This is a genomic window from Methylophilus rhizosphaerae (assembly GCF_900100975.1).
GTDB lineage: Bacteria > Pseudomonadota > Gammaproteobacteria > Burkholderiales > Methylophilaceae > Methylophilus > Methylophilus rhizosphaerae.
Window position 1 is genome coordinate 402,661 of sequence record NZ_FNFX01000004.1, and the last position, 57,671, is coordinate 460,331.

At 53.4% G+C, this 57,671-nt stretch carries 47 protein-coding genes and 1 riboswitch (2 of these 48 only partly in view); of the genes, 13 read left to right on the plus strand and 34 right to left on the minus strand.

What is annotated here, in order from left to right; all coding sequences use genetic code 11:
• From BLP53_RS11390 to BLP53_RS11460, 15 genes are all read right to left on the minus strand, one after another.
• Positions 1–2,129: the 5' portion of a TonB-dependent receptor plug domain-containing protein gene (locus BLP53_RS11390; RefSeq protein ID WP_091472279.1), read on the minus strand. Its footprint begins 37 nt before the window's first position; the window shows 2,129 of its 2,166 coding nt (coding positions 1–2,129); its start codon is at positions 2,127–2,129; its stop codon lies beyond the left edge, outside the window.
• A 665-nt stretch (positions 2,130–2,794) separates the two neighbouring features.
• Positions 2,795–4,267 carry an OprO/OprP family phosphate-selective porin gene (locus tag BLP53_RS11395; protein WP_143001374.1) on the minus strand — a complete coding sequence of 491 codons (1,473 nt, stop codon included), beginning with the start codon at positions 4,265–4,267 and terminating at the stop codon, positions 2,795–2,797.
• A 265-nt stretch (positions 4,268–4,532) separates the two neighbouring features.
• The gene (locus BLP53_RS11400; RefSeq protein ID WP_091472281.1) at positions 4,533–5,807 is read right to left on the minus strand and encodes a D-amino acid dehydrogenase; all 1,275 of its coding nucleotides are present in this window, start codon (positions 5,805–5,807) and stop codon (positions 4,533–4,535) included.
• Positions 5,808–5,930: 123 nt separating this feature from the next.
• Complete coding sequence (gshB, locus tag BLP53_RS11405; RefSeq protein ID WP_176755281.1) at positions 5,931–6,881, minus strand: glutathione synthase; 951 nt, start codon at positions 6,879–6,881, stop codon at positions 5,931–5,933.
• Positions 6,882–6,899: 18 nt separating this feature from the next.
• Entirely contained in the window at positions 6,900–8,210 is a 1,311-nt protein-coding gene (gene gshA / locus BLP53_RS11410; protein ID WP_091472283.1) for a glutamate--cysteine ligase, read from the minus strand.
• 41 nt (positions 8,211–8,251) lie between these two features.
• Positions 8,252–9,232 carry a lipoyl synthase gene (lipA, locus tag BLP53_RS11415; RefSeq protein ID WP_091472284.1) on the minus strand — a complete coding sequence of 327 codons (981 nt, stop codon included), beginning with the start codon at positions 9,230–9,232 and terminating at the stop codon, positions 8,252–8,254.
• Positions 9,222–9,836: a lipoyl(octanoyl) transferase LipB gene (lipB, locus tag BLP53_RS11420; protein ID WP_091472285.1), complete on the minus strand. Its 615-nt coding sequence runs from the start codon at positions 9,834–9,836 to the stop codon at positions 9,222–9,224. The genes lipA and lipB overlap by 11 nt, the downstream gene beginning before the upstream one ends.
• 16 nt (positions 9,837–9,852) lie before the next feature.
• The gene (locus BLP53_RS11425; RefSeq protein ID WP_091472286.1) at positions 9,853–10,155 is read right to left on the minus strand and encodes an HP0495 family protein; all 303 of its coding nucleotides are present in this window, start codon (positions 10,153–10,155) and stop codon (positions 9,853–9,855) included.
• A 25-nt stretch (positions 10,156–10,180) separates the two neighbouring features.
• Positions 10,181–11,320: a D-alanyl-D-alanine carboxypeptidase family protein gene (locus BLP53_RS11430; protein ID WP_483819046.1), complete on the minus strand. Its 1,140-nt coding sequence runs from the start codon at positions 11,318–11,320 to the stop codon at positions 10,181–10,183.
• 9 nt (positions 11,321–11,329) lie between these two features.
• Complete coding sequence (locus BLP53_RS11435; protein ID WP_091472288.1) at positions 11,330–12,292, minus strand: septal ring lytic transglycosylase RlpA family protein; 963 nt, start codon at positions 12,290–12,292, stop codon at positions 11,330–11,332.
• Positions 12,293–12,315: 23 nt separating this feature from the next.
• Entirely contained in the window at positions 12,316–13,413 is a 1,098-nt protein-coding gene (gene rodA, locus BLP53_RS11440) for a rod shape-determining protein RodA (protein WP_091472289.1), read from the minus strand.
• Positions 13,406–15,334: a penicillin-binding protein 2 gene (mrdA, locus tag BLP53_RS11445; RefSeq protein WP_091472290.1), complete on the minus strand. Its 1,929-nt coding sequence runs from the start codon at positions 15,332–15,334 to the stop codon at positions 13,406–13,408. Before mrdA ends, rodA begins: the two co-directional genes overlap by 8 nt.
• 4 nt (positions 15,335–15,338) lie before the next feature.
• Positions 15,339–15,815, minus strand: a complete 477-nt coding sequence (gene mreD, locus BLP53_RS11450) for a rod shape-determining protein MreD (RefSeq protein ID WP_091472291.1) — start codon at positions 15,813–15,815, stop codon at positions 15,339–15,341.
• Positions 15,812–16,915, minus strand: coding sequence for a rod shape-determining protein MreC (gene mreC, locus BLP53_RS11455; RefSeq protein WP_091472292.1), 1,104 nt, complete (start codon positions 16,913–16,915; stop codon positions 15,812–15,814). The genes mreD and mreC overlap by 4 nt, the downstream gene beginning before the upstream one ends.
• A 29-nt stretch (positions 16,916–16,944) precedes the next feature.
• Positions 16,945–17,988 (minus strand): rod shape-determining protein, encoded by a 1,044-nt coding sequence (locus BLP53_RS11460; protein ID WP_091472293.1) that lies wholly within the window; start codon positions 17,986–17,988, stop codon positions 16,945–16,947.
• A 128-nt stretch (positions 17,989–18,116) separates the two neighbouring features.
• Between BLP53_RS11460 and gatC the strand changes: the two genes are divergently transcribed.
• From gatC to gatB, 3 genes are read left to right on the plus strand one after another with little or no spacing between them, the layout of a single operon-like run.
• On the plus strand, positions 18,117–18,404 hold the full coding sequence (gene gatC, locus BLP53_RS11465) for an Asp-tRNA(Asn)/Glu-tRNA(Gln) amidotransferase subunit GatC (RefSeq protein ID WP_091472294.1): 288 nt from the start codon (positions 18,117–18,119) through the stop codon (positions 18,402–18,404).
• Between the two features lie 49 nt (positions 18,405–18,453).
• Complete coding sequence (gene gatA / locus BLP53_RS11470; RefSeq protein ID WP_091472295.1) at positions 18,454–19,938, plus strand: Asp-tRNA(Asn)/Glu-tRNA(Gln) amidotransferase subunit GatA; 1,485 nt, start codon at positions 18,454–18,456, stop codon at positions 19,936–19,938.
• A complete protein-coding gene (gene gatB / locus BLP53_RS11475; RefSeq protein WP_091472296.1) occupies positions 19,938–21,383 on the plus strand; it encodes an Asp-tRNA(Asn)/Glu-tRNA(Gln) amidotransferase subunit GatB in 1,446 nt (481 codons plus the stop codon). The genes gatA and gatB overlap by 1 nt, the downstream gene beginning before the upstream one ends.
• Positions 21,384–21,449: 66 nt before the next feature.
• Here gatB and BLP53_RS11480 read toward each other — a convergent pair whose 3' ends face one another.
• The 3 genes from BLP53_RS11480 to BLP53_RS11490 form a co-directional block, all read right to left on the minus strand.
• Positions 21,450–22,445, minus strand: a complete 996-nt coding sequence (locus BLP53_RS11480; RefSeq protein ID WP_091472297.1) for a response regulator — start codon at positions 22,443–22,445, stop codon at positions 21,450–21,452.
• Positions 22,442–26,155, minus strand: a complete 3,714-nt coding sequence (locus tag BLP53_RS11485; RefSeq protein ID WP_091472298.1) for a PAS domain S-box protein — start codon at positions 26,153–26,155, stop codon at positions 22,442–22,444. The genes BLP53_RS11480 and BLP53_RS11485 overlap by 4 nt, the downstream gene beginning before the upstream one ends.
• A 206-nt stretch (positions 26,156–26,361) precedes the next feature.
• Entirely contained in the window at positions 26,362–26,772 is a 411-nt protein-coding gene (locus BLP53_RS11490; RefSeq protein ID WP_091472299.1) for a hypothetical protein, read from the minus strand.
• A 149-nt stretch (positions 26,773–26,921) separates the two neighbouring features.
• A riboswitch (TPP riboswitch) is annotated at positions 26,922–27,036 on the plus strand.
• A 27-nt stretch (positions 27,037–27,063) separates the two neighbouring features.
• On the opposite strand from BLP53_RS11490, the gene thiC reads away from it, so the two are divergent.
• Positions 27,064–28,944 (plus strand): phosphomethylpyrimidine synthase ThiC, encoded by a 1,881-nt coding sequence (gene thiC, locus BLP53_RS11495; protein WP_091472300.1) that lies wholly within the window; start codon positions 27,064–27,066, stop codon positions 28,942–28,944.
• Positions 28,945–29,105: 161 nt separating this feature from the next.
• Entirely contained in the window at positions 29,106–29,621 is a 516-nt protein-coding gene (locus tag BLP53_RS11500) for a hypothetical protein (protein ID WP_091472379.1), read from the plus strand.
• A gap of 41 nt (positions 29,622–29,662) precedes the next feature.
• On the opposite strand, the gene BLP53_RS11505 is transcribed toward BLP53_RS11500, so the two are convergent.
• Positions 29,663–30,202 carry a YaeQ family protein gene (locus BLP53_RS11505; RefSeq protein ID WP_091472301.1) on the minus strand — a complete coding sequence of 180 codons (540 nt, stop codon included), beginning with the start codon at positions 30,200–30,202 and terminating at the stop codon, positions 29,663–29,665.
• 149 nt (positions 30,203–30,351) lie between these two features.
• Between BLP53_RS11505 and BLP53_RS11510 the strand changes: the two genes are divergently transcribed.
• The 4 genes from BLP53_RS11510 to BLP53_RS11525 are packed head-to-tail and all read left to right on the plus strand — an operon-like array spanning position 30,352 to position 36,689.
• A complete protein-coding gene (locus tag BLP53_RS11510) occupies positions 30,352–31,035 on the plus strand; it encodes a TetR/AcrR family transcriptional regulator (protein WP_091472302.1) in 684 nt (227 codons plus the stop codon).
• The gene (locus tag BLP53_RS11515) at positions 31,025–32,452 is read left to right on the plus strand and encodes an efflux transporter outer membrane subunit (RefSeq protein ID WP_091472303.1); all 1,428 of its coding nucleotides are present in this window, start codon (positions 31,025–31,027) and stop codon (positions 32,450–32,452) included. The genes BLP53_RS11510 and BLP53_RS11515 overlap by 11 nt, the downstream gene beginning before the upstream one ends.
• A 2-nt stretch (positions 32,453–32,454) precedes the next feature.
• The gene (locus BLP53_RS11520) at positions 32,455–33,615 is read left to right on the plus strand and encodes an efflux RND transporter periplasmic adaptor subunit (RefSeq protein WP_091472304.1); all 1,161 of its coding nucleotides are present in this window, start codon (positions 32,455–32,457) and stop codon (positions 33,613–33,615) included.
• Between the two features lie 2 nt (positions 33,616–33,617).
• Positions 33,618–36,689 carry an efflux RND transporter permease subunit gene (locus BLP53_RS11525; RefSeq protein WP_091472305.1) on the plus strand — a complete coding sequence of 1,024 codons (3,072 nt, stop codon included), beginning with the start codon at positions 33,618–33,620 and terminating at the stop codon, positions 36,687–36,689.
• A 205-nt stretch (positions 36,690–36,894) separates the two neighbouring features.
• On the opposite strand, the gene BLP53_RS11530 is transcribed toward BLP53_RS11525, so the two are convergent.
• Positions 36,895–38,127 (minus strand): phage integrase SAM-like domain-containing protein, encoded by a 1,233-nt coding sequence (locus tag BLP53_RS11530; RefSeq protein WP_091472306.1) that lies wholly within the window; start codon positions 38,125–38,127, stop codon positions 36,895–36,897.
• Between the two features lie 181 nt (positions 38,128–38,308).
• Positions 38,309–39,574, minus strand: coding sequence for a porin (locus tag BLP53_RS11535; RefSeq protein ID WP_091472307.1), 1,266 nt, complete (start codon positions 39,572–39,574; stop codon positions 38,309–38,311).
• Between the two features lie 371 nt (positions 39,575–39,945).
• On the opposite strand from BLP53_RS11535, the gene BLP53_RS11540 reads away from it, so the two are divergent.
• A complete protein-coding gene (locus BLP53_RS11540; RefSeq protein WP_091472308.1) occupies positions 39,946–40,428 on the plus strand; it encodes a hypothetical protein in 483 nt (160 codons plus the stop codon).
• An 11-nt stretch (positions 40,429–40,439) separates the two neighbouring features.
• On the opposite strand, the gene mutY is transcribed toward BLP53_RS11540, so the two are convergent.
• From mutY to katG, 4 genes are all read right to left on the minus strand, one after another.
• A complete protein-coding gene (gene mutY / locus BLP53_RS11545; protein WP_091472309.1) occupies positions 40,440–41,483 on the minus strand; it encodes an A/G-specific adenine glycosylase in 1,044 nt (347 codons plus the stop codon).
• A 43-nt stretch (positions 41,484–41,526) separates the two neighbouring features.
• Positions 41,527–44,253, minus strand: coding sequence for an AsmA family protein (locus BLP53_RS11550; RefSeq protein WP_091472310.1), 2,727 nt, complete (start codon positions 44,251–44,253; stop codon positions 41,527–41,529).
• A gap of 19 nt (positions 44,254–44,272) precedes the next feature.
• On the minus strand, positions 44,273–45,076 hold the full coding sequence (locus tag BLP53_RS11555) for an undecaprenyl-diphosphate phosphatase (protein ID WP_091472311.1): 804 nt from the start codon (positions 45,074–45,076) through the stop codon (positions 44,273–44,275).
• A gap of 259 nt (positions 45,077–45,335) precedes the next feature.
• Positions 45,336–47,525, minus strand: a complete 2,190-nt coding sequence (gene katG, locus BLP53_RS11560) for a catalase/peroxidase HPI (protein WP_091472312.1) — start codon at positions 47,523–47,525, stop codon at positions 45,336–45,338.
• A gap of 333 nt (positions 47,526–47,858) precedes the next feature.
• On the opposite strand from katG, the gene BLP53_RS11565 reads away from it, so the two are divergent.
• On the plus strand, positions 47,859–48,764 hold the full coding sequence (locus tag BLP53_RS11565) for a hydrogen peroxide-inducible genes activator (protein WP_091472313.1): 906 nt from the start codon (positions 47,859–47,861) through the stop codon (positions 48,762–48,764).
• Positions 48,765–48,780: 16 nt separating this feature from the next.
• Here the strand turns inward: BLP53_RS11565 and BLP53_RS11570 are convergent, their stop codons facing one another.
• The 8 genes from BLP53_RS11570 to cutA all read right to left on the minus strand — a co-directional run bounded on the left by BLP53_RS11570 (position 48,781) and on the right by cutA (position 55,774).
• Positions 48,781–49,683 carry a DUF3426 domain-containing protein gene (locus BLP53_RS11570; RefSeq protein ID WP_091472314.1) on the minus strand — a complete coding sequence of 301 codons (903 nt, stop codon included), beginning with the start codon at positions 49,681–49,683 and terminating at the stop codon, positions 48,781–48,783.
• Entirely contained in the window at positions 49,674–50,576 is a 903-nt protein-coding gene (gene prmA / locus BLP53_RS11575) for a 50S ribosomal protein L11 methyltransferase (RefSeq protein ID WP_176755282.1), read from the minus strand. Before prmA ends, BLP53_RS11570 begins: the two co-directional genes overlap by 10 nt.
• A 2-nt stretch (positions 50,577–50,578) precedes the next feature.
• Positions 50,579–51,928 (minus strand): acetyl-CoA carboxylase biotin carboxylase subunit, encoded by a 1,350-nt coding sequence (gene accC / locus BLP53_RS11580; RefSeq protein ID WP_091472316.1) that lies wholly within the window; start codon positions 51,926–51,928, stop codon positions 50,579–50,581.
• 6 nt (positions 51,929–51,934) lie between these two features.
• Positions 51,935–52,384: an acetyl-CoA carboxylase biotin carboxyl carrier protein gene (accB, locus tag BLP53_RS11585; RefSeq protein ID WP_091472317.1), complete on the minus strand. Its 450-nt coding sequence runs from the start codon at positions 52,382–52,384 to the stop codon at positions 51,935–51,937.
• Between the two features lie 28 nt (positions 52,385–52,412).
• The gene (gene aroQ / locus BLP53_RS11590) at positions 52,413–52,853 is read right to left on the minus strand and encodes a type II 3-dehydroquinate dehydratase (RefSeq protein WP_091472318.1); all 441 of its coding nucleotides are present in this window, start codon (positions 52,851–52,853) and stop codon (positions 52,413–52,415) included.
• Positions 52,854–53,048: 195 nt separating this feature from the next.
• Complete coding sequence (locus tag BLP53_RS11595; protein ID WP_091472319.1) at positions 53,049–53,582, minus strand: TlpA family protein disulfide reductase; 534 nt, start codon at positions 53,580–53,582, stop codon at positions 53,049–53,051.
• On the minus strand, positions 53,575–55,380 hold the full coding sequence (gene dsbD / locus BLP53_RS11600; protein WP_245652816.1) for a protein-disulfide reductase DsbD: 1,806 nt from the start codon (positions 55,378–55,380) through the stop codon (positions 53,575–53,577). Before dsbD ends, BLP53_RS11595 begins: the two co-directional genes overlap by 8 nt.
• Positions 55,381–55,444: 64 nt before the next feature.
• Positions 55,445–55,774 (minus strand): divalent-cation tolerance protein CutA, encoded by a 330-nt coding sequence (gene cutA / locus BLP53_RS11605; RefSeq protein WP_091472320.1) that lies wholly within the window; start codon positions 55,772–55,774, stop codon positions 55,445–55,447.
• 30 nt (positions 55,775–55,804) lie between these two features.
• Between cutA and BLP53_RS11610 the strand changes: the two genes are divergently transcribed.
• On the plus strand, positions 55,805–56,263 hold the full coding sequence (locus tag BLP53_RS11610; RefSeq protein ID WP_091472321.1) for an FxsA family protein: 459 nt from the start codon (positions 55,805–55,807) through the stop codon (positions 56,261–56,263).
• Positions 56,264–56,279: 16 nt separating this feature from the next.
• Positions 56,280–57,290, plus strand: coding sequence for a CDP-6-deoxy-delta-3,4-glucoseen reductase (locus BLP53_RS11615; protein ID WP_091472322.1), 1,011 nt, complete (start codon positions 56,280–56,282; stop codon positions 57,288–57,290).
• A 189-nt stretch (positions 57,291–57,479) separates the two neighbouring features.
• Here the strand turns inward: BLP53_RS11615 and hemB are convergent, their stop codons facing one another.
• A protein-coding gene (gene hemB / locus BLP53_RS11620; protein ID WP_091472323.1) for a porphobilinogen synthase crosses the window boundary here: on the minus strand, positions 57,480–57,671 show its final stretch. The gene runs 804 nt beyond the window's last position; 192 of the gene's 996 nt are visible here — the last part of the coding sequence; its start codon lies off the right edge, out of view — the gene reads right to left on this strand; the stop codon is at positions 57,480–57,482.

Here is a 57,671-nt window from a genome sequence, read left to right on the forward strand (position 1 = left end):
CCTTGGGATGGATAACCCGCTGACAACTCATAATTCTTGTCGAGCAGATTGTTGGCTGCGAAAGACACTACCCAGTCGCGAACGATTCTGTAATCAACCTTTACGTTCAATAAGTTGTAGGAGCCAGTCTTCACGTATGTCGGGCCGGGAACTCCCCCAACCTGTTGTGACCATCTTTGGTCTGCGACCTCATAGCTTGGCACAATATTCCATCTGTCTGTTGGTGTCCATTTTGCATAGAGGAAGCCCTTGTTTTTGGGGGTGGCCAGATACGGATATGGCGTCACTGTACCCGGTGGAGGTGTGATATCGGTGTCAATCCAGGAGTAATTGCCACCTACTTCGAGGGTGGGCATTACCGAGGCTACAATGCCGAGTTCCACACCCTTGATTGTGGCCTCACCGACGTTCTGGTTCTGGTTTTCATTGGTATCAAAGGTACCATTGTTGTTGAAATCCACGGGCACCGACTGAATATAATCCTTGATCCTGGTATGAAAGATGGCAGCAGTACCACGTATACCTGGCGGCAGCGTATCCTCGATGCCGATTTCAATATTGTTTGCACGCTCAGGCTTGAGGTTAGGGTTGGATGAGGCATTGCCAAAGCGTGTACTGTATCGCTCGAAGATAGTAGGAAAGCGCGTACGGTCAGATACCGAGAAATGTGCCTTACCACCCGGGCGATAGCGCCAGATAGTGGCTGCCTGATAGTTCGTCGCGTCTTTGTCTTTGCGTGGATAATAGACCATGGCACCGGAGGTAAAATCTTCCGCTGTCTTTGGTGAGCGCTTGTCATGGCTGATGCCGCCGACCAGGTCAACCGTGTCTGTGACATGCCAGGTGTCTTCCACCGCGAACGACCAGATCGATTCGATGTTGCTCTGCTTCGGTTCGGGCGGGTTATTATTAGTAGTTGCCGCTGAACCTTGATTGGTATTCCACTCGACATGCTCATCTCGACGATAGTGCACCGATGTCTTCAGGGTCTGTTGCGCTAGATGATCTGTTCCCAGTTCGATACTGAAGCCTTTGGAGTTATCATCATAAACACTTTCGTTAGTCAGCGTACCATAACGATTACCACCACCTGGAGCTACTGTATAAAAGGCCAAGGTGTTATCGAAGGTATTATAATAAGCGCGTGTTTTCAGGTACGTTTTGGCGTCAAGCTGTGTTTTTGACAGGAAGTAAAGACTGCTGGTGTCCCACACCGGCCAATCCCATACGCGGGCGCTGCCAGTTTGCGCACAGGTTACTTGATTGACGCCCTGAACATCATCACATCCACGTACCGGTGGGGCGCGATGCTTTTCACCACTTTGCTTGGAATAGTTGATTGAGTATTCATCGGTCTCGTTCGGTGTAATGCCGAACTTGAGACTGCCACGCCAGTCGTTCGAGTCAGAGAAGTTGCGCAGGCCGCTACCTTGATAGTTGGGGGCGGTAGCAGGCAAGTCGGATTTGTAATCCTTGGAAAGTCGCCAACCGTCAATGTCGCGTTGCTGGAGGCTGGCTTGCCAGTAAAATTTTTCCTGCTTACCGCCAAGGTTGGCATACCAGATGTCACCGTCGTGCTGGCCACTTCCACCCAAAAGCGCAGAGTAACGTATTTCACCTTCGAATTCTTTGACTGGCTTGCGTGTCACCAGGTTGATCGCGCCGCCCATGCCATCCGGGCCGTTGATAACCGAAACATAGCCTTTGGCAACCTGAATTTCCGACAGGTCGGCTGTCAGGAATCGGCTGAAGTCGATGCGGTTGTCTGCAGGCAGGAAAATGCGGATGCCATCTATGGTCAGTGGGACGCGAATGCGGTCTAAACCGCGCAGGCTGATATCCGACTCGTTGCGTCGACCAGATGATGAGGATGATACGGCAACAGGTGTAGTCGCTACACCAGGAATCAGGTTAAGTGCATCATCGAGGCCATTCTTACTGAAATCCCAGAGTTGTTCGCGATCGAGTGTCGCGGTACCCAGAGGGTTTTCTGAATCTCGGTGGCCCGTCACCGCGATTTCACCTAAGGTGAATATCTTGCTGTTATCTTCCGCCAATGCCTGGACACTGGCGCCTCCCAGCAGGCAAGTGATGATGCCTGCGATCGTGTGTTGTTTTGAGCCTGTCACTTAGGTTGTCCTTTCGTTTGAATATTGTTTATAAATTTATCGATATATCCACTTGGGAATAACGATAAATTCAGCAACAACTGGCTTTATTACCCCTTAAATCATTGGGGATTCTAGCATCGTTATATCCAGTAGGGAATATCGATACGGTCGCTGCGTAGCGATGAATGCCGGGGGATGAGATTACCCTTCAAGTTGCATCGTCAGCGGCTTAAACACTTTAAAAACTGGACGATGTCTCATCCATCACCAGCGTTGCTGCTTTTTGTGCATGGTGATCATGCACAAAAATTGGTTGGGAATAACGGTTTGTGAACGCGTTGTTTCTGGTGGTTATCTCCTCTCGTTCAAATGGAATGCACAACAAAAAGGCGTCCTGAGTTCAGGAAATTAATCCCTGAACTCAGGACGCCTTTGTCCCGGCTCTTGCTGGTGACAGAACCGTTAACAGTCCTGCCCCAATATGAAATGACTAAAAGCAATATCCATGCCGAATTAATAATGCTTTTATATTCAACAGGATATCAATATCCTGCCCGCATTCAGAATGCATGGTCGGCACGTAGAGGGGGGCTTTTGCACTCTTTCAGAGCACAATCATTAATTCGCGGGCAGCTGATTGGCCTATGATGGGCGTGCCATCCAGCCGGCGTATAAGCGCAATATCAGAAATCGACCTGGGCACGCATGGTGATCGCATCTTCATGATGGATTGCTTTGACTGTGATAGGTGTATCAAAGCTGGTATGTACATAGTTGGCAATTAAACGTACATAGGGTGTCAGAATCCAGTTGGCACCCAGTGTCCAGGTATCGAACTCATTGGACTCAAAAGCTTTCAGTCTGCCTGTGCCTATTGCGTTTGTAGTGAGGAAATCACTGCCATCAAATTTGCTATAGCGCGCGCCCAGTTGCAGGGCGCCCCAGCCATCACCACCCCAGGCGAATTCCTGTTTGGGACGCAGGCGGCCAAACATGCCATCCTTATAAGTGCTGGCAAAAGTTTCGCCGGTTACCAGCCAGTTGATGCTGGCGTACCAAGCTGTCAGGTCGCGGTTGAACCCATTGCCGTCGAAGTGTTCGGTGATATGCTCAGCCTGAAGTTTGACCGGGCCATGGGCCAGGGCCAGTTCATAGCCCTGGCGGCTGCGATCCACGGCTTTGGCGAAACCTTCTTCGGTTGAAAATACGATTGCGCCACGGCCTTCGGTTTGTACATTGAGTGTCGGGCTGCTGCCAGGCTCTTGCTCTCCCTTGGCATAGAAGCCACCGATATGTACCACACTGTCTTTCCAGCCGGCGAATTGGGCAATATTGCCAACTACGCGTATCAAAGCATCTTTGTTGTCGTATTTGGCATCTGTTTCATCACCGTTGGCCGACGCTGTATTGACGCCTTTGCCGTTGGTCCATGATGCACTGTAGAACAATCCCGCGATGGGCTCACCGTAGGCCATGATGCCACGGTCAAACGTGGCCCCCAGCAGGTAATCGGTGGAACCGCGCTCCTGGAAGTCGGTAAAATTGGCATTCATGGAGCGTTCCAGGCCATAAGAGGGCTTGAACTGCCCGGCGCGCAATTTAAAACCATTAAAGTGGATGTAATCCATATGGGCATAGGTTAAGCCTACGCTGCCATTACCTGACGTACCGCCGTATTCGCCTTCCAGCCGGGCTGCAAAATCCTTGAGACCTACATTCACACCTAAACGTGCACGGCGGATATTGAACGTGTCTGCCGCTGCAACATCGGGGGAAAAGCTGCGGTAATCAGCCTGCACGCGGCCATTAATGCCCAGTTTCCATGTGCCACTGGCATCTTCAAGGCTGAGGCCGTTTTTAAAATTGGCATAGACCGGTTGGCCTGCGGATGCATTGCGTGTCGTTTGCAGTGCTTTTAACTCGCCTGACATCGTTTCAATTTTCACTTGCTGCTCATGCAATAACTGTTTGTCATCAGCCGCGATGGCTGTATTGGCTGGTGCTACAGGTTTGCCGGCAGCCTCTTTGAGCGCTTTGAGTTCATTGGCCATGCGTTGCATTTGCTGCTGTTGAGCTTCCAGCATGTGCTGTAATTGCGTGATACGGGCATCTGTTTCTGTATCTGCCCATACTGGCATGATGCTTACGTTCAGCATGGCTGCACTCACTGCCAAAACCACTTTCTTAACGTCGGGAAAAGCGGAGATCGATGAATCATTAAAGCGGTTCACTAAGGTGGTCCTCTCGTGATAAATAAGGGTTCTTTAGACGATTGTCACTATTCAGGTCTTACGTAACCCCGGGCGAAAACAAATGGCTGCCAATCAGCCAGCATCGTGATACCCATTGAGGAATATCGGGATGGCATATTGGAACACTGCTTGGGCAGGATTTTTACACAACCTGTTTTGAAAGAAGGGTTTAAGCAGAGTAACGTTTGTTATTTAATTCTTGAGTTTCAATGGCTGGTTTGTCATGCGCGATGAGGTCAGCCAATACCTGGGCGGAGCCGCAGGCCATGGTCCAGCCTAGCGTGCCGTGGCCGGTATTCAGCCATACATTGGGGAAGCGGGCACCTGACTGGCCTATGATGGGCGTGCCGTCCGGCGTCATGGGGCGCAGGCCGGTCCAGAACAGGGCTTGTGATACATGACCGGCATGGGGGAATAAACCGTTGAGTACCATTTCCAGCGTTGCGCGGCGGTGTGGATTGAGGCTGAGATCGAAGCCTGCCAGTTCAGCCATGCCGCCGACGCGGATGCGCTGGTCAAAGCGGGTGATGGCGACTTTGTAGGTTTCATCCATGACGGTGGAGACCGGGGCTGCATCGCTATTGATAATGGGCACGGTGAGTGAATAGCCCTTTACGGGATACACCGGCAGATCCAGTCCCAAGGCATGTGTCAGTTGACGTGAATAGCTGCCCAGCGCAACCACGTAATGGTCAGCTTCCAGTGTTTCGATGCCATGGCCAGTATGTACTTCCACTCCCAGCAGTTGGTTTTGTTGCGTGACCAGGCGCTGGATAGTAGCGCTCTGCCTGAATTGCACGCCCAGTGCCTGCGCCTTTGCGGCCAATTGAGTGGTGAATAACTGGCAGTCACCGGTTTCATCCCCAGGCAAATACAAACCGCCCAGTAGCTGGTCTTTCACATGCGCCAAGGCAGGTTCGATGCGCGTGCAACCTGCAGGGTCGAGGTGCTCAAAAGGCACCTCCATCTGGCGGAGTACGGCAATATCTTTGGCTTCGGCTGCCAGTTGCTTTTGCGTGCGGAAGACTTGCAGGGTGCCGCGGTTGCGCTCTTCATAATGGATGCCGGTGTTGGCGCGCAGTTCACGCAGGCAGTCACGGCTGTACTCGGCCAGGCGTACCATGCGGGATTTATTCAGGGCATAGCGCTGGGCAGAGCAGTTGCGCAGGAACCGGGCCATCCATTGTAGTTGCCATAAACTGAAATCTGGCCTGATAGAGAGCGGCGCATGGCACTGGAACAGCCATTTCATGGCTTTGAGCGGTACATCAGGCCCGGCCCAGGGCGCTGAATAGCCGGGCGAAACCTGGCCGGCATTGGCAAAGCTGGTTTCCATGCCGACGGCAGGCTGGCGATCAATCACCGTGACCTCAAAACCTTTTAAGGCGAGGTAATAGGCACTTGTCACGCCGATAACCCCGGAACCCAGCACCAGTACACGCATGAAACACTCCTACGATGACAACCGACCAGATAACTAACGCATTTAGGCGTTGCAAGTGATATTACCAAACTTAAACCGTGTATATGGAATATGCCTGGTAACCGGAGGGTTGCGGCGGATGTGCTAAGCGCTGTATTTTTCCAGTGCTTGCACCATAATCATGGCCGGGTCGCATGGCGGGGTCCAGTCCCTGGATTGTGCGGTAATTTCCACCATGCCGGTCGGGCTGGTGACGTTCACCTCGGTCAGGTAATCGCCAATCACGTCCAGGCCGACCAGGAACAGGCCATGCTGCATGAGCACTTTACCAACGGTCTCGGCGATCTGCCGGTCACGTGCACTTAATGGTTGCGCGATGCCTTTACCGCCCGCCGCCAGGTTGCCGCGGGTTTCCCCGCTTTTGGGAATACGCGCCAGCGCATAAGGCAGGGGTTCACCGTTAATGACCAGGATGCGTTTGTCGCCTTTGATGATCTCGGGAATATAGCGCTGCACCATGATGGTTTGCGTCTGGAAGCGGGTCAGTGTTTCCAGGATGGCGTAAATGTTCGGGTCATCTTTGCGCAACCGGAAAATGCCGCTGCCCCCCATGCCATCCAGCGGCTTGACGATAATATCGCCATGCTCGGCCAGAAATGCCAGTATCTTGGCCTGCTGGCTGGTGACGATAAACGGTGGCGCAAATTGCGGAAAGCGGGCCACCGACAGCTTTTCGTTCCAGCCACGGATGGCGGCGGGGTCGTTGATAATGCGTGCACCTTGCTGTTGTGCCAGTTCCAGCAGGTAAGTGCTGTACAGGTATTCGTTATCGAAGGGCGGGTCCTTGCGCATCAGCACGGCATCAAAGTCTGTCGGTGCCACGGTTGTTTTGTCACTGGTTTTCCAGCTGCCATCCACATTAAATGCAAATGTCTGCGCATCTACGGTCACCACGTCATGTTGCAGCTGCCAGTCGTGCTGTTCACACACCCACAAGTCGTGGCCACGTGCCTGTGCAGCACGCATGATGGCGAGACTGGTGTCTTTATAAGTGATGAGGGAGTCCAGCGGATCCAGTATCAGCAGCAGTTTCATGATGCGCCTCGGCGGTGCTTAAGCGTTGAGTGGGTCGTTTTCCTGCAGTTCCATGCCTGCGGCCAATAGCGCCAGGCGCGCAACCACGCCATAGGCATAGAAGCGGTTGGGCGGCGCATCCGGTGCGCCGGCGCAGTCGGGCAGGGTACAGGGTTTTTCAAATGCAAGCGGCACAAAATGCATACCGGGTGCGTTGAGGTTTTCATCAATACCACGGCTGGTATGTACGCGGTAAAAGCCGCCAATCACAAAGTGATCCATCATATACACCACAGGCTCGGCCACTGCATCGTTGATGGTTTCAAAGGTGTAGACCCCTTCCTGGATCATCACTTCCGATACTTCCATGCCTTCTTTGATGACCGACATTTTATTGCGGGTTTTGCGGTTGAGGTCGCGGACTTCATCGGCAGATTTCACGCTCATGATGCCCATGCCATAAGTGCCGGCATCCGCTTTGACGATGGCAAACGGCTGGTGGGTAATACCATATTCATCGTATTTTGCCTGGATTTTTTTCAGCAGCACATCGACTTTTTCCGCCAGCACATCTTCGCCCACGCGATTATGGAAATCAATACCACTTGCCGTGTCAAAATAGGGGTTCAGCAGCCAGGGATCAATATCCAGCAGGTTGGCAAAATCGTTTGCCACTTTTTCGTAGGCAGCAAAGTGCTGGGATTTTCGACGGGTAAACCAGCCGGCATGCAGCGGAGGAATCAGGTTCTGCTCCAGGCCTTGCAGGATGTCGGGAACGCCACCCGACAGATCATTATTGAGCAAAATGGCACAGCTATCAAAGGCCGGGTAATCCACGCCTTCAAATGTGGCAGCATTGAGCTTGAGGCGATTTTTTTCACGCACCAAGGGCTCCAGGATCAATGGCAGGCCATCATGCGTTTCCAGCCTGGTGACTTCAGTGATTTCCGGGGAAAGGCTGCCGATGCGCACTTCCATGCCGGCTGCTTTAAGGATATTGCTCAGTTCCACTACATTGCGCAGGTAGTAGGTATTGCGCGTGTGGTTTTCCGGGATCAGCAACAGGCGGCGCGCTTCAGGGCAGATTTTTTCCACCGCCACTTGGGCCGCCTGCACCGCCAAACTCAGGAATTCCGGATTCAGGTTATTAAAACCGCCGGGGAACAGGTTGGTATCTACCGGTGCCAGTTTGAAACCTGCATTACGCAAGTCCACGCTGGCATAAAAGGGTGACGATACTTCCTGCCATTGCGTGCGGAACCAGTGTTCAATATCCGGCATGGCCTCCAGGATGCGCTTTTCCAAAGCGACCAGTGGGCCATGTAAGGCAGTGGTTAAATGGGGAACCATAGTTGCTCCTGTGCTTGTTTTTATTCAGGCCTGTGCTGGCACTATTCCAATGTGTGTTCAATCACTGCGTGCGCCTGCTGGTCGGCATGGTAGCTGCTGCGTACCATGGGGCCACTGGCGGCATTATCGAAGCCCATGGCATCGGCCTGCTGCTTGAACCAGGCAAAGGTGTCCGGCGTGACATAGCGCAAGACCGGCAGGTGATGCACGCTGGGTTGCAGGTATTGCCCCAGTGTCAGCATGCTGACGTTGTGGGCACGCAGGTCGCGCATGACTTCCAGGATTTCCTCATCCGTTTCACCCAGGCCCAGCATCAGGCCGGACTTGGCCGGTATGTGCGGATACATTTCACTGAATTGTTTGAGCAGGTTGAGCGAGTGCTGGTAATCTGATCCCGGGCGCGCCTGTTTGTATAAACGGGGCACGGTTTCCAGGTTGTGGTTCATGACATCGGGCGGCGCTTCACGCAGGATTTTCAGTGATACATCGAGGCGGCCACGGAAATCCGGCACCAGGATTTCGATTTTGATGTCAGGGGATTGCGCACGGATGGCGCGGATACAATCGACAAAGTGCTGGGCGCCACCATCAGGCAGGTCATCGCGGTCAACCGAGGTGACCACGACATAGCGCAGTTTCATTTGCGCAATGGTACGCGCCAGATTTTCGGGTTCATGCGGGTCAGGCGGCAATGGCTTGCCGTGGGCAACATCGCAAAACGGGCAGCGGCGGGTACAGATATCCCCCAGGATCATGAAGGTCGCCGTGCCACCACTGAAGCATTCGCCGATATTGGGGCAACTGGCTTCTTCACACACGGTATGCAGCTTGTTGTCGCGCAATACCTGCTTGATTTCCTGGAAGCGTGCCGAATCCGGCACTTTCATGCGTATCCATTCCGGTTTGCGCAACACGGGCATGGGCACGATCTTGATCGGGATGCGCGAGGTTTTGGCTGCGTCGATTTCCTTGACGCCAGCCACCTTTTTTGCCGGGCGTTCAGTTTGGCATTTATCTGACATGCGTCAGTTTCTCTTTCAATCGGTGGGTTAAATCTGCTGCAATCTCAGTCATATTCAGCGTGATATTTAAATCCCGGGTTTGCGTCATTTGCATGCCGGCATAGCCGCAAGGGTCAATGTCGGCAAACGGTTGCAGGTCCATCTCAATATTCAGGCTCAGGCCATGATAACAGCACTGGTTTTTCAGGCGTAGCCCCAGCGAGGCAATTTTCCTGCCATCTACATACACGCCAGGTGCATCAGCCCGCGCTTCAGCCTGCACGCCATGCGCTGCCAGGAATTCCACCAAGCTGCTTTCCAAGATGGTGACGAGCTGGCGAACATTCAAGTGACTGCGCGCCAAATCAATCAGGCAGTAAATGACCAGCTGGCCAGGCCCGTGATAGGTGATTTTGCCACCACGGTCGACCATGACCAGCGGAATATTGTTTTGTGGCAGGCGTACGCCACGGCGGTTCAGGCCCAGGGTATAGACCGGCGGATGTTCGGTGACCCACAGTTGGTCAGGGGTTTCGTGCGTGCGCTGTGCGGTCACTGCCTGCATTTCGGCCAGCGTAGCAGCATAATCGGTCAAACCCAGCTGGCGAATTTCCAGGTCAGGCATGGAAATGAGGATAAGGTTACAGCACGACCTTGACCATGGGGTGCGCGGTCAGGCTGCGATAGATATCATCCAGTTGCGGCTTGGAAGTGACATACACCAGGCAGGTCAGGCTCAGGTATTTGCCATTGCTGCTGCCGCGCATTTCGATCAGGTGCGTATCAAATTCCGGCCAGTGCAACTGGATGGTGCGCATGATTTCCAGGGCGAAGTCGTCATGCGTCTCACCCATCACCTTGATGGGGAAGTTGCAGGGAAATTCAACCAGGGTTTCTTCTGCCCCGGTAATTTTTTCAGAGGGAATCTGGTCTTGTTGGCTCATCATTCACCCGCATGGATAGAGGAAGCTATTGCAAATACAACCGTACCTGGTCAATCATGCGCGCAAAGATGTTGCTGGCGTCTACCGCCTGCATGGTCACCAGTGGCACGCTATGCACGACCTTGCCGCCCAAGCTGAAGTCGACCTTGCCCACCGGTTGCCCGGCCTTGAGGGGTGCTTCCAGGGGTTTGGCAATGCGTATATTGGCTTTCATATTCGCGTATTCGCCTTGTGGCAAAGTCAGGTACACCGGTTTTGCCACGGTTAAATCGACTTCGCTCGACGTGCCTTTCCAGACTTTCTGGCGCGTAATGGCTTTGGCCGCCGGATAAATCAGTTTGGATTCATAGAACTGGAAGCCGAAGTTCAGCAGTTTCTGGCTTTCGGCTGCGCGTACATTATCTGAAGTGGTGCCAAGGACGACAGAAATCAAGCGGAAGTCACTACGTTTGGCGGAAGCCACCAGGCAGTAACCGGCAGATTCGGTGTGGCCGGTTTTCATGCCATCTACGGTTGGATCCAGAAACAGCAGGCGATTGCGGTTAGGCTGCGTGATTTTGTTATAAGTGTAAGATTTTTGTGAGTATAAACGTGCGTAGTCTTCCGGATAGTCGCGGATCAGCGCATTGGCCAGCAGCGACAGGTCGCGTGCCGTTGTGGTGTGGGCCGGGTCGGGCAGGCCGGTCGAGTTGACGAAATGGGTGTTTTTCATGCCCAGGGCGATGGCTTTTTTGTTCATCAGCGTCGCAAATAATTCTTCACTGCCGGCAATGCCTTCCGCCAGGGCAATGGAGGCATCATTGCCAGACTGGATAATCAGGCCATGCAGTAACTCGTCCACCGTGACGTTCATGGTGGTGTCAATAAACATTTTGGAGCCTTCGACTTTCCACGCTTTATGGCTGACCGGCAGGGTTTGTGTCAGTGACAGGCGTTTTTGCTGTACCGCTTCAAACACCAGGTAGGCAGTCATGATCTTGGTCAGTGAGGCCGGCTCTACCGGCATGTCAGGGTTGTTGCTCGCCAGCAAGCTGCCGGTATTAGCATCACGCAGTACAAAGGCTTTGGCCGCCAGGGTGGGCGTCGGCACATTGCCAGTGATGGCTTCTGCCGCCACGGTCATCAAAGGAATCGAAAGTAGAAAAGCAATACAAGAGCGCCACATGGTCATTATTCAACGAGAAAAAATTACGGAAGGTAACTGCAATTGGTCACGCATCAGGTTGGCCGCTTTGGTGGCCAATGTGTGATCGGGGTACGGGCCCAGCACGACCTGAAACAGTTTTCCATTATACACTTTGTTGAGCAGGGATTGTGTCTCGGGCGCTGCGGTGAGAATGCGCTGTTGCAGGCGGTCGGCATTCTCCTCCTGGCCAAAGGCACCTACCTGCACATACATGCCATTTCCGGCCAATGTCGTGAGCGGGCTGGCAGCAGGGGTTGCCGGCACCGGTGTTGCCACCGGCTGCGTGTTTTCTGTGCTTGCAACCTGTGGGGTACCACCGGGGAGCGACGGGTCTATCAGTTCGATTTGTACCTGGGCGGAACCGTGCTGGATGATGTCCAGCTGTTTGGCTGCGGCATAGGACAAATCAATGATACGGGGGCGGCCAAAGGGGCCACGGTCATTGATGCGGACGATCAGTGATTTCTTGTTATCCAGGTTGGTGACGCGCACATAACTTGGGATAGGCAGGGTGCGGTGGGCGGCCGTCAGTTTGTACATGTCATAGAGTTCACCACTGGCCGTTTTGCGGCCATGAAATTTTTTGCCATACCAGGAAGCATGGCCGGTCTGGATAAACGGTGTCGTAATGGCTGGCATGGGAGACATTGTCTCCCCGTTCACCACATAAGGTTTGGTGGTCGCTTTGAGGATGGGCTCCACTTTGGGTGTGACGGTGGTTTCCAGCGGTATATTCGGATCTATGCCATCTGTCGGGTTGCCGGTCGTCTCCGGTTTCGGGTCAATATTGATGACGCGTGGCCCGGTTTGTGATGGCGCAGAGGTGACTGGCGGTGTCGATGGTGCTGGCGGTTGTGAAGGTGTGCCCTGGCGCGGCGGCATGCTGCCGTTACAAGCGGCCAGCAGGCTGGTCAGCAGGATGAGTCCTGGCAGGTTCAGTTTAGAAAACATCGTGTCCTCAACAAATAACCGCTTTAATCGGTGGCGACCAGCCGTTTGTGCGATTGCACGCTCATTAACAGGCCCAGGCTCAGGCCCAGCGTTAATAATGAGGTGCCGCCGTAGCTGACCAGGGGTAAGGGAATGCCAACCACGGGCAAAATGCCGCTGACCATGCCCATGTTAACAAAGCAATAGGTAAAGAAGGTGGCGGCAATGCTGCCGGCCAGCAGGCGGGAAAATGTATTCTTGGCTTGCGAGGCAATGATGAATGCACGACCGATAATAATGGTGAACAACAGCAATAACAGGCAGCAGCCCACCAGGCCGAACTCTTCGGCAAATACGGCAAAAATAAAATCGGTGGTGCGTTCAGGCACAAAGTCCAGTTGCGACTGGGTGCCGTTCAGCCAGCCCTTGCCGGTCATGCCGCCTGAACCAATGGCAATGGTGGCCTGGATGATGTGGTAACCTGCGCCCAGCGGATCCTGGCTGGGGTCTATCAGGATCTCGACACGGCGGCGCTGGTAGTCGTGCAGCATGGACCACAGGATAGGGAGCGCCGCCCCAAACGCAATGGCACTGCCGAAAATGAACTTCCAGCTGAGTCCTGCCAGGAAAATCACAAAGAAACCAGAAGCGAAAACCAGTGTGGCAGTGCCCAGGTCCGGCTGCTTGGCAATCAATAAGACCGGCACTAGCAGGATCACGCCTGCGACCACGTAATCAGCCGTACGCAGCATGGTTTCACGTTTGGAAAAATACCATGCCAGCATGATGGGCACTGCCAGTTTCATCAGTTCCGACGGCTGGATTTTAGTGACCCCCAGGTTCAGCCAGCGCCGGGCGCCATGGCTGATATCCCCTATCAGGGCCACGGCCAGCAGTAAGGTTAATCCAAACAAATATACCGGCAATGCGATGCGTTCTATGAACAGGGGCTGGGTATTGGCGACCAGTAGCATGACGCTCATCATGACGATGATGTTGATAGCCTGGGCATTGACTTTGGTCAGGACCTGGCCGGAAGCGCTGTAAAGCACCATCAGTGCAACTACCAGCACCATCAGCACGGTGGCGAGCAGGATGGAGTCTATGTGACGGATAAAGCGGCCTATCCATTGCCTAATCATGGGGTTCCTCTTCTTCTGGCGCATTGGCGACAGCCGGTTCGGTGACGGATGCTGCTGCCGGGTCTACAGGTACTTTACCCAATAAATAATAATCCATGACCTTGCGCGCAATCGGCCCGGCGGTAGAGCCGCCATGGCTGCCGTTTTCCACAATCACGGCTACCGCAATTTTAGGGTCATCTGCCGGGGCATAGGAGATAAACCAGGCATGGTCGCGATGCCGTTCGGCAATCAGTTTTTCATTATATTTCTCGTTCTGCTTGATACCGACCACCTGCGCTGTCCCGGTCTTGGCTGCAATAAGGTAACCGGCATTGGCACCAATGGCAGCGGCGGTCCCGCCTGGCTGTGTCACATCCATCATGCCCAGTTTCACGGTTTCCAGGTTGCTCGGGTTCAGGTTCACCTGGTCGGCAATGGCATGCGGTAACAATTTCACTTCATTGGTTTTGGCGCTGACAATCGCATTCACCAGGTGAGGGCGGATCGCTTTACCGCTATTGGCGAGCGTTGCCGTGGCATAGGCCAGCTGCATGGGTGTGACCAGCGTGTAACCCTGGCCGATACCGACAATCACGGTTTCGCCCATATACCAGGGCTGCTTGTAACGCTTCTGTTTCCAGGCGGGCGTCGGCAGCAGGCCGGATAACTCGCCCTGGATATCAATATTGGTTTTTTCACCGAAGCCAAAGTGGCGGACAAAATCGGTCAACCGGTCTATGCCCAGTTCCATGGCCAGGCCGTAAAAAAATGTGTCACAGGAAACGGTAATCGCTTTGCGCATATCGACTGCACCATGACCGGAAGGTTTCCAGTCGCGATAGCGGTGGCGGCTATTGGGCAGGGTGAAGTAGCCGGGATCGTTAATTGTGAATGGCGGTAGTCGCTTGCCTGATTCCAGGCCTGCCAGGGCCACAAACGGTTTGAATGTGGAACCGGGCGGGTATATCCCTTTGAGCGAGCGGTTAATCAGGGGTTTATCCGGTGAATTGTTCAGCAGGTTCCAGTTGTCGTAATCAATACCGTCGACAAACAGGTTGGCATCAAAGGACGGCATGCTGACCATGGCCAGGACTTCACCAGTCTTTGGCTGGATAGCGACCAGCGCGCCGCGCCTGCCGGCGAATTCGTGCTCGGCGATTTCCTGCATCTTGGCATCTACCGACAGCACAATATTATTGCCTGAAGTGGGTGAGGCGCTGGAAAGCACGCGTACCGCACGGCCATCGGCATCAATCTCCACCTGCTGGAAACCGGTGATGCCATGCAACTCTGTTTCATAGGCTTGCTCGACTCCGGCTTTGCCAATATGCTCGGTGCCCTTGTAATTGGAAAGCTGGTTATTTTCCTTCAGTTGCTTGAGGTCATTCTCGTTAATGCGGCTGATGTAGCCGATGGCATGCGTACCCAACGTGCCGTAAGGGTAATGCCGGAACAGGCGGGATTTGAGTTCCACGCCGGGAAAACGGAAGCGGTTCACCGCAAATTTGGCGGCTTCGTATTCGTTGAGGTGGGTGCGGATGGGGATGCTCTCAAACGTATGGCTCTGGCTGCGCAGCTTTTTAAAGCGCTTCATGTCCGTGGCTGAAATTTCAACCAGTTTGCCAAGGTCTTCAATGGTGTCCTGCAAGTCATCCGTCTTGGAGGGGGTGATTTCCAGCGTGTACACAAAGAAATTATGTGCCAGGATAATGCCGTTACGGTCTGAAATCAGGCCACGGTTAGGCGTGATGGGGACAATGGAGATACGGTTGTTTTCTGCCAGTGTCTGGTAGTAGTCGTAACGATATACCTGCAGGAAATAAAAACGGCCCACCAGTGCTGAAAAGGCGGCAAGCACCATAAGCACCAGGAAGACCAGGCGGACCCGGAACTTGTGCTGTTCGTTTTGATGGTTTTTGAGTTCGGTGCTGTACCCCATGTGTTTACAGCTTTTTCGGGCGGCTCAGTGCGCCAAACCAGACAATCATGATTTGCCACAGGATCAGGTCGGAGATGATGGGCAAGCCGTAAGTCCAGTCTGGCAACTCGCTACCGGCAAACAGCTTGAGTAACAGGATCAGCACGCGCTGGGCTGCAAACAGGAAAATAACATACAAATATAGTTGCCATGCATTAAACAATACCAGGCGGCGCTGGTAAATCAGGCCGAGGAAGGCGGTGATCGAAAATGACAATGCATGTTGTCCCAGCAGGCTACCTGTTGCCAGGTCGACCAGTAACCCTGCAAACCAGACCCAGCCGATATTGCAGTGATAGGGCGCCTGCAGCAGCCAGTAAACGGCAATCACCAGCAAGAAGTCGGGGCGCAGAATCAGGCCGGTGTTGGACCACGGGTAGAGCTGGATGACCAGGCCTGCCAGCAGGGTAAAAAAGAAGGTGCTGAACTTGACCGGCTTCATGGGCGCTCCGCGGCTGTTGGTCGTTGCGCATTGTCCGGGGCGGCTGCCGGCTGTGCGGCAGCTTGGTTCTCCGGCGATGATTCAGGCGTGGTCGTGTCCAGGCTGGGCAATTCGCTCACCGGATGTGGGTCTACTGCTGCATTGTTTTGTTGCAGGATATCCACCACAGACTGGTCCAGGTGCTGCGCATTGTTGCGCGGCAGCATCAGCTTGTTATTCGTGACAGGGCTGGACGGGGGGGATGTCGGTACCTTCAGGATCAGGACATGTTTATGGTTGTTAACGCCGGCAATGGGGCGGCTGATGATTTTGGCAAAGGGCGAGTCCTGATTCTGTCTGATCTGGGTCACGACGGCCACGGCTAAACCGGCAGGATACACGCCATCAATGCCGGAAGTGACCAGCTTGTCGCCGACTTTGATATCTACGCTGGTGGGCAGGTAGGGGATATCCAGCGTGTTGCGCTGGCCTTCGCCAAACGCAATCGCACGTAACTGGTTGCGCTCAATCTGGATGGGAATCGACAGCTTCTTGTCGGTGATCAGGGTGACTTCGCTGGTAAACGGATAGACGCGGGTGATTTGCCCGACCACGCCTTGTTCATCGACCACCGCTTGTCCCGGTGTCACGCCGTGGCGGCTGCCACGGTTGAGCGTGATAATGTTGCTGAAGGGGTCGCGGCCCATATGCAGCACTTCGCCCAGCGTGGCTTGCGGGATAATCGGCGCATCTCCCGCCAGCAAGGTGCGCAAATGTGCATTTTCGGCATCCACCGTCGCCAGCCGTTGCAGGGCGGCATGGTCTATCAGGGCCTGCTGCTTAAGTTTGAAGTTGTCCTGGATGAGCTGGTTGTGCGAGGTGAAATAAGTATGGATATTGCGGCCCCATTCATTGGGGGCGCTGGCGACCACTTCCAGCGGGTGCAGGGCGGCGCTGAACCACTGGCGGATCTGGCCAAGATATTCAAAGCGCGCATCAATGGCCATCATGACCAGAGACAGCGCACAAAAAAACATCAGGCGTGAGAAGGGTTTGGGTCCCTGGATAAAAAAGGCCGGGGATTCCTGCGGATCAAGCTGTTGGTGTATGCCTTTTAGCATAATCGGGTACGCGCCAGCTTTGCCCCGGGTTATTCGCTAGCAAAAACGTTGCCCAGCTTGTCCATTTCTTCCAGGGCACGACCACAGCCACGCGCCACGCAGGTGAGCGGATCTTCAGCCACAATCACTGGCAGGCCGGTTTCTTCGACCAGCAGGCGGTCCAGGTCACGCAGTAATGCACCGCCACCGGTCAGCACCATGCCTTTTTCGGCAATATCGGCGCCCAGTTCTGGCGGAGTTTGTTCCAGGGCAGACTTCACCGCACCCACAATGGAGTTCAGTGGTTCGGTCAGGGCTTCCAGGATTTCGTTGCTGGAAATGGTGAATTTACGTGGCAGGCCTTCTGCCAGGTTACGGCCGGTGACTTCCATTTCCAGCACTTCGGAGCCGGGGAAGGCAGAACCGATTTTTTTCTTGATGGCTTCAGCGGTGGGCTCGGAAATCTGCATGCCGTAGTTGCGGCGGATGTAGTCGATAATGGCCTGGTCAAACTTGTCGCCACCCACGCGCTCGGATTTGGCATAGACGATGCCACCCAGTGAAATCACACCCACCTCGGTGGTGCCGCCACCGATATCCACCACCATGGAACCCGTCGCTTCGGCCACCGGCATATCGGCACCAATCGCAGCGGCCATTGGTTCTTCAATCAGGAATACCTGTTTGGCACCCGCGCGTTCGGCAGATTCCTTAATCGCGCGGCGTTCCACCTGGGTGGAGCCGACCGGCACACAGATAATGATGCGTGGGCTAGGGGAAAACCAGCGGGACTCATGTACTTTGCGGATAAAAAACTTGAGCATCTGCTCGGTGATGGTGAAGTCGGCAATCACACCATCTTTCATCGGGCGGATGGCCTGGATGTTGGCCGGAGCCCGGCCAAGCATGCTTTTCGCATCCGAACCGACCGCCAGCAACACCTTTTTGCCGTTGGGGCCGCCTTCGGTACGAATCGCCACCACCGACGGTTCATCCAGTACGACACCTTTGCCGCGTACGTAAATCAGCGTGTTGGCCGTGCCAAGGTCAATGGCGAGATCATTGGAGAAGTAGCTGTTGAGTGAACCGAACATGTTTTATCCTGTGAAGTTTCCGACTTTAGAACTGCCCGCTGGGTGCGGCATAAAATCAAGGTATAATAGCGCAAATTGCACATGAAATTAAGATGTGCTTTCAAAATCTTACAGACAACTAACCAGACATGGCACTGAATCTAGATGATATCAAGCGCATCGCTCACTTGGCCCGTATTCAGGTGAGTGACAGCGAGGCGCAGGAAACCCTGACCAAACTCTCCGGCATCCTTGGTTTGATCGAACAAATGCAGGCAGTGGATACCACTGGCATTACCCCGATGTCACATTCGCAAGATGTGACGCAGCGCCTGCGTGAAGACGTGGTCACCAAAACCAATCAGCGCGAGCTGTTTCAATCGATTGCACCGGCCACGCAGGATGGCTTGTACCTGGTGCCCAAAGTCATTGAATAACCGCGCTTCCTACGCGACTTTACGCGTTTTTAACTAAGATACCGTAGCTATGATTAACAGCAGTCTCAAACAGCTGGGCCAGCAGTTGGCCGGCAAGCAAGTTTCCAGTGTCGAGCTGACGCAAGCCTATTTGCAGCGCATGGCGCAGCTTAACCCGACCATCAATGCCTATGTCACCATAGACGAAGACAAAACCCTGGCGCAGGCCAAAGCGGCGGATGCGCGCATTGCAGCAGGCGATTTCGGCCCATTGACGGGTATTCCGCTGGCACAAAAAGACATTTTCTGTGCCAAGGGCTGGCGCACGACCTGCAGCTCCAAAATGCTGGAAAATTTTATTTCCCCGTATGACGCGCATGTTATCAGCCAGTTCGATGCGGCCGGTGCCGTTAACCTGGGCAAAACCAATATGGACGAGTTCGCCATGGGCTCCTCCAACGAAACCAGTTATTTCGGTGGCGTGAAAAACCCGTGGGACTTTGACCGTGTACCGGGGGGTAGCTCAGGTGGTTCAGCCGCAGCGGTGGCAGCACGCCTGTGCGCGGCGGCAACGGGTACCGATACTGGCGGCTCCATTCGCCAGCCTGCTTCGCTGTGTGGCTTTACCGGCCTGAAACCCACCTATGGCCTGGTATCGCGTTACGGCATGATCGCGTTTGCATCGTCACTGGACCAGGCAGGCCCGATGGCCAAATCAGCCGAAGACTGTGCCCTGATGCTGAATGTCATGGCCGGTTTTGACGAGCGTGATTCCACCAGCGTCAATCGTGAAAAAGAAGATTACACACGTGGCCTGGCTGCGATGCAAGGCGAACAGCCACTCAAAGGCTTGCGTATCGGCCTACCAAAAGAATACTTTGCCGAAGGCCTGAATGCTGAGGTTGCCAAAGTGATTGAAACCGCGATTGCCGAATACAAAAAACTGGGCGCGGAAATCGTTGACATCAGCCTGCCTAACAACAACCTGTCGATTCCGGTGTATTACGTGCTGGCACCAGCCGAGGCTTCCAGCAACCTGTCACGTTATGATGGGGTACGCTACGGCCACCGGGCTGCGGAATACAACGACTTGCTCGACATGTACATGAAATCGCGCGCCGAAGGCTTTGGTGCCGAAGTGAAGCGTCGCATCCTGATTGGGACCTATGTGTTAAGCGCGGGTTATTACGATGCTTATTACCTCAAGGCACAGCAAATCCGCCGCCTGATTGCACAGGATTTTGTCGAAGCGTTCAAACACTGTGACGTGATCATGGGCCCGGCTGCCCCTTCTACCGCCTTCAAGGCTGGCGAGAAGACCAGCGACCCGGTTGCCATGTACCTGGAAGATTTGTACACCATTGCGGTGAATCTGGCTGGCTTACCGGGCATGAGTATTCCTGCCGGTTTTGCACAAAGCAGTGACGGCAAAGCGTTGCCTGTCGGCCTGCAACTAATCGGTAATTATTTTGATGAGGCGCGCATGCTGGAGATCGGCCACGCCTACCAGCAAGTGACAGATTGGCATACCAGAATGCCTGAAGGAATCGCATAATGCAGTGGGAAGTCGTGATCGGGTTGGAAACCCACGTACAACTACAAACCAGGTCCAAGCAATTCAGTGGCGCTTCGACTACTTATGGCGCAGAACCTAACACGCAGGCTTGTGAAGTCAGCATTGCCTTGCCAGGGGTGCTGCCAGTACTGAATAAAAAAGCCGTCGAGTGTGCCATCAAGTTCGGCCTGGCGATTGATGCCGAAATGGCGCCACGCAGTGTGTTTTCGCGCAAGAATTACTTTTATCCTGACCTGCCCAAAGGCTACCAGATCAGCCAGTTTGAGTTGCCGGTGGTCGGTAAGGGAAAAATGACGATTCAAGTGCCCGCCGGCAAAAATACAGAGGCCTACGAAAAAGTCATTAACATCACGCGCGCCCATCTGGAAGAAGATGCAGGCAAATCCGTACACGGTGCCGTAGAGGGCATGTCCGGCATTGATTTGAACCGTGCCGGCACGCCATTGCTGGAAATCGTGACCGAGCCGGATATGCGCAGTGCGGCGGAAGCGGTGGCTTACGCCAAAAAACTGCACGAACTGGTGCAATGGATAGGTATCTGTGACGGCAATATGCAGGAAGGTTCTTTCCGCTGTGACGTCAACGTATCGGTGCGTCCTAAAGGTACCGAGAAATTCGGTACCCGCCGGGAAATCAAGAACCTGAACTCGTTCAAGTTTATGCAGCAGGCGATTGAGTACGAAACCCAGTGGCAAATCGAAACCCTGGAAGATGGCGGCACCATCCAGCAGGCAACCGTGCTGTTCAATCCTGACACGGGTGAAACCCGCGCCATGCGTACCAAGGAAGAGGCCAACGATTACCGTTATTTCCCCGACCCTGACTTGTTGCCACTGGAGGTGACCGAGGCAGACAAGGCACGCGTCAAGGCAGACATGCCGGAACTGCCACAGGCATTGCAGGCACGCTTTATCAGTGAGTACCAACTCTCCAGCTATGATGCCAGCACCTTGACCGCTTCTCGTGCGCAAGCGGATTATTTTGTGGCGGTGGTGAATGCCGGTGCCGAGCCCAAGCAGGCCGCTAACTGGGTAATGGGCGCGCTGTCAGCCAAGCTGAACGCGGAAGAAAAAGCCATCGCCGACAGCCCGGTGTCTGCGGCGCAACTGTCAGCCTTGCTCAAGCGCATTGCGGATAACACCATTTCCAACAACGCGGCCAAACAGGTATTTGAAGGTTTATGGGCGGGTGAAGGCGAAGTGGATGCCATTATCGAAGCCAAAGGGCTGAAGCAGGTATCCGATACCGGTGCGATTGAAGCGATTATCAATGAGGTGCTGGCGGCCAACCAGGCCATGGTGGAAGAGTTCCGCGCAGGCAAGGAAAAAGCATTTAATGCGCTGGTGGGCCAATGCATGAAAGCCTCCAAAGGCAAGGCTAACCCGGCGCAGGTGAATGAATTACTGAAAAAAGCCCTGGGCTAGCCGGTGTTCACTCTTGCCAGCATGTCTGGCAAGAAAATGCATAGGTAAACATGGCGTGAAGAAGTGTTATTCTTCACGCCATGTTTCGTTAATGACGATCAAATCCGGTAAACAGGCTAACAGTGCTTCGACCACGACCGGATCGAAATGGCGGTTGCTTTGAGACTTGATTTCTTCAATCGCTTTTTCGAGGGGCCAGGCTTCTTTATACGGGCGTTTGCTCAGCAGGGCATCAAATACATCCGCCACCGCGACAATGCGCGCTTCGATCGGGATTTCCTCGCCTTTGAGGCCGAAAGGGTAGCCGGTGCCATCCCACTTCTCATGGTGATACATGGCGACGGAGTGGGCCAGCCTGATCAGCGGCGAGCTGGAGTTATCCAGGATATTGGCACCAAGCTGCGGGTGCGTGCGCATGATCGCCAGCTCTTCATCATCCAGTTTGCCTGGTTTGAGCAACACCCGGTCAGGGATGCCGATTTTACCGATGTCATGCATGGGCGCGGCCTGTAGCAACTGTTCGGCAAAGCCTGCGCTCATGCCCATTTGCAACGCCAGCCTGGCCGATACCTGGCTCATGCGAATCACATGCATACCGGTTTCATTGTCTTTAAACTCTGCCGCGCGGCCCAGGCGGCGGATTAATTCCACATGGGTGTTCTTTAACTCGTCAATATGCACCAGTGACAGGTGGGTTCTGACGCGGGCACGCACAATGGCTGGGGAAATGGGTTTGTTAATATAATCCACACCACCGGCATTAAAGCCTTCGGTTTCATCTGCTTCGTCGGTCAGCGCGGTGACAAAAATCACTGGAATAGTGTGCGTGTCGGGGTCAGTTTTTAGTTGACGGCACACTTCAAAACCGGTCATGCCGGGCATCATCACATCCAGCAGGATCAATCCCGGCCGTTCTTTTTTCACCAGTTCCAGCGCATCCGGGCCATTTTTGGCAAAGCTCAACCGGTAATCCTCCTGCAGTACCTGCTTGAGGACTTTCAGGTTGACCGGCTCATCATCGACAATCAGGATTTTGGCTGGCTGGGAGAGGTAGTCCGTCATAAAATCATCCTCTGTGCGGCATGTTTCAACAGGTTGTCTAGACCAACCACTGCCTGGTCAAAATTAAAATCACTGAGTGATTGTGCGATATCGTTCAATGCCTGCTGCCAGTCTGCGGGGGCCTGCTGCATGAGTTTGTTGGTCAAGGAGTCGTCCAGCTCGGCCATTGCAGCCAGCGTGCGCAGCGCTTGCAGCCAGCTGACTAACTGTGTGGTATCCGCCAGCAATGCCGGCTCCGGAGGGACTGCTGCCGGTTGGGGGTGTGCGGCAGCCAGTGACTGAAGAGTGTGCTGTAATGCGCCTGCGCTGGATTGCAACCGCTCGACAAGTTCGAAACCTTCTTGCCAGGTGTCTGTAGTCAGGTGTTCCAGCGCATCATAGATCGACTGGATACCAGGCAGTGCAAGATTGCCGCTGACGCCTTTATTGGCATGGGCCGTCATTTTGAGGGTGGCGTGGTCATTGTGCCGTAATGCTATTTCCAGTGCTGCGCTATGCCGTGGTATTTCAAGCAGATACAGGTTGACCTCATGCAGGTAAGTCTGCTGGTCACCCCACAACAGGCTGCCTTTATTCAGGTCTATGGGCTTGGTCGATAGTGCCTGGCTGGAATGGCTTTCTGCCCGGGGGCTGCCGGATACGTTCAGTACGCGTTCCATTTCTGTCAGCAATAAAGGCATTTCAATCGGTTTGGAGGCAAAGCCGTCCATGCCGGCCCGTTTGGCTGCCAGTCTATCCTGTTGCAGCACGCTGGCCGTCAGGGCAATAATCGGGGTTCTGGTCCGGCCAGCGGTACGCTCCATTTCCCGGATACGCACGCTGGCGGTGAGGCCGTCGACGACAGGCATTTGCACATCCATCAGGATCATGTCAAAGGATTGTGCCTGCCAGGCCTCGATTGCTTCCTGGCCATTGGCGGTCAGCATGATGGTATGGCCCAGCTTTTCCAGCATCATCGACAGCAGTTTACGGTTTTGATCAATATCATCAGCAATCAGGATATTCAGTGGCGGCAAACTCTGCTGGCTGGTGCCGGATTCTCCGGCGTTGTGGCGGGTGCTGCCCGGTTTCAGCGGCAAGGTGACGCTGAAACAGCTGCCTTTTCCCACGATGCTGGTGACGGTCATCTGGCCATGCATGAGTTCTACCAGCTGCTTGCTGATGGTGGTGCCCAGGCCGGTACCGCCAAAACGGCGGCTCATGGAAGCGTCTGCCTGGGTGAACGGTTCAAAGATGCTTTCCAGCCGGTCTGCGGCAATGCCAATGCCAGTGTCCATGATGTCAAACTGTATGGTGTCTTGCCCGGCAGGGGATACTTTGAGTTCGACATAGCCGGTTTCGGTAAACTTCACGGCGTTGCCCAGCAGGTTGGTCAGCACCTGGCGGATACGATGCTCGGCCCCCTGGAAATAACCGGCGACTTGTGGATCCAGCGATAATTTGAGTTCCAGGTTTTTTTGGCGTGCCTGTAGCCACAAGGACGAAATCACGCTGTCTACCAGTTCACGCATGGAAAAGTCCAGCATCTCCAGCTCCAGCATGCCTTTCTCCAGCTTGGCGCTGTCGAGAATATCATTGAGCAGGTATAGCAGCGACCTGGCAGACTGGCTGATGGTGGACAGGTAATGATGCTGTTCCGGCTGCATGGGCGTATCCAGCAGTAACTCTGTAAACCCCATGATCGAGTTCATGGGGGTGCGGATTTCATGGCTCATATTGGCCAGGAAAGTGCTTTTGGCGCTGGCGGCCTGTTCGGCCTTTTCTTTGGCCAGCAGTATTTCCTGTTCCATTTGCTTGCGCTCGCTGATGTCCACCATGAACATCACGACTTTGACCACTTGGCCATCGACATCACGCACCGGGCTGTAGGAGGCATTGACCCATATTTGTGCGCCATGTTTACTGTAGCGCAGGAACTCTCCCTGGATGGATTCGCCTCGGCCCAGCGCCAGCCACTTTTGTCGGTGATGTTCGTTCAAGTTACCCTCATCCCGACAGAAGATGGCGTGGTTTTTCCCCTGCACTTCCGGCAGCGTGTAACCTAACAGCGACAAGAAGTTCTGGTTGGCCGTAATGACCATGCCCTCAATGGTAAATTCTGCCATGCTGGTGGAGTAATTGATAGCGTTGACGATGCCTTCGTAAGCCGCATTTCTTTGCTTCGATTCGGTAATGTCCAGCAATACGCCATCCATGGCGCAAGGCGCACCATGCTTATCCAGCACCGGCGAAGCCGTGGCGGCAATCCATTTTTCATGGCCGCTTCTATCCGTGATCCTGAATTCGACGGCAAAATTGCTCAGCTTGCCAATGGCTTCCGCAGCAATGGGGCGTACGCGTGCAAGATCTTCCGGATGTATCAGTGGCGAGAAGCGCATACGTCCGCTTAAAAAGTCATCTGCCTGCCAGCCCGTCATTTGCAGGACGGCATCGCTAATCAGTTGTAAATTCCAGTCGCCTTCCAGGCTGCAACGGAAAGTCACGCCCGGAATATTGCTCATCATGGCCTGGATTTGCTGGTCTTTCTGGCGCACGGCTTCTTCAATCGCTTTGCGCTGGGTTAAATCGGTAATAAAGCCGACATACAGTGTTTCATTAGGCAGCCTGGCTTCACCTGTGGCCAGGCGGATAGGGAAAATGGTGCCATCCTTCTTGAGCGCGTCCAGGTCCCGGCCTTTGCCCATGATGTTTGCCTGGCCGGTTGCCTGGTAATGCTTCAGGTAATGCAGGTGGCTGGAACGATCCGGTTCCGGCATGAGCAGGGAGATATTCTGGCCCACCAGTTCTGCTTTGGTCCAGCCAAACAGTTTCTCGACCGCTTCATTGCAGGCAACTATTTTCCCGGTGGTGTTAATGGTCACAATGCCGTCCACTGCCGTATTCAGGATGGTAGACAGGCGCGTTTCGCTGGTTTTAATGGCAGCCAGCATCTGGCGATAGCGAATCAACGCGTTAATGGCGGTGGCAATGATACCGATCAGTATGGTGACCAGGGTGATGACTAAAGCTAATGTCATCGACTGGTTGTCATCCGGATTAAACCCAGGTTGCGTCTGGCCCAGGAAGCGGGCAGAGGCCATGCCGGTATAGTGCATGGCCGTAATGGCGCTGCCCATCAGCAGGCCGCCCAGCAGCATGCTAACTTTGGGAGGAATTGCGCCTTTCCGGTTCAGGAAAATACCGGTCCACAGCGATAATGTGGACAGTCCAACGGCCACCACTACGGAAATCAGCACCCAGCCTAAGTCAAACTTGAGGATGGGTACCATTTGCATGGCCAGCATCCCGGTGTAATGCATGGCTCCGATCCCGGCGCCCACGGCAAGCCCGCCTTGCAGTAGTTTGCGGTAATCCAGCTGGTTTTCGGCCATCAGGTTTAATGCATAATAGGATGCCAGGATACCGGGCATCATTGAGATCATGGTGATTTTAGGGTCGTAAGAGACCTTGGTGCAGATGTCATATGCCAGCATGCCGATAAAATGCATGGCCCAGATACCTGCCCCCAGCGACACAGAGCTGGCCATCAGGGAGAGCTTTTGTGACAGCAGCGACGTCTGGTCGCGGGAGAGGCGTGTCAATTGCATGGCCAGCATGGATGAGCTGATTGCCACCAGCGCAGACAGGGCCACCAGCCACCCATCGTAGCTCCCATAAAGCAGGGCGGTCGGCGTGCCTTCCCGGAAAAAGAAAATACTGTACCAATCCATGGCGGAATGTAGTTTTAGTGTATGAGTTGATAACGGTTCTTCGTACTAATTCTATAGGCCGCTATCGAAAGTAAAGTGAAGAACAGTCCGGGGTTAGAAGGCTATTTCGCGGAATAACAGGCGAACGGGCATTATATTTCGCTTGTGTGACAGAAATAAAAAACCCTGCACTGGCAGGGCTTTAATAAAGGTGAGCCAATATCTGTTTATTGCGTGCACAAAGCGTAGCAAAGCAGCTGGTAAGAGATCGTTACGAAACCAATGGTGGTTAATACAAAACTCACGGCAGAAAATACTTTCCACTTCATTTTGCTCCAGAAATCCATGTCAAAGGCTGCAATCGTAAAAATGGTCGGGTTGGTAAAACCACCGATGGCCAGGCAGACACAGGCAAAATGGTGTAGTTCCACGCCTGATGTTTTGGCTGCGGCATAAAAACCAAGCCCGAACAGGGCCATCAGCGCATAGTCAACGTGCGCGCGTATCATGGTTTTATAATCCACCAGAAAGTCGCCATCAATGCCCTTGATGGGAAACCAGCGGGCAAAGGTCATTAACCATGCGGATAAAATTAAAGCGGTGGTACAGGCGACTGCGCCTATGAGTAAAACTTCCATGTCATCTCTCCTGAGTCCTTGATTGAAATAAATCCCGTATAGTTGTTATGGTCGGGTATGCTGATTGTAGACAGGTCTGTCTATTTGTCAATGGGGCGTATGCAAAACTTTGTTTTGCTTGCGTTATCAGGCGTTTTCGCGCACAATTCGTCCGTTGCTAGGGGTCTGTAAATCCTTCATTTATTGAATGTTTTTTGCAGTGAGAGTTACCCTTCGAACCTGATGCGGTTAATCCCGCCGTAGGGAATGCAAATCTCCGCATCCTTACGTCTTTATCTTTTAAGGATGCCAATGAACGCCATTGATAAAAATATCAAGTTCGTCAACGCCGATGCCAAAGTTGACGAAGCCGCTACCAAACCGTTTGCCAAATCGCGCAAAATCTACGTTGAAGGTTCCCGCCCTGATATCCAGGTACCATTCCGCGAAATTTCGCTGAGTGATACGCCATCCAGTTTTGGCGGCGACACCAACCCGCCAGTCGTGGTCTACGATACTTCTGGCCCTTACACCGACCCGAATGTCGAGATCGATATCCGTAACGGTTTGCCAGCACTGCGCGCCCAATGGATTATGGAACGTGGGGATGTAGAACAGCTGGATGGCCCGACCTCCGAGTTTGGTCACCAGCGCCTGGTCGATCCGGAACTGTCACAGATGCGCTTCAACCTGCACCGCAAACCATTGCGTGCGAAAGCGGGCAAAAACGTCAGCCAGATGCACTACGCACGCCAGGGCATTATCACGCCGGAGATGGAGTTTATTGCCATCCGCGAAAACCAGCGCCGCGAGAACATGAGCGAGCTGCTGCAAACCCAGCATCCTGGCCAGAACTACGGTGCCAGCATTCCTAAAGTCATCACGCCAGAATTCGTGCGTGACGAAGTGGCGCGTGGCCGTGCCATTATCCCGGCCAATATCAATCACCCGGAAATCGAGCCTATGATCATTGGCCGCAATTTCCTGGTCAAAATCAACGCTAACATCGGTAACTCAGCCTTGGGTTCTTCCATCTCTGAAGAAGTGGAAAAAATGGTGTGGGGGACACGTTGGGGCGGTGATACCGTGATGGATCTGTCCACCGGCAAAAACATCCATGAAACGCGTGAGTGGATTATCCGTAATTCCCCAGTCCCGATTGGTACCGTGCCTATCTACCAGGCGCTGGAAAAAGTCAACGGCAAGGCCGAAGACCTGACCTGGGAAATCTTCCGCGATACGCTGATCGAGCAGGCCGAGCAGGGCGTGGACTATTTCACCATCCACGCCGGCGTGCGTCTGGCTTATATTCCGATGACAGCCAAGCGTATGACCGGTATCGTCTCTCGCGGTGGTTCCATCATGGCGAAATGGTGCCTGGCGCATCATAAAGAGTCTTTCCTCTATACGCATTTCGAAGAGATTTGCGAGATCATGAAACAGTACGATGTGAGCTTCTCACTGGGTGATGGCCTGCGTCCTGGCTCAATTTACGATGCCAACGATGAAGCGCAATTCGCCGAACTGAAAACCTTGGGCGAGCTGACCCAGATTGCCTGGAAACACGACGTACAGTGCATGATTGAAGGCCCAGGCCATGTACCTATGCACTTGATTAAAGAGAACATGGATCTGCAACTGGAACACTGTGGTGAAGCTCCGTTCTATACCTTAGGCCCATTGACCACCGACATTGCGCCTGGCTATGACCACATCACTTCCGGTATCGGCGCGGCCATGATAGGCTGGTACGGTTGCGCCATGCTGTGCTACGTGACGCCGAAAGAGCACCTGGGTCTGCCAGACAAGGAAGACGTGCGTGTCGGCATCATCACCTACAAGATCGCCGCGCATGCCGCCGATTTGGCCAAAGGCCACCCGGGCGCGCAAATCCGTGACAATGCCTTATCCAAAGCACGTTTTGAATTCCGCTGGGAAGACCAGTTCAACCTCGGCCTGGATCCGGAAAAAGCCAAGGAATTCCACGACGAAACCCTGCCGCAGGAAGGTGCCAAACAGGCCCACTTCTGTTCCATGTGTGGCCCCCACTTCTGTTCCATGAAGATCACGCAAGACGTGCGTGACTACGCTGATAAGTTGGGTGTAGACGAGCAGGCCGCGCTGCAAAAAGGCATGCAGGAAAAAGCGATTGAATTCGTGAAGAAAGGCAGTGAGGTTTACCAGAAAGTGTAATGCACTGACTGTTTGCCACTTGAAAAGCCAGCAGCGATGCTGGCTTTTTTGTAGGTATATAAAGCTTCTCTGGCAGGCAGAATGTAAAGAATGGAATTTTCATCCAGCGTTCTTATCTAATAACTACTAATGAATTCAGTAAGATGGATAAGGAGAACGATATGAGACGCAGGCTCTATTTTGTTTTGCCCAATATCAAAAGCGCCCACGCCATTATGAATGAGCTGCTGCTGGATAGAATTGATGAAGGCCATATCCACTTTCATGCAGAAAAAGAGCAGCTCCTGGGCGATTTGCCCAAAGCTAATGCCGTGGAAAAATCGGATGTGATTTACAGCGCAATGGCAGGCTTCCTGTTCGGTGCTGTCTTTGGTTTGTTTGGTGGCATCCTGGCTTATCTGGTGCCGTGGTGGTTTGGTGAAGTGTCATTGACAGTGATTCCGTATTGCATGGTACTGGGCGCGATTGCGTGTGCAGCCTGGGCGGCAGCGGTGGCGACGGCCGCGCCCAGCTATCGGATCAAATTGCATAAGAAACAAATGGAAGACGGCAATATCCTGATGATTGTGTCAGTGCCTTTGGGCAGGTTGCAGGTTGTTCGCCAGCGGTTGTTGAAAACCCATCCCGAAGCCACCTACAGCGGCGTGTGGCCGGCAGAACATATCCTGTTCCCCTGAATAATAAAGCCGGCAATTGCCGGCTTCTTCCATGCGTATCTTCAATGACTTTCTTTTAAACGCACGACTTCCAGGTCAAAACTTCCTCCGGCATGGCTGACCAGTATTTGCTGGTCCTGTATCGTAAAGCTAATGGATAGGCCACGCTCGGCAACTGCGGCCAGTTGTTCGGTATCGGGTAAATTAAGAACGGTGACGTTATTGAGTTTAAGGATGGCTTTGCTGTTTTGCGTCCACCACACCTCCGCAGTTCTGCCGCCATAAAGTACCTGCACCACTTCGCTGGCTCTGCCACAGGCTTTGCGAATGTCGCGTTCATCCGGCAGGCCGACGCAAATCCAGCGCGTGATGGCCCCGGTCAGGTCTTTTTGCCACAGGTCAGGCTCATCATCGTCGCTTAGCCCATTGCCAAACAATAAGGCATCACTGGCATACAGTACAAACGCCACCAGGCGCACCATCAGGCGCTCATCCGTTTCAGAAGGATGTTTGGCCAGCGTGAGGGTGTGCTGCTGGTAATAATGCCTGTCCATATCTGCAATATTGAGGTCTATTTTATAGATGGTGGATTTCAATGCCATGCGTGTGCTGCCTTAGATTGCCCAGGTGAACGTGCTGCGAGTATAGCAAACCTGTCGCAGATGTTTGCATTGTGCCGGATACAATAAAGCACTTGCTTCTTTTGGCTGCTGACGTAAAATAAAAACAAAACGTTTCATTTTTATTTCTGATGCACACCAACTCCACCCTGATTCCAGAATCCTCCTCGGCAAAAACGAGGGTCGGTCGCCCCAAAGCCGGTACCGAACAGGAGCGGCATGCGCTATTGCTGGAACAGGCGCTGGCCCTGTTTATGGAAGAGGGGGTGGCCCAGACCAGTGTTGCCCGCATCGCTTCTGCTTGCGGTGTTTCCACACGTACCATTTACGAGCGGTTTGACAATAAACATGCCCTGCTGATTGCGGCGATCAAACACAGGGTGGAACAGGATGTTTCAGCCATGGTGCAGGTGGATAATTTAGCCAGCCAGTCATTGCAGCAGGTGCTGACACAGGTAGGGCGCTTTATGCTGAATCGGGTGCTTGAGCCGCGCATGCTGTCGTTCTTCCGTATCGGGGTGGCGGAAGCTGCCCATGTGCCGGAGCTGTCGCGTGCCATGAAAGCAGTGGGGCCGGAACGCATCCACCAGATGCTGGCGGATATTTTCCGTTTTTATGCGGCAAGAAACCAGTTGCCCTCGCAGGATTTCAAGCGGGCCGCAGAGTCTTTTTGCGAGTTGCTGATTGCCGCGCCGCGCACCAAAGCGCTATTCGGTGTGCTGGACAAGGATTGGGATGCAGAAGCCCATCTGGCATTTGTGGTGAATTTGTTTTTACATGGCATGCAGGGAATGGAGTCGGCCGATGCGGCTTAATCAATATTGTGTCTGGCTGCTGTTATGCGTGCCATTAGCCAGTTGCTCGGTAATCGATGAGTATATCCGTCCCAAACCGGTCACGGTGGAACAGTGGCAGACGCCTCTGCCACATGACGGCAACCTTGCCTCACTCAAGGGGTGGTGGGCGCAGTTCAAGGATCCGGTGCTGGACCAGTTACTGGCGCAGGCACAAAAAGAAAGCCCTTCCCTCGAAATCGCCTTGGCCAATATCCGTACTGCGCGCGCCAATGTGCTGTCAGCTCGCGCACAGGGCATTCCCGATTTAACCGGTTCCGGCAGCATGACGCAGAGCAAGGGTGGTGGCGGTGGCGCATTCCCTGCCAGTACGCTGGATATTGAATCGGTCTCGCTGGATGCCAGCTGGGAAGTTGATTTGTTCGGCAAAATCAAGGCCGCCAAGCAGGCAGCAAAAGCACAGTTGGATGCGAAAAAAATCGCCTGGCATGATGCGCGCCTGAGCCTGGCAGCGGAAGTCGCCAATAACTATGTCAATTACCGTGCCTGCCAGGCATCGGTGAGTGCGTTGCAGCAGGCGTTTGATTCACGCGCGGAGACCGCACGGTTGACAGGCATTTCTGCCAAAGCGGGCTTCTCTGCCCCGGCTGACCTGGCGTTGGCAGAGGCGGCGACCCGCGCCAGTGAATCTACGCTGGATGGCCAGCAGGCCGAGTGTGATGGCCTGGTCAAGGCGCTGGTGGAGCTGACCAATTTCCCTGAGGCGGAATTGCGCAGTTTACTGGCGCAACGCAGGGGCTTACCGCAACCTGCCATGTTTGAGGTGAACGCTTTGCCTGCGAGCCTGCTCACCCGCAGGCCAGACCTGGCAATTGATGAGCGCAACCTAGCAGAAGCCAGTGCCAATATCGGAGTGGCCAAGGCGCAGCTATATCCCAGCCTGACCCTGTCAGGCTCCATCGGTTACCGGCGTACCAATTTTGGCGGCATGGTGACGCGTACTGACTCCTGGTCGTATGGCCCTTCACTGAAGTTACCGATTTTTGACGGTGGGACGCTACGTGCCGACCTGGCTGAAGCCCGTGCAAATTTCGACAGTTTAATGGCGACCTATAAACAGGATGTACGCAAGGCGCTTAAAGAGGTGGAACAGGCGCTGGTCAATCTGGATAGCGCCACGCGACGCTCAAAATCCGAGGAAGCCAGCGCGCAGCAGTATGCCCGGTATTTCCAGGCGGCTGAACTGAACTGGAAATCCGGCGGACTGGATTTGCTGTCACTGGAAGATGCGCGCCGCCAGAAAATCAATGCAGAATTAAATGTGGTCACCCAGCAGAAAAATCGCGTTCTACAGTGGATCGCCCTGTATAAAGCATTTGGCGGTGACTGGTACGAGTGGCAGCAGGCAACAAAACAAACAACAGAAAAAGGTAAATAAACATGGCGAGAGGACTCACAAAAAAAGGCAAGTTTCTGGTGATTGCAGCATTGCTGATAGCGGTCAGTGTCTGGTTTACCCTGCATCCCATCCATCAGGCCGAGTTGGCGGAGAAGCGCGGTAACCGCCAGGCAGCCAGTCCAGCCGGCGAGCCTGCCAAAGCCATGCTGAGTGTGGAAGTCACGCGGCCACAGGCAGTGCAATGGCCGATGACGCTGGTGCTGAACGGCAGCATTTACCCCTGGCAGGAAGCACTGGTCAGTGCCGAAATTTCCGATTTGCGTATCCGGCAGGTGCTGGTGGATGTCGGTGCGCAGGTCAGCAAGGGCCAGCCATTGGTGCTGCTGGCTGATGAAACGGTGAAAGCTGATTTGCAGAAACAGCTGGCAACCGTGGAAAAAGACAAGGCTGCGCTAGCGGAAGCCAGGAGCAATGCCGACCGTGCGCAGGAAATCAGGGACAGCGGGGCGCTCTCCGCGCAGAAAATCAATGAATACATGATTGCGCTGCAAACTGCGAAAGCCAATCTTGCCTTGTCGGAAGCCGAACTGGAAAACCAGAAAATCCGTATACGCCAGACCCAGGTAGTGGCGCCGGATGATGGCGTGGTGTCTTCACGCTCTGCCAACCTGGGTAATGTAGTGTCTGCAGGTACTGAGCTGTTCAAGCTGATTCGCCAGGGGCGCATAGAATGGCGTGGCGAAGTAAATGCCGACCAGCAGGCGGCTTTGCATGCCGGGCAAACGGTCAACCTCAATCTGCCGGGTGGTAAAGTGGTGGCCGGTAAAGTGCGCCTGATTTCACCGACTGTGGATAACAATACCCGCAATGCACTGGTGTATGCGGATATTCCCAAGAACAGCGCCAAGCCTGGCATGTATGTGCAGGGCACAGTGGATATCGGCCAGCAGCGCGGCCTGGCCGTGCCTTTGAGTGCGGTGACTTACCGGGACGGTTTTGCCTATGTGTTTGCGGTGAGTGCGAGTGACGCGCAAGGTATGAGCAAAATCACCCAGCGCAAGGTGCAAACCGGGCGTACGCATGGTGAGCAGATCGAAATACTGAATGGCATAGACGCTGAATCCAGCCTGGTGCTCAGCGGGGGCGCTTTCCTCAATGATGGCGATACCGTGAAAATTGTCACGCGCAAAGCCGGAGCCTGAGCATGAATTTTTCGGCCTGGTCCATCCGTAATCCGGTTCCGGCAATCCTGCTGTTTGTTGTGTTGACTTTCCTGGGGCTCAGATCGCTGAGCCAGCTGGGCAAGCAGAACTTCCCTGATATCGAGCTGCCGGTGATTACGGTCAGCGCGACGCTGGAAGGGGCGGCACCGCCGCAACTGGAAACCGAGGTGGCGCGCAAAATTGAGGACAAGATTGCCACCATAGGCGGCATAGAACATATGTCCACTGTTATCACCGACGGTGGTGTCGCCATCAGTGTGCAGTTTACGATTGATACCAATAGTGAAGAAGCGCTGAACCTGGTACGCAATGCGGTTGACAGTGCACGCTCCGAACTGCCGACATCGGTGACGACACCTACTGTTTCCAAACTGACCACTACAGGCAGCGCGATCCTGACCTTTGTTGTCTCTGCGGACAATATGGATGAAGGTGAGTTGTCCTGGTTTGTCGATAATGAAATCAGCAAGGCCATGTTGTCCGTGGTGGGCGTGGGCAAAATCACCCGTACCGGCGGCGTGGACCGCGAAATCCAGGTCAACCTGAACCCGACCCTGATGTCCGGCTTGGGCGTCAATGTCAGTGATGTGTCGGCCCAGCTCAAGCGCGTGCAGCAGGATGCCTCCGGCGGGCGTGGTGATATTGGCGACAATGTCCAGTCGGTGCGTACACTGGGTGCGCTACACAGTGCTGACGAAGTACGCAACCTCGATATCCCCATCAGTGATGGCCGCCATATCAAACTGTCACAGGTGGCGGAAGTGCTGGATACCTATGCCGAGCGCAGTACCTATGCCAGCTATGATGGCAAGGAAGTGGTCCGTTTTGAAATTACGCGCAGCAAAGGCACCAGCGAGGTGACCGTTGCCAAAGATGTGCGCGCCGCGCTGGAAAAATTCAGCCGGCAGCATCCACAGGTCAAGATTGCCGAAGCCTACAATATGGTCAAGCCGGTAGAAGACAATTATCACGGCTCCATGCAGCTGTTGTATGAAGGCGCCTTACTGGCGGTGCTGGTAGTGTGGTGGTTCCTGCGTGACTGGCGCGCGACCATTATTGCCACGGTGGCGTTGCCGCTTTCCATGATTCCCACCTTTGCGGTGATGCAATATTTCGGCTTTTCGCTGAACCTGCTGACCTTACTGGCACTGGCACTGGTGGTTGGCATCCTGGTGGATGACGCGATCGTGGAAATCGAGAATATCGTGCGTCATCTGCGCATGGGTAAAACGCCGTACCAGGCGGCGATGGAAGCCGCCGACGAAATCGGCTTTGCCGTGATAGCCACCACTTTTACGCTGGTGGCTATTTTTCTCCCGACAGGATTCATGGGTGGCATTCCCGGCAAGTTCTTCAAGCAGTTCGGCATCACTGCCGCCATTGCCATCATGGGCTCCCTGGTGGTGGCGCGTTTGCTGACGCCCATGATGTCGGCCTATTTGCTCAAACCGCATCCGGCCAAGGAAGAACAGACGTCTGCCACCATGCATACCTACCTGCGCTGGGTGGCCTGGTGCCTGGGGCACCGCAAAACTGTGGTGGCCGGGTTTATCCTGTTTATCGTTGGTTCACTGATGCTGATGCCTTTGTTGCCTAAAGGCTTTGTGCCGCCTTCTGACAGTAGCCAGACCAAAATCAATATCGAGTTACAGCCGGGTACCCCGCTGGCGCAAACACGTCGTGTGGTCGATGAGGCTGAGCGCATTGTAAAACAGCATCCGCAGGTGAAAGCGGTATTCAGCGCAGCGGGTGCGGCCAGTACCGGCGGTGGTGGTCCGCATGCGGCCGAGAGTACCACGGATGTACGCAAGGGTAGCCTGGTCATTACGCTGACCGACCGTAGCGAACGCAAACAAAAACAGGCGGAGATTGAGGCTGATTTGCGCGAGCAACTGAAAACCCTGCCCGGTGCGCGCATTTCGGTGGGTTCCGGCGAAACCGGTGAACGCTTGCAGGTCACGCTGGCCAGCGACGATCCTGTGGCCCTGCAAACGGCCAGCCAGCAAGTCGGCCTGCAATTAAGGAGTATCTCTGGCCTGGGCAATATCACCTCCAGTGCCAGCTTGCAGCGCCCCGAAGTGCAGATTATCCCGGATGTGGATAAGGCCGCTGAGTTGGGCGTGACGGTGGAAGCTATTGCACAAGTCATTCGTGTGGCAACCTCCGGCGATTTTTCCAACAGCATGCCCAAACTCAACCTGCCACAACGCCAGGTGCCCATCCGCGTGCGACTGGGGCCCAGTGTGCGCACCAGCCTGCAGGAAATTGCGCAGTTGCGTGTCCCGGCGCGCAATGGCAGTGTCAGCCTGGAAACCGTGGCAACCGTGCGCATGGGCAGTGGTCCGCAGCAGATTGACCGCATGGACCGCATGCGCAATGTCACGTTTGATATTGAACTGAACAAGCGCCAAATTGGCGAAGTCATGCATGAAGTGCAGCAACTGCCCGCGATACAAAATCTGCCGCCCAGTGTGAAACAACTGGAAGCCGGCGACGCAAAACGCATGAACGAGCTATTCAGCAGTTTTGGCGGCGCCATGATTATCGGCATTATGTGCATCTATGTGGTGCTGGTGTTATTGTTCGGCGACTTTTTGCAGCCAGTGACCATCTTGGGTGCGCTGCCATTGTCGTTAGGTGGTGCATTCTTTGCCTTGCTGGTGACGCATAACAGCTTCTCCATGCCCAGCGTGATTGGCCTGCTGATGCTGATGGGCGTAGTTACCAAAAACTCTATCCTGCTGGTGGAATACACCATCATGGCAAGAAAAGAGCACAAGCTGAACCGGTTTGACGCCATTATTGATGGCTGCCACAAACGGGCACGTCCCATTATTATGACCACCATCGCGATGGCGGCAGGTATGCTGCCCATTGCACTGGGCTGGAGTGCCGATCCCAGTTTCAGATCACCGATGGCGATTACGGTGATTGGCGGGTTGGTGACCTCTACGGTGCTGAGCCTGGTGGTGATTCCGGTGTTGTATACCTATGTGGATGATTTGCTGGGTAAATTACGCAGTTTGGGGAGACTGGCCAGGAAGCATGTATAGTTTTTCTTAGCTCATCAATTAGTTTTTTGAAGGCGCGCTGAGAAGTGCGCCTTTTTGTTTGGTGGGTTAGGAAGGTGATCCTTGCGGTTTTATGTAGCGATTTATTTCGCCTGACGGCGAAACAAACATTTACCAGGTTAGATGCCAGTGAAAATTTCAAAGAAGGCATCAGCAGACAATCATAGCAATATCACTAATAAATTCTCTATTGATTCCGATGTTGCCGCTTGCTTTGCAAAATACCAATATTCATTTCCCCATTTAATGTCGAGGCGTAATGTTTTTCTATCATGGCCACCGAGGTTCTGGCATTACGCGCCAGGGTCAGCATATCAATACCTTCGCCATATAGCAGCCTGAAGGTAATTGCGGTGTGGCGCAAGCTGTACATGGTGCGCCCGATGCCATGTGGCCCGGTTTTGAGGCCGGTTTCATGCAGCAGCCAGTTGAACAGGAAACCCATCATGCGCATGGCATAATCGCGATTGGCAATATCCGGGAAAAATACATAGTCGTCAGATTGACCGAAGCCTTGCGATAGCGCTTTTTGTTGCAGTTTTCTGTAAATAACCACTGCCTTCATCAAGGTGACGATAGGCATATTATGACGCTTGGTTTCCGGCAGGGTCAGGCGTAAATAGGAGTGCGTGTTTTCAACGATATGCACATGGCTATGTTTCATAACCTTAATATCGCTGGGCCGTACAAAACTGTTGACCATAAAGCCGATCAGTCTATACATCTCTTCGCGCATGACCAGCAGGCGTTGATCCAAGCCGGTGGCGTTTAAAAACTGTTCTTTTTCAAAATAAAACGCACGGTTACGCAAGCGCCAGCCAGTGCGTAGCAGTGCCAGGTATTCCTGCAAGGTGAAGGCCCCGCGTGAGTTTGACACCGGCTTCAACTTGGGGAATTCCGGCATGCGATCCAGTTTCCCGGCATGCATGGCTTCGTTTAGTGACTGTTTGACAATGAGCAGGTATTGGCTGGCAGACGAGATGCCAATATTGTGCGATGCCAGATAATCCAGAAATTGTGACAGCGTCGTGTATGAAATCTGCGCCAATTCAATGCCGGAGAAAAATGGTGCCACGTGTTTGTCAGCACGGTACTGGTAAATCTCATAACACTTGGCACTCATTTGTTGGGTATTGAACTTATGCAGCCATTTTTTGCGTGCAATCGCCAGGAATTCTGTTAAATAAAGGGGTGGCGTAACAGGGTGAGAAATAGCTTTCTCAATGGGGTGGGCATCTGCTTGCTTAGCATAGAGTGAAGTTGCTGCTGTCATATTCGCTAACGCATCGCCGGAAATCAGCCATAGTTTCACCTGATGGTCCACTACCAGCGCGACCGGGTGGTTTAATGCATGTTCTGCAACCTGGTCGGGGTTTTCTAGCAATTCGGAAAGCTGGTAAATTTTTGCATCAGGCAGCATCTGGTCACCTTATTTAATAGAGGAAACGAGAATATGCCAGCCAATGGCACCACCATGAAAATAATCTCTTGAGCGCGCGCCCTGATTTAAAGACATGCATACTTCACAGGCAATAAAAAACGGCAACCGAAGTTGCCGTTTTATCTGACTTTTAATTTAAGCAGGTAAGCCTGCAATTAAATTAGAAGAACAGGATAGCACCCAGAGAAACTGTTTTTGCTTTAGCGTCCAAATCACCGCCGGTTTGCTCCAGTTTCTGTTTAGTTTGAGAGTACTCAGCCACCAAGTTCAGGTGCTTGGTCAGAGGGTGGTAAGCACCAACTGTCCACATTTCATTTTTCAGGTTGTCAAAGGCATCAACACTGTTGCCTTCCAGCTTGGATTGACCCCAGCTCAGACCCAATTTTGTACCAACTTCTGGGACTGTGTATGTACCTTGTACATAACCACCTTTGGAATCACGACGCTTACCAGCAGCATCGAAACCATCCCACAGTTGACCTGTTTGGCCGATACCTTTGCCATCGTAGTAGTAACCAGTCAAGCCGAAGCCAGCCAAGTTAACAGTTGTACCGATATCCCATGCAGTTGCACGGTCGCTAGAACTAGTGATCGTGTTTGCTGTACCTGGAACAATCACACCACCAACAATCGCATCAGCAGTAGCGTTAGTCAAACCTTTAACTTTTTGGCTGATAGCAGATACCCAAACTTTACCTGCTACGTCGCCGGTCCACTCGTAAGAAGCTTTACCTTCGAATGCTGGTTGAGAACCACCACGGTCAGTGCTTGTTGCGCTACCTACTGCAGCAATACCAGCAGTCTGTGCATCCCAAGATTGAGTTACGCCACCTGTGAATTGGAAGCCGTTCCAGTTTGGTGATGTGTAAGCAACTTGAGATTTCCAGTCAGCGTAGATGTAACCGGAACCGATACGACCCAGAGTAGTTGTGTTGCCAGCCAAGTTACCAGCACCGCCGCCAACGCCCAGCAATGTCATGTCGTTCAAGATAGCGTCTGAAGCGAAGATGCCCAGATCTTTACCCAGTTTGATAGAACCCCAGGAAGCATCACCGAATGTCAGGAATGCTTGACGGTTTTCTTGCTGGCTGCTTTGGAACAGTGCGCGATTTGTAGAAGCACCTGGGTTAATGCTGATTGTGAAACCAACATCCAGGTCGTTCTGACGTGTTTTACCGGAAACGCTCAGGTAGTTTGGCAACAAACCGGTAGTGATGTTGGAGGTGCTATCACCTTTACCATTGCCCAAACCCAGTGGAGCTGCGCCAGAGTTGTCGCCGCTGTAAGTAGTTTGTGTGTAGTAAGCGTTAACAACGCCACCGATGTCCAAAGTCCAGTCACCAGCTGGGATTGTGATACCAGCTTGTGCGCTTGAAGCGGCAGCAACCAGAGCTGCTGCAACTGCAACGTTTAATTTCATGTTCATACGAATCTCCAAAAATGTTGTTTTCACAACTTGTGTAAGGATATTGCTTTGAGCCGGATGTTTTTAAAACACCCTAACTTTCAGAACTCCCTCGGAATCACCCCTGGCATTTCCAAGAAGGTCAGTACAATTTTTGCAAAATGCAGGCGGATGGCGCAAGCGAATACGTCAAATTGCTTAGGCCAAGTTTGAATTGTTGTAGATTTGCAACAGTCTGGATGCGTATTTTAATGGAAACAGCGAAACAGCACGTATTTTGGTGCTTTGTTCCCTGCTGCCTTTCACGGCCAGTTTCTGCTAGCATAGCGAATGGTTTTTATACGTTATCCAAGCTGGCACGACCTAAACATTCATTAAAAAGAGGCTCCCCCATGATTTCCGATATTCAGTTATGTAGTCGCTTTATAGATACATTGGACTGGATTTGCCAGGTACTGATCAGACATGCCGATGATTTCCATGTCGCGCTGGTACGCATTGCCTATGGTGAAGATAACAGTTTGGGCGAGGCTTATGGTGCGCCGGAAGCATTACGTCAGCTTTCGTCTCTGACGCATGACCTGCAAGGTGCGTTCAGAAGGTCTGACCTGGTGGGCCGGGAGGGCACGGATTTCTGGATCCTGTTTCCCTACACACGCGTGACCGACAATATCTATGACAAATTGATGGATGTGTTACATGGGTCAGCGCATAGCAACCTGAATATTGTGGAGCGAGAAATCGCCATTTTCGAATTGCCGCTGATTTACCAGAAAGCCATTGTGAAGCCCGACCACGGGTTGGCGTTACTGCAATACCTGAAAACCAGCCAGCCTGAGTTAGCCAGCCATATCTTCCGGCTGACCAATACTTAACCTGTTTAGATTCAATAGCGGCTTTGCCTGAGCGTTTTAAGCAGGGTACGCACCGGCGTAGGCAAGGCTGCTCCAATCGCATCGGCGAACGGCAGCCATTGCCTGTCTGGTGACGTTTCTGCACGCCGACCTACCAGTTGCAACGGTTGCGGCGTGATTTCCAGTTTGAAGTGGGTGAAGGTATGCCATAACACGGGCATGACTTCGAGGGATTCGGTCTGCATGCCATATTTCTCTTGCACTTGCTGCACAGGAAGCTGCGTAGCTGCCACCTCCGGCAAACTCCACAAACCGCCCCAGATACCCTGATTGGGGCGCTTCTCCAGCAGGATCTCACCTGCATCCATAATCATCAGCATGGTGGTCTGCTTTTCCGGCAGGGCTTTACGTGGCTTGGAGAATGGCAGTTGGGCAACGCGCTGCTGCTGGAAAGCCAGGCATTGCGTTTGCATGGGGCACTCACTGCAACGCGGTTTGCTGCGGGTGCAGAGCGTGGCACCAAAATCCATCAGGCCCTGAATATAAGCTGGCAGATTCTGTTGCGGCAGCAGGCTTTCGGCCAATGTCCACAATTGTTTTTCTATCGCAGGCAAACCCGGCCAGCCTTCCACAGCATGCAGGCGGGCCAGCACACGCTTTACATTGCCATCGAGAATGGTCTGTTGCTGCTGGAAGGCAAATACCGAAATGGCGGCGGCAGTGGAGCGGCCTATGCCTTTCAGGGTCTGGATGTGGGAGAAGTCCTGCGGGAACTCGCCGTTGTGCTCGCGCATAATCGTTTGCGCGGCGTGATGCAGGTTGCGTGCACGCGAGTAATAGCCGAGACCACTCCAATGCTGCATGACCTCATCCTGTGAAGCAGTTGCCAGGCTGGCAATGGTGGGAAAGCGCACCATAAAACGGCCATAATAGCCAATGACCGCGCTGACCTGCGTTTGCTGCAGCATGATTTCCGACACCCAGATGGCATAGGGGTCGCGGGTCTGCTGCCAGGGCAAATCGTGCCGCCCGTGCGCCTGTTGCCAGGCAATCAATTTTTCAGCAAACGCACTCACAAGCAAGACTTATCTATTACTCAGCTCTATTACCCAGCGGCACTTAGAATTTCAGCAGTTTTTTCAACGCTTTTTGCGCAGGTTTGGTTTCGGTATTGCTGCCACTCTCCTGCTTGGCCGCATCACTCTTGGTATCATCAGTACTGCTGCCGGAAGATTTGCCATTCAGCAGACCTTTCAGGGCATCTGCTTTATTATCGCCACCGATCAGCGATTTCACCGCACCGGCTTTGTCACCACCTATTTTATCCGTCAGCGCATCCAGTGCGGCGGATTTAGCCAGCGCCTGCCCCAGCGCAGCCATATCAATGCCAAATTTTGGCGCCGCAAAGGTGCCGGTAATTTTAATCGGGATCCCAATGCCGGACAGTTCATCTGATTCTTTACCGCCCTGGCCTTTCAGCGAATTGACCAGCGTCGGCTTGGCGACATAATTGATCTGTTCTTTGCCGATATCAATATCGCCTTTGCTCTCGCCTTTGGTCAGGCGAAAAACCGGCGCTTTCATGGCCAGGTCTTCATTGTGGGCCACACCGTTTTTAATATTGAAACTGGCGGTCAACTCACTGAAGTCTGTTTTCTTGCTTTGGTCGGCGGCAGTGTCGGATTGTCCTTTCAGCACATTGAGTTTGCTTTTGGCATCACGGATGGTGCCCGCAATATCAATCCCTTTGACAGCGCCATCCGCCATCCGCAAATCAACCAAACCGCCCAGTGACTTTTTTAAAGCCGTCACCGTATTGCCCTGTGCAGTGACATCCAGTTTCAGGTTGCCATTACCGGACAACATATCGTTATTAATGGTATCCATCAGCAAAGGGCCAACGGCGATGTTTTGCAGGTTCTGGTTAATGGCGATGGAGGGGGTTGCACGTGCATCCACTTTCACTGCACCGCGCACAGTGCCCTGATAAACATCCACGTTTAGCGGATCCAGGCTGGCCAGGCCATCCTGTGACTTCAGGCCGATATTCAGGTTTTTCGCCTCGGTTTTGCCATATTTCAGCCAGCCTACGCGGATATTACCCTGGGCGTTAAGTGCTTTCAGCGGTGATAGATCCAGCGGTTGTTCCTCTGAATGACTATCTGGTGCATTACCAGCCGGTTTACTTTCAGCCGCGGCCGTTTGCTGCGGCAGGTAACGGTTCAAATCCAATTTGTCGATATTGAGGTCAAACGTGTACAACGGTTTGCTGAATTGGCTGATGCCGACATTGCCCTGGATACGGGTGTCGTCCAGTTTGACATCCAGGCCCTGCAACGCCAGTTTCTGGCCATCGGCCTTGATAGCGACATTCAGGCCGGTCAGCGTATAAGGGCTATACAGAATCTTGCCGATATTGATGCTGCCATCAAGGAATAATGTTTTCAAGGCGCTCAGCTCCGCCGGTTTATCGGGTTTGGTGTCTGCCTTGGCGGTGCTGGTCGCGGGCGCTTTCTGTTTGCTATTACCCAGCAAAGCGTTCAGATTCAGGGTATCCGCATGCACTTTGAACCCGATATGCGGGGTTTTAAAACCGGCCACGCTGACATCACCATTCAAGCGGGTTTCTGCCAAGGTTAAATCAAAGGTGGATTTTGCCTGCTCCTGTTTGACATTGGCATTGGCTGACAATTTGAATTGGCCCTGCATAGCGCCATTTGGCAATGCCGGATCCTTGATATCAAACTTGCCGGCCAGCCCTGGCACATCAAATATCATATCGGCAAGATTGGCTTTCACGGGTGAGGCAAAATGCCCTTCCACCTTGCGCGCACCGGCGTTCAGCTGTACATCGGCAGTGATACCTTTGCTTTCCACCGCCTGCTGGTTGCCCTTGATTTCTGCCAGCGCGACTTCCACGGTGACATCATCGCCGTTGGCGGCCTTCTGCTTGAGGGCGAGCAGCACTTTGTCGCTGGATATCTGCTCAGGATTCACTGCCAGCGCCGGCGCCTCCAGCGTCACGTTGCGGTCAGTGCCGGCAAAATTGCCTTGCATGGCGACTTTCAGGCCCGCCAGGTTGAGGGCAGTTTTGGCAGCATCTACATCCACGGAGCCTTGTGCACTCAGTGTCACGTCTTTGCCATCCAGCAATGCGCCTTTTAATTGTGCATCCAGGTCCTTGACCACAAAATGCTTGCCTTCCGGATCGGCCATGACATTGGCCTTGATGGAAGCGTTGGCATCCATCGCCGGCTGGTTAGCTGCGACATGAAAGTCGGTTGCCACATCAAACGGTTGTTTCAGTGCCACCTGGCCTGTGGTCAGGTTCAGCTGGTCCACGCTGTATTTGGCGCCACTGGCTTCATTGAGGAAGCCAGCCTGGGTATTGGTGATTTTGATGCCCTGCACATCAAAATTAATCTGCTGCGATTCGGAATCGTCTTCCTTGCTCATCAGATCATCAAAGTTGAAACTGCCATCAGCATGCTGGATGACGTTGACCTGCGCGCCATCCAGGTAGACAGTATCGACCACGATTTCCTTTTTCAGCAAAGGCAGCACGGCGAGCGCCACTTTGGCGCTTTTAATCGCGGCAAACTGTTTGTCCGACTGATGTTCGGACAAGCTGATTTCACCCAGGTCGGCGCCGATTTTGGGCCAGAAACTGAGTTTGATATCACCCTTGATATCCAGCGTGCGCTGTTTTTTGTCTTTGACTAACTGGATGACAGTGGATTTGTAATCATTGGGGTTAAATGTCGCCGCCAGGTAAATTACCAGCAATAGCAAGACGCCAATAATGGCACCGACGATGTAAAGGATTTTTTTCAATGTATTGTTCATTTATGTCACCTTTAACGAGTTAATGCGTAAAGAACAGCAACACCAGAATACCTACCACAATACGATACCAGGCAAATGCAGCAAAGGAATGCTTGGCTACAAAACGGATCAGGGCACGGATCACCACCAGCGCAGAGAAAAACGCGGTAACGAACCCCACCAGGAAAATAAACGCGTCATGCAATGACAGCAGGTCACGCGCCTTGAGCAGGTCATAGCCGGTGGCGGCAAACATGATGGGCAGCGCCAGGAAGAAGGAAAACTCGGTGGCCGTTTGCCGGTTGAGGCCAAAGCACATGCCACCGAGGATGGTGGCGCCGGAACGCGAGACACCAGGAATCAGCGCCAGCGCCTGGGCACATCCAATCTGCAAGGCCTGTTTTGCACTGATGTGGTCTATGTTCTGCACCTTGCCAGCCGGAGCGAACCTTTCGATCAGCAGGATCAGCACCCCGCCCACAATCAGGGCAATACCGACGGTGTAGGAAGAAAACAGGTAATCCTTGATTTCGCGATGGAAGGTCAGTCCCAACAAGGCGGCAGGCAGGAAAGCGATGAACAGGTTGCGCACCAGGTGCTGCGCATTGGCATCAGTCTGGATGCGCTGCACGGTCTGCAACAAGCGGTGCCGGTATTCAACACACACGGCCAGAATTGCGCCCAGTTGTATCATGATTTCAAATACGTCACGCTTTTCTTTGTCCAGGAAACTCAGCCATTCACCTGCAATAATCAAATGTCCGGTACTGCTTACGGGTATAAATTCGGTCGCGCCTTCGACCAGGCCCATCACAACGGCCTTCAGCATTAATACAATATCCATGGACTGTATTCTAGCAGACAGTGCAGCTTAGAGGCCGTGATGGGGGAAATTAGCAGGAAAGAAATCGGGGAGAAGGGATGAATTTTTTGTGGCAGGAAGCAGAGACGCTTTTACCCGCTGATTTAAATTTGGCAACTTCAAGCAGTGCTACTTCGACCCAACAATGCTGGCGCTCATTGTCGGGTTGAAGTTGCCAGATCGTTACGCTAATAAAAAAGCGCCTTGATCACTCAAGGCGCTTTTTAAACTAACAACCAAATTACTTCAGGTCAAACCTATCCGCATTCATGACTTTGGTCCATGCCCTGACGAAATCCTGTACAAACTTCTCTCTGGCATCATCCTGCGCGTACAGTTCTGCATACGACCGCAGGATAGAGTTGGAACCAAACACCAAGTCCACACGAGTAGCAGTCCATTTCGCCGCACCAGTACTGCGTTCACGCACTTCGTACAGATTACTGCCTACCGGTTGCCATGTATAACGCATATCCGTCAGGTTGACGAAGAAGTCATTACTGAGCACGCCGGGCTTATCGGTGAATACGCCGTGCTTGCTGCCACCATGGTTGGTATCCAGCACACGCATACCGCCGATCAGTACTGTCATTTCCGGTGCTGTCAGCCCCATCAGTTGGGTGCGATCCAGTAACAGTTCTTCCGGTGTAGGCACATAGTCGGCCTGCTGCCAGTTACGGAAGCCGTCATGCAGGGGTTCCAGTACCGCAAATGAGTCGGCATCAGTCATGGCTTCCGTGGCATCGCCGCGGCCAGGCACGAACGGGACATCTACCGTGACGCCTGCCGCTTGGGCTGCTTGCTCCACCGCGGCCGAACCACCGAGCACAATCAAATCCGCCATACTGACCGGTTTATCAAATGCAGACCGGATATTTTCCAGCGCGGCCAGCACTTTCTGTAGCCTGGCGGGTTCGTTGCCTGGCCAGTCTTTCTGTGGGGCCAGGCGGATACGTGCCCCATTGGCACCGCCGCGATAATCCGAAGCGCGGAAGGTACGGGCGCTATCCCAGGCGGTGGCAACCAGTTCTGCCGTGGTCAGGCCGCTGGCCAGGATCTGCACTTTGAGTGTGGCAATGTCTGCCGCACTCAAACTGCTGTTACCTGCCGGTACCGGGTCTTGCCAGACCAGGTCTTCCTGCGGCACATCCGGGCCGAGGTAGCGTGCTTTCGGCCCCAGGTCGCGATGAGTCAGTTTGAACCAGGCACGCGCAAATACCTCAGAGAAATAGGCCTGGTCTTTATGGAAGCGCTCGGAAATCTCGCGGTAAACCGGGTCCTTGATCATCGCCATATCGGCATCGGTCATGATAGGGTTACAGCGGATGGACGGGTCTTCCACATCTGCTGGCTTGTCTTCCTCCCTGATGCTGACCGGCTCCCATTGCCAGGCGCCTGCCGGACTCTTGGTGAGCGCCCATTCGTGTTCAAACAGCATTTTGAAATAGCCATTGTCCCAGCGTGTAGGATGCGTGGTCCATGCACCTTCAATACCGCTGGTGACGCTGTCACGCCCGATACCACGACCGGTGTGGTTGTTCCAGCCCAGGCCTTGCTCCTCTATGCCGCCGGCTTCCGGGCTTGGCCCTAAATTGGCCGCATTACCATTGCCGTGCGCTTTACCGACGGTATGGCCGCCTGCCGTCAGGGCCACAGTTTCTTCGTCGTTCATGGCCATGCGGGCAAAGGTTTCACGGATATCCCTGGCCGTTTTCAATGGGTCAGGATTACCATCCACCCCTTCCGGGTTGACATAGATTAGGCCCATCATCACGGCGGCCAGCGGATTTTCCAGGTCACGTTCGCCGGAATAGCGGCTGCCCTGGGCGCCGGTTTTTGCCAGCCATTCTTTTTCATTGCCCCAGTAAATATCTTTTTCCGGGTGCCAGATATCGGCACGGCCACCGGCAAAGCCATAAGTTTTCAGGCCCATGGATTCATAGGCGATGGTGCCGGCCAATACGATCAAATCCGCCCAGGAGAGCTTGTTGCCGTATTTTTTCTTGATCGGCCACAGCAGGCGGCGCGCCTTGTCCAGGTTGCCGTTATCCGGCCAGCTGTTCAGCGGCGCAAAGCGCTGGCTGCCCGTGCCGGCACCGCCACGACCATCCGCGATACGGTAAGTCCCCGCAGCATGCCAGGCCATGCGAATCATCAAGCCGCCGTAATGCCCCCAGTCAGCAGGCCACCATGGCTGGCTGGCGGTCATGAACGTATGTAAATCCTTTTTCACCGCTTCCAGGTCCAGCTTTTTGAATTCTTCGGCGTAGTTAAATGTGTCGCCCAGCGGATTGGTTTTGCTGTCGTGCTGGTGCAGGATGTCCAGGTTCAGGGCATTTGGCCACCAGTCAGTATTGGAAGTGCTGGCCGCAGTATTGGCGCCGTGATGAAACGGGCATTTCCCCACAGAGGGATTGTTTGTATTTTCCATCTTCAATCGTTCCTTATTTTTTAATCGTTGAAGAATGGGCACGATGCGTTGCCTGCGGCCCATTCCTGAAATATAGCTTTGTTAAAATTCATGATGTCAGCGTGATGTCGTGCCCTGCCTAGTGGCTGGCTGCATAAGCAGCGAGTATGCCTTCACAGGCTTGTTGCCACTGTTGCATCCATGTTGTCATGTTGCCTCCTTTCTTGAGTATCGGTATGGAAGGCATTCTAGGCAGGTATTTTCAATTTGTATAATTGTGTGTTTTTATTCAATTGATAAGTTAAATTAATAGATATACAATCAATCTATTCATTCTACCCATAGGGGAAACCCATGACCTTGATCGAACTCAAATTCGTGCTGGCGGTGGCGCAGGAGCGTAATTTCCGCCGTGCGGCGGAAAAATGCTTTGTGACGCAGCCCGCCCTGAGCCTGGGCATTAAAAAGCTGGAAGAGGAATTAGGTGTGTCATTATTTGAGCGCAACCGCAATGAAGTGACGCCAACGACCATTGGCGAGCAGATTATTGCGCAAGCCAATATCGTGCTGGAACAGGCAGGCAAGATTAAGGAAATGGCCAAGCAGGGCAATGACCCGCTCAATGGCACCTTCAAACTGGGTATCATTCATTCCGTGGGCCCTTACCTGTTACCGGAAATGATTCCGCCGCTGGTGAAAATGGCACCCCATATGCCACTGGAAGTCGAGGAAAACATTACCGCAACGCTGGAACAGCAATTGAGAAATGGCGTGATCGATGCGGCCGTGGTAGCGCTGCCGTTTGATGTACCAGGCGTGGAAACCATCCCGCTCTATGATGAAGACTTTAACGTGGTGGTGCCGGTTAACCATCCCTGGGCCCACCGTAAAACGGTTAGCCCGGATGAATTAAGCAACGAGAAAGTGTTATTGCTGAATACTGGCCACTGCTTCAGTAACCAGGTGACCCAGGCCTGTCCGGAACTGAATCGAAAAGGTGAAGTGCTGCAAGGCAACTCGCTGGAAACCATCCGTAATATGGTCGCATCCAATTTGGGGATCACGGTGTTGCCGGCCATGGCCACCGCTGCGCGCTACCAGAATCCGTTACTGCAGGTGATTCCTTTCACCAAACCGGCACCCAGCAGGCGCATTGCCCTGGCCTGGCGCAAGAGTTTTGTGCGCACGGCGGCAATTGAGGTACTGGAAAAAGTGATGTCGGATATTGGTAAGCAGCAGACAACACTGACCATCGGCTAGTCGGCCAGCCTTGTGGTTAATAGGCAATCGCGACGCGAAAGCCGGTCACCGCTTTATCTTCCACGCCCAGCGTGGCTTTGACAGGCTGCTCCTGCTGCGCGGCCAACCCCTGGTCAACACTCACAGCTGCCGTCAAATACTCCGTCGGTTTGAGGATTTTGCGCAGGACAGGTTCGTCAGCCATATTGGTCAGCGTCAGCTCTATGTCAGGATACGCCTGCGGCACATCGCCATGGTTGATCAGGACACTGGAAAACACCAGCACATTCTCGCGTTCCCTATGCTCCTGGATATCGGCGTCATCAATGGTGAGCTGTGCGATGTCGTGCGGCAATGCCACCTCGCAATGCGCCAGTTTGCACAGGCTTTGCAACAGGGGTTTGGTAGCAGGATAATTGGCCGCCAGGTTGACGCGCATGAAATACAGGTATTGGAACAACAACGTCAGCAACAGTACTACGGATAATGCAGAAAATAGCCAGGGTCTGGCGGTTTTTTCAGGCAGTGATGGCCGGTCATCGGTCACCGATACATTGCGCAGGAAATCCGGAATGGTGACTTCAGGCCCTTCTTCGGCCGGCAGGTTCCAGGAGATTGCGGGCACAGGTGCATCTGGCCTGATGTCGGGAATAGCGTCCGCAATGCGGAAGTCAGGTTCCAGCGGGTCGATTGGGGCAACAGGTAGCTCAGTAACGACAGAGAATGCTTGTGCATCGTTTTCGGTGATGGCTGGTTGCTCAGGCTCCTCTGCCCGTAACATTTCTGCCTGAAGCCCTTCTTCCGCCTGGACGATGGAAGCACGCGCATCAAACACATGGCTGCATTCACCACAACGCACTTTGCCAGCATAGGCCAGCAATTGCGCATCATCAACTTCAAACTGGGTGTGGCAGGCAGGGCATGCCGTGATTAAGGACATTTTCTGGTTCCCGTCAGCAAGACCCATCCATCTTGCTGGATGGGGACATCCATTTCAAACCATTCTGAATAGCGGGCCAGCAACATCTCCTGCTGGCTTTCCAGTATGCCGGATAATGCAACTTTGCCACCGTTTTTGCAAGATTTGGCAATCACGGGAGCCAGCACCATCAGGGCACTGGAAAGGATATTGGCAACGATGATGTCAAACGGCTCGTGCAGGTAATCTGCCGAATCATAGAAGACAGCCTCGACCTGGTTGTTGGTGGCATTGTCGCGGCTGGCAATCACGGCCTGCGAATCAATATCCACGCCTATGACCTGACCTGCACCCAGCTTTTTGGCAGCAATCGCCAGAATACCGGAACCACAGCCATAGTCCAGCACATTGGCTTGTGCCAGTTCAGCTTTGGGCAACTGCGCCAGCCAGCTCAGGCACAAATGCGTGGTCGGATGGCTGCCAGTACCAAACGCCAGGCCTGGGTCAAGCACGATATTAAGCGCTTCGGCATTCGGGGCCTGATGCCAGGATGGGACTATCCATAAATTGTCAGTGACGCGGATAGGATCAAACTGGGCCTGGGTGGCACGTACCCAGTCCTGCTCCTCAATCTGCTCCAGCTGATATTTCAACCCATCCAGTTGCAACTCTGATTGCACGGTAGCCAGCAACGCCTGCACATCAGCCTCGGCATCCAGCATGGCGGTGACGATATTCTGCTGCCAGATGCCAGGCGGCGGATCACCAGGCTCACCGAAAATGGCCTGTTCCGCCAGGGTGTCCGCATGCGCATCTTCAATACTGACGGATAACGCACCGTGTTCCATCAGCACCTCGCTGAGCGGCTCGGCCTGTGGCTCGGTCGATTGAATTTTAAGTAACAGCCAATGCAAGATTACTTTGAGCTGATACCCAGCTTCTGCTCCAGGTAGTGAATGCTAGTGCCGCCTTGCTGGAAGGCCAGGTCAGCCATCAGGTCAGCGTGCAAGGCAGTATTGGTCTTAATGCCTTCCACATTCATTTCAGACAAGGCTACACGCATCCTGGCAATCGCTTGTTCGCGCGTTGCACCATGTGTAATCAGCTTGCCGATCATGGAATCGTAATGCGGCGGCACGGTATAACCGCCATACACATGCGTATCCACGCGCACGCCTGGGCCGCCTGGCAGATGGAAGCGATTGATAAATCCGGGCGAAGGCACGAAAGTATATGGATCTTCCGCATTGATACGGCATTCAATGGCATGCCCCGTCAACACAATGTCGCGCTGGCGGAACGGCAATTTCTCGCCCGCAGCAATGAAAATCTGCTGTTGGACCAGGTCCAGGCCCGTGATCATTTCAGTCACGGTATGTTCCACCTGTAAGCGGGTGTTCATTTCAATGAAGTAGAACTCGCCGTTTTCGTACAGGAATTCGAAAGTACCTGCACCCCGGTATTTAATTTTGCGACAGGCTTCGGCACAACGCTCACCGATCTTGTCACGTAGTCTCTCCGGCAACAATGGCGAAGGTGCTTCTTCAATGATTTTCTGGTGGCGGCGCTGCATGGAACAGTCACGGTCACCGAGGAAAACCGCATTGCCGTGTTCGTCTGCCAGCACCTGGATTTCAATGTGGCGCGGGTTTTCCAGGAATTTTTCCATGTAAACCATGGGGTTGCCAAACGCACTTTGTGCTTCGGCCCTGGTCATATTGACCGCATTCAGCAATGCCGCCTCGGTATGTACCACACGCATGCCGCGACCGCCACCGCCACCAGCGGCCTTGATAATCACCGGATAACCAACACGTTTGGCAGTTTTGATGATTTCCGCCGGGTCATCCGGCAAGGCACCATCGGAACCTGGCACACAAGGCACGCCCGCTTTTTTCATGGCATCCTTGGCAGAAACTTTATCACCCATCAGGCGGATGGTTTCAGCGCGCGGGCCAATAAATACAAAACCGCTTTGCTCGACGCGTTCGGCAAAGTCGGCATTTTCAGACAAAAAACCGTAACCGGGATGAATCGCCTGCGCATCTGTCACTTCCGCGGCGCTGATAATTGCCGGAATATTCAGGTAACTTTTAGTAGAAAGCGCCGGGCCGATACAGACCGATTCATCCGCCAGTTTCACATATTTGGCATCACGGTCCGCTTCGGAGTGCACGGCAACGGTTTTAATCCCCAGTTCACGACAGGCCCGCTGTACACGCAAGGCTATTTCGCCGCGGTTGGCAATCAGGATTTTCTCAAACATAGAAACTTAACCAATCAGGAATAAAGGTTCGCCGTACTCGACAGGCTGGCCGTTTTCAACAAAAATTTTCTTGATCACGCCAACATACTCGCTTTCAATTTCATTGAGCAGTTTCATGGCTTCGATAATGCACAACGTCTCGCCGGCATTAACGTTGCTGCCAACATCCACAAATGCTTTGGCATCAGGAGAGGCTGCGCGGTAGAACGTGCCCACCATAGGTGATTTCACTACCTTACCTTCCGGTTCTGCCGCAGGCGCGGCAACGGGCGCCGCCGCGGGTGCGGACGCTGCCGCGACAGGGGCGGCTGCGGCAGGCGCAGCTACGTATTGCACCGCTGGTACCGCGCTCGCGCGGCTGATGCGCACTTTTTCTTCGCCTTCAGTCAGCTCCAGTTCGGAAATGCCTGACTCTTCGACCAGATCAATCAATTTTTTGAGTTTACGTAAATCCATAGAAACCTCGATTTAGAATGTTTTGTATTTAGTTATGTTGCTGGATATAGCGATATGCAGCGTAATAGCCGTCCGCCCCCAGGCCGCAAATAACGGCAGTGGCAATATCACTGAAGTAAGAATGGTGCCGGAACGACTCTCGTGCATGCACATTGGAAAGGTGTACTTCAATAAACGGAACCTTAACTGCCGCAAGGGCATCACGGATGGCCACGGAAGTATGGGTAAAGGCCGCCGGATTGATAATCACATAATCGACACGATTGACCGCTAATGTGTGTAATTTTTCTATAATCTCCGCCTCGGAGTTACTCTGGAACGTTTCCAGGCGCACCTGATCTGCGCGCGCAAGTACTTGCAAATGCTGGTTTATATCTGCCAGCGTTTGGCTGCCATAATGCTGCGGCTCACGGGCGCCCAGCATATTGAGATTGGGGCCATGGATCACCAGAATGGATTTGGTGCTCATTTTCACGCGCCTTTGATAGAGAAAAATACAACCTTCATGGCGCGAAGTTTGCCGAAGTTATTGCATTTTGTCCAGAAAAATTCGCAGGATGATGAAAAGTGGAAAGTCGCTAATCTGGCTGCCAACTACAGGAGTTTTGCAGCGAACATGCCGCAATCAAGCTCACGTTATCGGCTTGCAAACACACGTAAGAGGCTACAGGTTCAACGCCGATGACAGCATTTTCCGACTTACGCGCCCAAAGAAAATATGGGTGATTTCGCCTTGGGCAGAAACGATCACTGTATAAGGTAATACGCCTTTATTATTGCCCAGGGTTTCAGCTAACGGCATGCCTTCATTCTCGGCGATGAGCAACGGATAAACGACCGGGGTACTTTCCACAAATTCATGGACGGCCGCCGCTTCATCCACAGCCAGCCCCAGCACAGCCACTTCTGGATGGGCGCTCGCCAGCTCGGAAATTTCGGGCATTTCTTCACGGCAGGGTTCGCACCAGGTTGCCCAGAAGTTCACAATCATGGGTTTGCCTTTAAATTGTGCCAGCGGATAGGTTTTGCCTTTCTGGTCGCTCAGGGTGGCATTCCATAAAGCATTCATGTGGGACTCATCCGGCAGAGTGGCTTCGGTTGCCAGGAATTGATGCCGGTTCAGGTATAACCAGCGGAAACCGCTACCGAGTACTACCATCAGCAATACCGTCATCACGATACTTGCAACTTTACGCATGCGGTGATCCCCCAATGCTTTGCAGGATTTTAAGGAAGCGACCAGCGTCGTGATAGCCTTTAATCACTGGTTGCACTGTTTGTCCCTGCGCATCAAAAAACACGATACCAGGGGGGCCGAACAATGCAAATTTTTTCAGCAAGGCCGCATCCTGCGCGTTATTGGCGGTCACATCTGCCTGCAATAACAGCATTTGCTTCAGCTCGGCCTGCACGGCGGGTTCACTGAACACAAACTGCTCATATTCCTTGCAGGAAACACACCAGTCTGCGTAGAAATCCAGCATCACGCGCTTGCCTTGTGCCGATTGCACGGCCTGTTCCAGCTCCTGCACGCTACGCACACGCTGGAAACTCAGTGCAGGCAGCGCTGCCTGCCTGCCCGCTGTCAGGGTTTGCAGAGGCTGCAATGGCGACCTTGCACCGCTCCATGCGCCGATCAGCAGTGCAATACCATATAGCAGTAGCATCAGCGCTACGCCCTTGGTCAGTCGTTGCCCTGTGGTGGCCGTGGTGGGTAAAGGATCAATTGCCCGCAGATAAATCGCGGGAATAATGCACAGTGCTGCCCACAACAGTAACTGCAAGGCCACCGGCAGAATAGGGCTGACTACCCAGACCGCCACGGCCAGCATCAGCACGCCAAACAGGCGGCGGATGGCGTTCATCCATTCACCGGCCTTGGGCAGGATAGAACCGGCAGAAGCGCCAATCAGCAACAATGGCACGCCCATGCCCAGGGAGAGGGAAAACAGGGCCACAGCGCCCAGTACCACATCATGTGTCTGACTGATATAGAGCAATGCCCCTGCCAGAGGCGCAGCGACACAGGGGCTGATAATCAGTGCCGAAATGGCACCCATCAGAAAGTCGCTGAGCAAATGCCCACCGGTAAACCGTTTGCTCCAGTTAAAAAAGGCATTCTCAATCACACTGGGCAGCTTCAGTTCATAAAAGCCGAACATGGAGAAAGACAGTGCCACAAAAATCAGCGCACCGGCAATCAGGGCTGCGGGCGTTTGCAAGGCATTGCTTAATAACTGGCCTGACAGGCCAGCAGCTACCCCAGCCAGCGTATAGGTCAGGCACATGCCCAGGGTATAAGCCAGTGACAAGGTAAATGCCTTGGCACGGGAAGTGTGGGCATTCTTGCCGACAATAATGCCGGACAAAATGGGGATCATCGGGAAGACACATGGCGTGAAAGCCAGCAATAACCCTGCACCGAAGAAGCCAGCCACGATTTGCCACCAGCGGCCGGAAGAAAGTAATTTCCCCGAGACTTCGTCTTCTGTTTCCAGGGCCGCCAAAGGCGAGGTCGTGTTGGTTGCCGCTGGCGAGGCCACAGCATTTAGGGGCAACGATTTGGTTTGTGGGGGGTAACACAAGCCTTTTTCACTACAACCCTGGTAACGCACTTGCAATACCGCAGGTACCGCAGCAGAAAACACCACATCCGCCACGGTGTCATGATGGAAGACTTGCTGCGGCCCAAAGTTGGGGTCGTTTTTGGCCTCGCCGGAGGGCAGGGTCAATTGCGCCGTTTCCCCAGTTGGTGAAACCAGCTGGATACGCTCACGGTATAAATAATGGCCAGGTGCCACAATAAACCTGAGTTGCGCATGCGTGGCATCCACCAGCGCAGCTTCAACCTTAAACGCTTTATCAACCGGCAGGAATTCTTGCGCATCGTCCTCGGTAAATAGCTGGCCGAAACCCGTCGCTGCCTGTAGCGGCATCACCATTGCCAGCAGCATCGCCAGCGTCAACCATCGTCTGAACCACATTGTGATCACCATTTACTCCTGCACCCAATGTGCCGGATCCTGAATAATTCCGGAATTTTTAGTCGCCATCATCGCCTCACGCCCTCGTTTCAGCCGCGACCCAATGCAGGTATTCCGGCAATCCCTCGTTGACATGGATAGCGACAATCTCGGGAAGTTCATACGGATGCAAGGCACGTATCCTGTCCGCCAGCCTGGCATAGCCGTCACATGTGGTTTTAATACTCAAACCGATCTCTGCCGCTGTCTCAATCTGACCTTGCCAGCGGTAAACTGATTTCACAGGGCTTGAAATATTGACACACGCCGCCAACTGTTCAGTAACCAGTGCATGAGCCATGCTCTCTGCACATGCCATATTCGGCACATGGGTAAACACGATTATAATTTGCTCTTTTGGCGTCATGGGCGCTCATCAACAGACTGGATTTCTGACATGCGTTTTTTCATCTTTGCTATTTTACTGGCTTTTCCGTTTCTGGAGATAGCGATCCTGATTGAACTCAGCCAGCGTTATGGTTGGTGGGTACTTGCTTACCTGCTGATTATCGGTTTTCTGGGCCTGAAATTGATCCGCAGTGAAAAAGACCTGATTGCTGCGCGCATGTTTCAACAGATGGGCGCTGGCGGCAATCCGATTTCTGCCATGTTCTCCACTGCCCGCAATATGTTTGCCGGTGTGCTGCTGCTGATTCCTGGCGTCATCAGTGATGTGATTGCTGTGATTCTGTTGCTGATTCCGGCAAACAATGCTCCCTCAGCCAGTAGCGCCAGCAACAGTAGTCATTTTAACTACCATGCCAGCGCCAATGATGAAGTGATCGAAGGTGAGTATACTGAGGTCAGCGAACCAAAACCGGCGGATAATGTAGTGCACCTGCCACGCAAAGACTAACGCCCAGAAAACAGCCATGAACCATGTATTAATTGAAAACAGCGGCCACACTTTTGATGTGCGGCCCAGCCAGACCGTGCTCGAAGCAGCCATTGAAGCCGGTATCAATATGCCTTATGGCTGTCGCAACGGTGCCTGTGGCGCCTGCAAAGGTAAAGTGCTGTCGGGGAAAGTATTCCACGACGACTATCAAGGCAGCGCCATGAGCGACGAAGAACTTGCTGCCGGGCAAGCGCTATTTTGTTGCGCCCGCCCGCTGGAAGACCTGGTGATTGAGTGCCGCCAGATCGATATGGTACAAGGTATCAAACCACGTATCCTGCCGGTTCGCGTGCAACACAAGGAACAACTGACAGAAGATGTCATGGTGTTGCATTTGCAACTGCCAGCCACGGAGCCACTGACATTCATGGCTGGACAATATCTGGAATTTCTACTCAAAGATGGTCGTCGCCGCGCGTTTTCCATCGCCAATGCACCACATGAAGCCGGATTTATTGAACTGCATATCCGCAAAATCACAGGCGGACACTTTACCGAACAGGTTTTTAATGAAATGCCATTAAAAACCATTCTGCGCGTAGAAGCCCCTTTGGGTAGTTTTTTCCTGCGCGAACAGAATGAGAAACCTATCATCATGGTCGCTGGCGGCACCGGGTTTGCACCGATCAAAGGCATGCTCGAATACATGATTTACCAGAATATCCAGCGGCCCGTTCTGCTGTATCGCGGTGCGCGCCGGGTGAGTGATTTATATATGGATGACCTGTGCCAGCGCTGGGCACAGTTTATGCCGAATATTCAATATATCCCCGTCATTTCAGAAGATGAAGCTAATGATGACTGGGATGGCCGTCGTGGCTTGATCCATCAAGCTGTGCTGGAAGATCATGCAGATTTAAGCGGCTTTGAAGTGTATGTGTGTGGTGCACCGGGCATGGTGGATATTGCTAAAGAGACATTTGTAAAGCAAGGACTGCCTGAAGAAGAGTTTTATAGTGATGCGTTTACGTTTGCGCCTAAGTAAGTGATTTACTCATTAGGTTTCTTTTCGCTACTTCTAAGGATCATCCACAGTTACAGCTAACTGGGCGGAAGTAGGTTTTATGTAGCGATCTTTTTCGCCTACAGGCGAAAAAGATCGTCCATTCAGTTAAATGTCGGTGGGAATTTGAACAAAAGTAATTCGATCACAGATGGGCTGACTAATAAACAGCTACCCCTTCAACCACCTAGCCACATCCATCGCATAGTAAGTCAACACCCCATCCGCCCCCGCGCGCTTAAACCCTAACATCGCTTCCAGCACACAGGCTTTTTCATCCAGCCAGCCATTTTGCGCCGCTGCTTTCAACATCGCGTATTCACCACTGACATGATAAGCATAAGTCGGCACGCCAAACTCGTC

Bases quoted from the DNA above. Each gene is read 5' to 3' on its own strand.
- BLP53_RS11485 (WP_091472298.1), bottom strand. From the start codon at position 26,155: ATGGATTGGTACAGTATTTTCTTTTTCCGGGAAGGCACGCCGACCGCC.
- lipB (WP_091472285.1), bottom strand. From the start codon at position 9,836: ATGCCTGACCTGGAAATTCGCCAGCTGGGTTTGACCGATTATGCTGCT.
- rodA (WP_091472289.1), bottom strand. From the start codon at position 13,413: ATGATTAGGCAATGGATAGGCCGCTTTATCCGTCACATAGACTCCATC.
- BLP53_RS11550 (WP_091472310.1), bottom strand. From the start codon at position 44,253: ATGAACAATACATTGAAAAAAATCCTTTACATCGTCGGTGCCATTATT.
- cutA (WP_091472320.1), bottom strand. From the start codon at position 55,774: ATGACGCCAAAAGAGCAAATTATAATCGTGTTTACCCATGTGCCGAAT.
- aroQ (WP_091472318.1), bottom strand. From the start codon at position 52,853: ATGAGCACCAAATCCATTCTGGTGATCCATGGCCCCAATCTCAATATG.
- BLP53_RS11510 (WP_091472302.1), top strand. From the start codon at position 30,352: ATGCACACCAACTCCACCCTGATTCCAGAATCCTCCTCGGCAAAAACG.
- BLP53_RS11425 (WP_091472286.1), bottom strand. From the start codon at position 10,155: ATGAGCCAACAAGACCAGATTCCCTCTGAAAAAATTACCGGGGCAGAA.
- BLP53_RS11400 (WP_091472281.1), bottom strand. From the start codon at position 5,807: ATGCGTGTACTGGTGCTGGGTTCCGGGGTTATCGGCGTGACAAGTGCC.
- BLP53_RS11570 (WP_091472314.1), bottom strand. From the start codon at position 49,683: ATGTCCTTAATCACGGCATGCCCTGCCTGCCACACCCAGTTTGAAGTT.
- BLP53_RS11395 (WP_143001374.1), bottom strand. From the start codon at position 4,267: ATGCTGAACGTAAGCATCATGCCAGTATGGGCAGATACAGAAACAGAT.
- BLP53_RS11610 (WP_091472321.1), top strand. From the start codon at position 55,805: ATGCGTTTTTTCATCTTTGCTATTTTACTGGCTTTTCCGTTTCTGGAG.
- accC (WP_091472316.1), bottom strand. From the start codon at position 51,928: ATGTTTGAGAAAATCCTGATTGCCAACCGCGGCGAAATAGCCTTGCGT.
- BLP53_RS11520 (WP_091472304.1), top strand. From the start codon at position 32,455: ATGGCGAGAGGACTCACAAAAAAAGGCAAGTTTCTGGTGATTGCAGCA.
- BLP53_RS11530 (WP_091472306.1), bottom strand. From the start codon at position 38,127: ATGCTGCCTGATGCAAAAATTTACCAGCTTTCCGAATTGCTAGAAAAC.
- BLP53_RS11480 (WP_091472297.1), bottom strand. From the start codon at position 22,445: ATGACGGACTACCTCTCCCAGCCAGCCAAAATCCTGATTGTCGATGAT.
- BLP53_RS11595 (WP_091472319.1), bottom strand. From the start codon at position 53,582: ATGCGTAAAGTTGCAAGTATCGTGATGACGGTATTGCTGATGGTAGTA.
- BLP53_RS11565 (WP_091472313.1), top strand. From the start codon at position 47,859: ATGACCTTGATCGAACTCAAATTCGTGCTGGCGGTGGCGCAGGAGCGT.
- BLP53_RS11540 (WP_091472308.1), top strand. From the start codon at position 39,946: ATGATTTCCGATATTCAGTTATGTAGTCGCTTTATAGATACATTGGAC.
- BLP53_RS11435 (WP_091472288.1), bottom strand. From the start codon at position 12,292: ATGTTTTCTAAACTGAACCTGCCAGGACTCATCCTGCTGACCAGCCTG.
- BLP53_RS11535 (WP_091472307.1), bottom strand. From the start codon at position 39,574: ATGAACATGAAATTAAACGTTGCAGTTGCAGCAGCTCTGGTTGCTGCC.
- gshB (WP_176755281.1), bottom strand. From the start codon at position 6,881: ATGAAACTGCTGCTGATACTGGATCCGCTGGACTCCCTCATCACTTAT.
- mrdA (WP_091472290.1), bottom strand. From the start codon at position 15,334: ATGGGGTACAGCACCGAACTCAAAAACCATCAAAACGAACAGCACAAG.
- mreC (WP_091472292.1), bottom strand. From the start codon at position 16,915: ATGCTAAAAGGCATACACCAACAGCTTGATCCGCAGGAATCCCCGGCC.
- BLP53_RS11430 (WP_483819046.1), bottom strand. From the start codon at position 11,320: ATGTGGCGCTCTTGTATTGCTTTTCTACTTTCGATTCCTTTGATGACC.
- BLP53_RS11490 (WP_091472299.1), bottom strand. From the start codon at position 26,772: ATGGAAGTTTTACTCATAGGCGCAGTCGCCTGTACCACCGCTTTAATT.
- BLP53_RS11515 (WP_091472303.1), top strand. From the start codon at position 31,025: ATGCGGCTTAATCAATATTGTGTCTGGCTGCTGTTATGCGTGCCATTA.
- katG (WP_091472312.1), bottom strand. From the start codon at position 47,525: ATGGAAAATACAAACAATCCCTCTGTGGGGAAATGCCCGTTTCATCAC.
- BLP53_RS11555 (WP_091472311.1), bottom strand. From the start codon at position 45,076: ATGGATATTGTATTAATGCTGAAGGCCGTTGTGATGGGCCTGGTCGAA.
- BLP53_RS11460 (WP_091472293.1), bottom strand. From the start codon at position 17,988: ATGTTCGGTTCACTCAACAGCTACTTCTCCAATGATCTCGCCATTGAC.
- accB (WP_091472317.1), bottom strand. From the start codon at position 52,384: ATGGATTTACGTAAACTCAAAAAATTGATTGATCTGGTCGAAGAGTCA.
- lipA (WP_091472284.1), bottom strand. From the start codon at position 9,232: ATGTCAGATAAATGCCAAACTGAACGCCCGGCAAAAAAGGTGGCTGGC.
- gshA (WP_091472283.1), bottom strand. From the start codon at position 8,210: ATGGTTCCCCATTTAACCACTGCCTTACATGGCCCACTGGTCGCTTTG.
- gatB (WP_091472296.1), top strand. From the start codon at position 19,938: ATGCAGTGGGAAGTCGTGATCGGGTTGGAAACCCACGTACAACTACAA.
- dsbD (WP_245652816.1), bottom strand. From the start codon at position 55,380: ATGGTGATCACAATGTGGTTCAGACGATGGTTGACGCTGGCGATGCTG.
- gatC (WP_091472294.1), top strand. From the start codon at position 18,117: ATGGCACTGAATCTAGATGATATCAAGCGCATCGCTCACTTGGCCCGT.
- BLP53_RS11505 (WP_091472301.1), bottom strand. From the start codon at position 30,202: ATGGCATTGAAATCCACCATCTATAAAATAGACCTCAATATTGCAGAT.
- BLP53_RS11500 (WP_091472379.1), top strand. From the start codon at position 29,106: ATGAGACGCAGGCTCTATTTTGTTTTGCCCAATATCAAAAGCGCCCAC.
- BLP53_RS11615 (WP_091472322.1), top strand. From the start codon at position 56,280: ATGAACCATGTATTAATTGAAAACAGCGGCCACACTTTTGATGTGCGG.
- thiC (WP_091472300.1), top strand. From the start codon at position 27,064: ATGAACGCCATTGATAAAAATATCAAGTTCGTCAACGCCGATGCCAAA.
- gatA (WP_091472295.1), top strand. From the start codon at position 18,454: ATGATTAACAGCAGTCTCAAACAGCTGGGCCAGCAGTTGGCCGGCAAG.
- BLP53_RS11525 (WP_091472305.1), top strand. From the start codon at position 33,618: ATGAATTTTTCGGCCTGGTCCATCCGTAATCCGGTTCCGGCAATCCTG.
- mreD (WP_091472291.1), bottom strand. From the start codon at position 15,815: ATGAAGCCGGTCAAGTTCAGCACCTTCTTTTTTACCCTGCTGGCAGGC.